A 55,874-nucleotide genomic window follows, 5' to 3' on the forward strand; every position below is an offset into this window, starting at 1 on the left:
CCACCAGAACCCCAACGACTGGGGCCTAGGCTTCGAGATCCGCGACTCCAAGTCCCCGCACTGGACGGGGAGTTCGTCCTCCGCGCGCACCTTCGGCCACTTCGGCCAGTCCGGCACGTTCCTGTGGATCGACCCGGCCGCGGGCGCCGCCTGCGTGGCCCTGACGGACCGTCCGTTCGGCCCCTGGGCTACGCAGGTGTGGCCGGCACTGACGGACGCCGTGCTGGCCGAGATCCACGCGGGGGCGTGATCCACGACACACTCAACTCCCGTATCCCCAATGATCATCTGACGCTACGTTTACTTACGGGTTGCTTACGCATTCCACACCGTTCACACACCGCACAGACTCATGGGGAGAGTTATGACCACCCGCTCGAGAAGACTTCAGCGTGTCGGCACCATCGCGGGGATGGCGGCCGCCGCGCTCTTCGTTCTGGTCCCCAACGCACAGGCCGACTGGACGTGGACCAGCTACATCAGCTCCTGGACCGACGGCAACACCTCCCGCCGCTGGGACGACGAGGCCTACAACGAGATCAGCTTCGAGAACTGCTACGCCCAGTACGCCGGTTCGTCCGACCAGCAGGTCGTCGTCAAGCGACGCATTGACGTCACCCTGGACTACGACGTCACCGTCGACACCTTCACGTTCTCCAACTGCTTCAAGGGGAACGGCTACTACAGCACCGACACCCAGACCGGTCTGGACTCCGCGTCCTACTACTTCGAGGCCGACAAGATCGGCACGGGTGGCTCCTGCTGCCTGCTGTTCACCGACTGGGTAGGCGTCGACACGACCCAGGCCGACTGACAGCTGCTCACCGACCGCTGCCCCCGCCCCCCAGGGCAGCGGCCCTTTTGGTATCGGACCCCCCATGAGAACCACGACCCTGCTGCGCACCAGCAGCGCCGTAAGAGCAGCCCCGTTCCTGGTCGCCGGAGCCCTGTATTTCTACTTCGGCGGCATCGCCTCCGCTCTCCAGGCGCTGGACCTGCGCTGGCCGGCCAGTTCGATCACGACCGCGCTGTACTCCGTGCTCCCGCCGATCTACGCCCTGACGGCGGCGGTCGCCTGCTTCGAGGGCCACCGGCTGCGCCGGCTCGGCACCTGGCAGATCGGCCCGACACGCTCCGAGCTCTCGATGGCGTTCCGGAGCCTGCTGACCGTGTTCGGCGTGTTCGCGGCCCTCGTCGTCGCTCTGGCCCTGACCGCGGTGATCGTGACCGACAGTGGAGTCGACGGCTACGCGGCGGGCGCGCTCGCCCTCCCCCTGGTCGTCCTCGCCGGTCACACCCTGCTCGGCTACTGCGTCGGTCGCCGCGTCAACGCCCTTTACGCCGCACCGGCGTTGGCCGTGGGAGTGCAGCTCGTCGTCGGTGCCTCGGTCTCCTACCAGACGTACTGGCCCCGGCACATCTCGGGGCGCATCGCGGAGGTCCAGTTCGGCGAGGCCTACCGGCCGGCGGTCTATCTGGTGACCGCCCTGCCCACGGTGAGCGTCGCGGTCGCCCTCGCCCTGCTCCTGCTGACGCGACTGCGTCGGGTGACAGCGGCGGCCCTGGCGCTGGCCGTGGCCGCGATCGGCCTGCTCGTCCCCTACCGGATCGTCTCCGACTGGAACTGGCGCGCTCCCACGGCGGCGGGTCTGGCCGAGGTCACCTGCACCGGCACGGCACCCACGGTCTGCCTGCCGGCCGCGGCCGACGTCAACGCCGCCAGGCTCCACACCGACACGGCCGCCGTGCTCGGCAAGCTCGCGGACGCCGGTGCGCTCCCCCGCGTACCCGAGCGGGTGTCCGAGAGCAAGGGAGAGGCCGCGGCCGACAGCGCGTCCTCCGCCGCCGACTGGCACATCTCGCTGCTCTCCGCGGCATCCTCCGACCGCCGGGCTCTCGCCTTCTCCCTCACTCAGCAGTCGGTGAACTGGTACTGCTCCCAACCCGATTGGGAGATAGTCCACTATTCGACGATGTGGGCGATGACGAAGGTCGGTGCGGGCAAGCTGTATCTGGACTGGCTGCGCACCGAACCGGAATTCAGGACCACCCAGGAACCCGAACTCACCGCCGAGGTCGAGCGGGTTCTCACGCTGTCCGTCTCCCGGCAGAAGGCCTGGTTCGACGACACGGTGGCGAGGGCCTGCGCCGACTCGACCATCAGCTTCCGGCCGAGGTAGGGGGACATCCCATGACATGGTGGCTACGGCAACGGGGCGGACTGTCCCTGCTGCCCGCGACCCTGGTCGGCTTCTGGGTGGTCCTGGCCGTGACCGCGGGCACGGTCGTCGGCATGCCGAGCCTGGTCGCCGACGTGGTTCCGGCGCGGCTCAGCGATTTCGCCTGTCTGGCCGTCAGCACCGCAGCCGTCGCTCTCCTGGAGCGCCGGCTGCCCGCCGTGGAGTGCGCGGCCCTGCGCCGTGTGGACCGTCTCGACGTGATCCTCGCCGTCGGATTCGTGCTCGGCGCCGCGGCGGGCGCCCTCGTGCTGCTCTCCGCCCACGACGAGGTGACCGCGGTCACCGCGGCGCGCAACGTGCTGTTCTTCGGTGGCCTGGCGCTGGCCGCGCACCCGCTGCTCGGCGCTCGCGCCGGCCTCGTCCCGGTCGGCTGGATGCTGCTGTCCCTCCTCAACGGCCGGCGCGCGTCCAACGATCCCTACCCCTGGGTGATCGTCGCCGAGGACGCCTACGTTCCCCATGCCGCGCTCGGCGCCGGACTCGCCTTCCTCGGCGGAGTCGTCGCGCTCGTCCTGCTCCCCCGACTCACCGCAAGGAACCGACCGTGAGCCTTCTCGTCGACGACGTCACCTTCGCCTACCGGCGGCGCAGGCCACCGGTCCTGGATCACCTCACCTACCGGATCTCCGACGGGCTGACGATCCTGCTGGGCCCCAACGGCGCCGGAAAGTCCACCCTGTTGCAGCTCCTCGCCGGCACGCTCAGCCCCCGCGCCGGGCACATCACGCTCGACGGGACCGACTCGACCGTGCGCTCCTACCGGCGCCATGTCGCCTGGCTCCCTCAGCACGTGCCCACCACCAAGTCTCTGACCGCCCGCGAATACGTCGCGTACGTGGCCTGGCTCAAGGGTGTCGAGCGCCGCGCCGCCTGGGACATCGCGGCGGACACGCTCCAGCGCGTCGACCTGGCCGACCAGTCGTCCACGCGCACCGCGCACCTGTCGGGCGGGCAACTGCGCCGCGTCGGCATCGCCTGTGCCCTCGCCCACGACGCCCGGCTCATCATCCTCGACGAGCCCACCGCGGGCCTGGATCCCCACCAGCGCACCGTCTTCCGCAACCTGCTGCGCGAGGTGTCGGCCCGGACCCCGGTCCTGATGTCCACCCATGACGTCGCCGATCTCGCCGAGGAAGCGGACACCGTCACCTGTCTGAAGGCCGGACGGATCACCTACGACGGTCCGACGCACGGTTTCCTCGCCCACGCCGACGCCGGATCCGCCCCCGGCAGACAGGCCGAGTCCGCCTACGCCTCCCTCATGGGCATCGCGTAGCGCGCCGCCGGCTAACCGAGCGCCATCTCCCAGATCAGCAGTTCGGCCGGGGTCCGCGCGACCGCCTCCAGATCCTTCGCGTCCGTGACGCGGGCCGCGTCCCCCACCCCCAACTCCACGCCGTCCAGCAGCACTTCGCCGCGCACGACATGGACGTACACGAACGCCCCGTCCGGCACCGCCGTCCGCTCCCCCGCCCCGAGGCGCCGTACGTGGAGCATCGTGCCCGCCTCCGGGATCGCGTACGGGGTGGAGTCGGCGATGCCGTGGACGATCTCGTACGAGGGGTCGCCGCCGGGCTCCAGGGGGGCGAGCCAGGTCTGGACGAAGGTCAGCGGGGTCTCGGCGTCGTTGCGTTCGACATGGCGTACGCCTGCCGCGGCGCTCAGGCGCTGGACGTCGCCCGCCCGGACGACCGTCTCGTGGCCCGCGGAGTCCCGGTGCGTCAGTTCGCCCTCGACGACCCAGGTCACGATCTCGGTGTGGCTGTGCGGGTGCTCGTCGAAGCCCGCGCCGGGCAGCAGCCGCTCCTCGTTGCAGGCGATCAGCGCACCGAAGCGGAGGTTGTCGGGGTCGTAGTGCGGCCCGAAGGAAAAGGCGTGCCACGACTCGATCCCGGCCCCGGGATCCCCACCGGGGTAGCGCTCCGTCGCGCGCCGTACGTCCGTCACACACCCCACGGTAGCGGCGCGCCGACGTCGAACGGGCGGCAAGTGCCCACCAACGCCCCCTGGGCCCACGACACCGACTAAGGCGCCCCCGGAGGCGACCGAGCCATCCAATGCGGCAGTCTTGTGCACGTGCCCGAACCCGAGACCCGTAAGCGTGATGCCGTGGCCGCCGAGACCCATCCGCACTCCGCGACGCTGCGGCGGCTGGAGAAGTCGTCCGGATCGCTTGCCGCGCAGGCGATCGCACGGATGGACGAGACGCTGCCGTGGTACCGGGCGATGCCCCCGGAGAACCGTTCCTGGATCGGGCTGGTCGCCCAGGCCGGTATCGCGGCCTTCACCGAGTGGTTCCGGCACCCGGACGCGCCGCAGGCCATCTCCACCGACGTGTTCGGGACCGCCCCCCGGGAGCTGACCCGGGCCATCACGCTCCGCCAGACCGTCGAGATGGTCAGGACGACCATCGAGGTCATGGAGTCGGCCATCGACGAGGTCGCCGCCCCCGGCGACGAGTCCGTGCTGCGCGAGGCGCTGCTCGTCTACGCCCGTGAGATCGCCTTCGCGACCGCCCAGGTCTACGCCCAGGCCGCCGAGGCCCGTGGCGCCTGGGACGCCCGTCTGGAGTCGCTCGTCGTCAACGCCGTGCTCAGCGGGGAGGCCGACGAGGGCGCCGTGAGCCGGGCCGCCGCGCTCGGGTGGAACGCGCCCGAGCATGTGTGCGTGGTGCTGGGCACTGCCCCCGACGGGGACTCCGAGCTGACCGTCGAGGCGATCCGGCGGGCCGCCCGGCACGCCAAGCTCCAGGTGCTCACCGGGGTGCTCGGCTCCCGGCTCGTCGTCATCGCCGGCGGCAGCGACAACCCGCTCGCGGTCGCCAAGTCGCTGATCGGGCCTTATGCGGCCGGACCCGTGGTCGCCGGACCCGTCGTACCCGATCTGCTGGCCGCGACCCGCTCCGCGCAGGCGGCCGCCGCCGGGCTCAAGGCGTGTTCCGCCTGGCAGGACGCCCCGCGCCCGGTGCTGGCGGACGATCTGCTTCCGGAACGTGCGATGGCGGGTGATCCCGGGGCGCGCGAGCAGTTGGTGGAGGAGATCTACAGACCGCTGGAGGAGGCCGGGTCCGCGCTCCTGGAAACGCTCTCGGTCTACCTCGAACAGGCGTCCAGTCTGGAGGGTGCGGCCCGGATGCTCTTCGTGCATCCCAACACCGTGCGCTACCGGCTTCGACGTGTGACTGACGTCACCGGCTGGTCGCCCTCCGATGTACGCTCCGCGTTCACGCTCCGGATCGCGCTGATCCTGGGGCGTCTGGTCGACGGAGATCTCCAGCCCTAGGCTTTTGTCGGGGGCCCACAAAACCCCCTCGTGTTCTTCGTCCCTGTCCCCACGGGCGGCTTGGGCCGCCCACAAGAGAGAGTGTGAGAGTGCTCGTACTCGTCACTCCCGGCCAGGGCGCCCAGACGCCCGGCTTCCTGACCCCCTGGCTCGAACTCCCCGGTGCCGCGGACCGCGTCGCCGCGTGGTCGGACGCCATCGGCCTGGACCTCGCCCACTACGGCACACAGGCCGACGCGGACGCCATCCGCGACACCGCGGTGGCCCAGCCGCTGCTGGTCGCGGCCGGTCTGCTGTCCGCCTCGGCACTCGGTGCCGTGACTCCTGGTGCGGTCGCGGGCCACTCCGTCGGCGAGATCACCGCCGCCGCGTTCGCGGGCGTCCTGGACGACTCCGCCGCGCTCACCCTCGTCCGCAAGCGGGGTCTGGCGATGGCCGACGCCGCCGCGATCACCGAGACCGGCATGTCCGCGCTGCTCGGCGGCGACCCCGAGGTCTCCGTCGCGCACCTGGAGAAGCTGGGCCTGACCCCGGCGAACGTCAACGGCGCGGGCCAGATCGTCGCCGCGGGCACGCTGGAGAAGCTGGCCGTGCTGAACGACGACAAGCCCGAGGGCGTCCGCAAGGTCGTCCCGCTCAAGGTCGCCGGCGCCTTCCACACGCACCACATGGCCCCCGCGGTCGACGCGCTGGCCAAGGCCGCCGCCGACCTCGCGCCGGTCGACCCGACGCTCACCTACGTCTCCAACAAGGACGGCCGAGCCGTCGCCACCGGCGCCGAGGTGCTGGAGCGGCTGGTCGGCCAGGTCGCCAACCCGGTCCGCTGGGACCTGTGCATGGAGACCTTCGTCGGCCTCGGCGCGACCGCGCTGATCGAGGTGTGCCCCGGTGGCACCCTCACCGGTCTCGCCAAGCGCGCGATGAAGGGCGTGGAGACGCTGGCCCTCAAGACCCCCGACGACCTCGACGCTGCCCGCGAGCTCATCGCTCGGCACAGCGCCTGAAAAGGAGCCCAGGAGCAATGTCGAAGATCAAGCCCAGCAAGGGCGCCCCGTACGCGCGCATCCTCGGTGTCGGCGGCTACCGCCCCACCCGGGTCGTGCCGAACGAGGTGATCCTCGAGACGATCGACTCCTCCGACGAGTGGATCCGCTCGCGCTCCGGCATCCAGACCCGGCACTGGGCGAACGACGAGGAGACCGTCGCCGCGATGTCGATCGAGGCGTCCGGCAAGGCGATCGCCGACGCCGGGATCTCCGCCGAGCAGATCGGCGGCGTGATCGTCTCGACCGTCTCGCACTTCAAGCAGACCCCGGCCGTCGCGACGGAGATCGCCGACAAGCTGGGCACGGACAAGGCGGCCGCCTTCGACATCTCGGCCGGGTGCGCGGGCTTCGGCTACGGGCTGACCCTCGCCAAGGGCATGATCGTCGAGGGCTCGGCGGAGTACGTCCTCGTGATCGGCGTGGAGCGGCTGTCGGACCTGACCGACCTGGAGGACCGGGCCACGGCCTTCCTGTTCGGCGACGGCGCGGGCGCGGTCGTCGTGGGTCCGTCCAAGGAGCCCGCGATCGGCCCGACCGTCTGGGGCTCCGAGGGCGACAAGTCGGAGACCATCAAGCAGACCGTGCCGTGGAACGAGTACGACTCCGCGGGCAAGTTCCCTGCGATCACGCAGGAGGGCCAGGCGGTCTTCCGCTGGGCCGTGTTCGAGATGGCGAAGGTCGCCCAGCAGGCGCTGGACGCGGCCGGAATCAGCCCGGACGACCTGGACGTCTTCATTCCCCACCAGGCCAACGAGCGGATCATCGACTCGATGGTGAAGACGCTCAAGCTGCCGCAGCACGTCACGGTCGCCCGCGACGTGCGCACCACCGGCAACACCTCGGCCGCCTCGATCCCGCTCGCGATGGAGCGGCTTCTGGCGACCGGGGAGGCGAAGAGCGGCGACACGGCGCTCGTCATCGGCTTCGGGGCGGGTCTCGTGTACGCAGCGACGGTCGTTACCCTCCCCTAGGCACTCCGTGCCGGATCCCGGTCCGGTGCGGGAAGCACTGCCAACCCTCTGGATATTGGAAAAGAAGGAGCGCCATCATGGCCGCCACTCAGGAAGAGATCGTCGCCGGTCTCGCCGACATCGTGAACGAGATCGCCGGCATCCCGGTTGAGGACGTCCAGCTGGACAAGTCCTTCACCGACGACCTGGACGTCGACTCGCTGTCCATGGTCGAGGTCGTCGTCGCCGCCGAAGAGCGCTTCGACGTCAAGATCCCGGACGACGACGTCAAGAACCTCAAGACCGTCGGTGACGCCACCGACTACATCCTCAAGCACCAGGCCTGAGTCCCTGCTCGGGCCGGACGCTGACCGGCCCCGCCACCCGGCGGTGGCGCCGCTTCATCCTCGTACCGTTGGAGAAAGATTTCCCGTGAGCCCGACCAATCGCACCGTGGTCGTCACCGGTATCGGCGCAACCACACCGCTGGGTGGCGACGCAGCCTCTACCTGGGAGGGTCTGGTCGCCGGCAAGTCCGGCGTCAAGCCCCTGGAGCAGGAGTGGGCCGCCGACCAGGCGGTCCGCATCGCGGCGCCCGTCGCCGTGGAGCCGACCGAGGTCATCCCGCGGCCGCAGGCCCGGCGCCTCGACCGCTCGGCGCAGTTCGCGCTGGTCGCCGCCAAGGAGGCCTGGGCGGACGCCGGTTTCGAGGGCAAGGCCGGTGAGGAGGGCTCGGTCGGCGACGTCGACCCGGACCGCCTCGGCGCCGTCATCGCCTCCGGCATCGGCGGCGTGACGACCCTGCTCGACCAGTACGACGTGCTGAAGGAGAAGGGCGTCCGCCGCGTCTCCCCGCACACCGTCCCGATGCTGATGCCGAACGGCCCCTCGGCCAACGTGGGCCTGCTGGTGGGCGCCCGTGCGGGCGTGCACACGCCGGTCTCCGCGTGCGCCTCGGGCGCCGAGGCCATCGGCTACGCCATCGAGATGATCCGCACCGGCCGCGCCGACATCGTCGTCGCGGGCGGCACGGAGGCGGCGATCCACCCGCTGCCCATCGCCGCGTTCGGCAACATGATGGCGATGTCCAAGAACAACGACGACCCGCAGGGCGCCTCGCGTCCCTACGACGTCGCCCGGGACGGCTTCGTCCTCGGCGAGGGCGCGGGTGTGGTCGTCCTGGAGTCCGCGGAGCACGCCGCCAAGCGCGGTGCCCGCGTGTACGCCGAGGCGGTCGGCCAGGGCATCTCCGCCGACAGCCACGACATCGTGCAGCCCGAGCCGGAGGGGCGGGGCATCTCGGCCGCCCTGCAGCACCTGCTCGACAGCACCGACCTGAACCCGGCGGAGATCGTGCACGTCAACGCGCACGCCACGTCGACGCCGGCCGGTGACATCGCCGAACTCAAGGCGCTGCGCAAGGTGTTCGGGGACGACGCGGACCACATGGCGGTCTCGGCGACCAAGTCGATGACCGGTCACCTGCTGGGCGGTGCCGGTGGCATCGAGACGGTCGCGACCGTCCTCGCCCTGTACCACCGGGTGGCTCCGCCGACCATCAACGTCGAGAACCTCGACCCGGAGGCGGAGGCCAACGCCGACGTCGTCCGCGGCGAGGCGCGCAAGCTGCCCGTGGAGGGCCGTATCGCCGCGCTGAACGACTCGTTCGGCTTCGGCGGGCACAACGTGGTGCTGGCGTTCCGCACCGTCTGAGAACGTGCATGAAGGGCCCCCACCGAGCGGTGGGGGCCCTTTCACGTGGACGGCGGGCTCAGACGACCTGGTGCAGCCAGCGGACCGGGGCTCCCTCGCCCGCGTACCGGAACGGCTCCAGCTCGTCGTCCCAGGGCTTGCCGAGGAGCTTCGCCAGCTCGGCCTCCAGGTCGGTCTCGCCGCGCTGTGAGCGGGTGAGCGCGGCCCTGAGCCGGTCCTCCGGGATCAGGATGTCGCCGTGGATGCCGGTGACCGCGTGGAAGATGCCGAGGTCGGGGGTGCAGCTGTAGCGCTCGCCCTCGGCGGTGGCGCAGGGCTCTGCGGTGACCTCGAAGCGCAGCAGGTGCCAGCCTCTCAGGGCCGACGCGAGCTTGGACGCGGTGCCGACCTCGCCCTTCCAGGAGAACTCCGAGCGCCAGGTGCCGGGCGCGGCCGGCTGCCGGATCCAGTCGAGGTTGACGCGCGTGCCGAGCACCCCGGCGACGGCCCACTCGACGTGCGGGCACAGCGCGCGCGGCGCGGAGTGCACGTAGAGAACTCCACGTGTCGTCACCGGGACCTCCGGACAGAGCGGGACAAGTCTTGCTGGCTGACATGACGGGTGTGGCAGGCAGCCACGTTGATGGCGAGGCTACCGTGCGGCGGCGCAAGGAGTGTGACGTACCGTCGGTCCCGGTGCCCACAAACGCCCGCCATTCACCCGGCAGGACGCCAGGAGGGGTGCGAACCCTTCCCCGGGGCGCCCGGGAACTCTCGCGCGTTGTCATGAGTGACCGCCATTTCGCGAGGGGACCGAGGGGACCGGCATCGGATGCGCAAGCCACACCGCCGCGCGCGGACCGTCACCGCCTTCCTGACGGCGGCCGTCCTGGGCGTCGCCGGCTGTGACGCCGTCGGCGGGGACTCGGCGGCCCCCACCACGAAGGCGAAGCCCTCCCCCACCCCGACGTCGGTCTGGGACACCAGCCCCGGTTCGATAGCGGCGGTCGGCGACTCCATCACACGCGGCTTCGACGCCTGCGGGATCCTCCAGGACTGCCCGGACGTGTCGTGGGCGACCGGCGGCAGCACCCAGGTCGACTCGCTCGCCGTACGACTGCTGGGGCGGGCGAAGGCGGCTCAGCGGAGCTGGAACTACGCGGTGACCGGGGCGCGGATGGCGGATCTGCCGGCGCAGATGACGCGGGCGGCGGCGCGCGCACCGGGCCTGGTGACGGTGATGGTGGGCGCCAACGACGCCTGCCGGGACTCCACGGCGGCGATGACCCCGGTGGCCGACTTCCGGGCCGCCTTCGAGGACGCGCTGAGCGTGCTGCGGAAGAAGGCGCCCAAGGCGCAGGTGTACGTCGCGAGCGTGCCGAACCTCAAGCGGCTGTGGTCCGAGGGGCGCACCAACCCGATGGGCAAGCAGGTGTGGAAACTGGGCATCTGCCCGTCGATGCTGGCCGACGCGGACTCCCTGGACGCGGTGGCGACCGAGCGGCGGGACACCGTGCAGGAGCGGGTGGAGGCCTACAACGCCGTACTGAAGGAGGTGTGTGCGCAGGACGAGCGGTGCCGCTTCGACGGGGGCGCGGTGTACGACTACCGCTTCGGCACCGACCAGCTCAGCCACTTCGACTGGTTCCATCCCAGTGTGAACGGACAGGCGCGTCTGGCGGAGATCGCGTATCGCAAGGTCATATCGGTCACCTGACGTCCGGTGGCCTAAAGTTCCGCACATGAACGAACTCTTCGGCACACTTTCCGACGGCACCCCCGTCCACCGCTGGACCCTGGAGCGCGCCGGTGTCCGGGTGCGGATCCTGTCGTACGGCGGGATCGTGCAGTCCGTCGAGGTCCCGGACCGGGACGGGCGGACCGCGGACGTGGTGCTGGGGTTCGCGGACCTGGACGGGTATCTGGAGCACCCGGGGCCGTATCTGGGCGCGTTGATCGGCCGGTACGCGAACCGCATCGCGGGCGCCCGTTTCGAGCTGGACGGGCTGACGTACGCGCTGGCGCCGAACAACGCGCCGAACTCCCTGCACGGCGGGGAGAACGGCTTCGACAAGCGGGTGTGGGACGTGGCGCCGGTCGAGCACGGGGTGCGGCTGAGCCGGGTCGCCGTGCACGGCGAGGAGGGCTTCCCGGGGCGCCTGGAGGTCGTGGTGACGTACACCCTGGACGCGTCGGGGGCGCTGCGGACCGCGTACGAGGCGGTCACGGACGCGCCGACGCTCGTGAACCTGACGAACCACAGCTACTTCAACCTGGCCGGCTCCGGGAACGCGGGCGGGCACGAACTGCGGATCGCCGCCTCGCGGTTCACGCCGGTCGACGCGGATCTGATCCCGACCGGGGTGGAGGAGGTCGAGGGGGGCCGCTTCGACTTCCGGCAGGGGCGCAAGGTCGGCGCGGGCTACGACCACAACTTCGTGCTGGACAAGGGGATCACGTCCGGGCCCGTGGAGGTGGCCGAGCTGCACGACCCGGCGTCCGGGCGGGTGCTGACGGTGGCGACCACCGAGCCGGGGCTCCAGCTGTACACCGCGGACCATCTGCCCGAGCCCTTCGCGCCGGGCGACGGCATCGCGCTGGAGACCCAGCACTTCCCGGACTCCCCGAACCGTCCGGAGTTCCCGAGCACGGTGCTGCGGCCGGGGCAGACGTACCGCTCGGAGACGGTGTACGGATTCACCCACCGGTAGCGGACACCGGTGGAGACACATGAGCCCCGGCCCAGGGGTCAGGTCCCGGGCCGGGGCCGGCTTGTGTGAGGGCTGTGCCCCCTGGGATCAGACGTTAATCGTCGCCGTCACGCGGCGGTCCTCGATCGAGCGTCCGACCTGGATTTCGTACGAACCCTTCACAAACGACCACCTGGAGGTCTTCTCGTCCCAGATCTCGAAGGCGCGCCGGGGCAGCTCCACGGTGACCTCGACGCTCTCCCCGGGCGCCGCCTCCGCGGCGGCGAACCCGGCGAGCCGACGGGCCGGGCGCTCGGCGTCGGGCTCGGCGGGCGCCAGATAGACCTGGACGACCTCGCGGCCCGCACGGTCGCCGGAGTTGCGCAGCCGGACTCGGACGGTGGTGCCCTGTACCTCGACCGACTCGTAGGTCCAGTCGGTGTAGCCGAGGCCGTGCCCGAAGGGGTACGCCGGGGTGCGGCCCTCCTTCTGCCAGGCGGTGTAGCCGATGAAGACGCCCTCGTCGTAGGGGAGCGCGCCGTCCTCGGGGACGACCCGGGTGACCGGGGCGTCGGCCAGGGTGCCCCAGGTGGTGGGGAGCCGGCCGCCGGGCTCCTCGGCGCCGGTGAGCACGTCGGCGAGGGCCGCGCCGCCCTCCTGGCCGGGGAACCAGCTGAGCAGGACCGCGGCGACGTCGTCGCGCCACGGCAGCTCCACCGGGGAGCCGGAGTTGACGACCACGACGGTGTTCGGATTGGCGGCGGCGACCGCGCGGACCAGGTCGTCCTGGTGGCCGGGGAGGCGGAGGTCGGTGCGGTCGAAGCCCTCGGACTCGACGCGTTCGGTGGTGGCGACCACGACCACGGCGGTCTCGGCGTTCCGGGCCGCTTCGACGGCCTCGGCGATCAGCTCGTCCGCGTCGCGCTGCGGGTCCTGGTGGGCGAGGGCGAAGATGATCGCCTGCATCGGGACGTCCGCCGAGACGTCGATGACGTGGGTGAGGGAGACTTCGACCGGTTCGCCGGCGGTGAGTTCGACCCGGGCGCGCGGTGTGGGCTCGCCGAAGAAGCTGATGAAGGGGTCGTCCTTCGGCGGCCGCTGGACGTCGTCGAAGACGGCCGCGGCGCCGATGGTGAGGGTGAAGGCGCCGATGCCCTGGATGCCGAAGGTGTGCGTGCCGCTCTCGCGCGGGGTGTAGGTGCCGGTCAGCTCGACGGTGTGCAGGCCGTCGTGGGTGACGCCCTCGGGGAGCGCCGAGGGGCCCATCCACTTGAGCTGGCCGCCGGGGGCGGAGTCGGTGCCGATGACGTTCCCGGCGGCGTCCCGGCAGACGGCGCGCAGCGCGAATCCGGTGTCGAAGGTGGAGAGTTCGGTGTTCGGGTCGGCGCCGAGGGCGTAGGTCACCGAGCCCTCGGGAAGGGCCGCGGTGAGGCCGTCGAGCGGGGAGACGATCCGGTCCGGGAAGACGGTGGCGGAGCCGCCGCCGAGGACGCGGGCCTCGCGGGCGGCGGCGCCGATGAGGGCGACGGTGCCGCTGCGGAGGGGAAGCGCTCCCTGGTTGCGCACCAGCACGAAGGAGCGGTGGGCGATCTCGCGGGCCAGCGCGGGGCCGTCGACGGTCTCCGGGAGGTCGGTGACGACGGGCGGTGCGCCGTCGAGGATCCCCACCCGGGCGGCGAGCCGCAGCACATTGCGTACGGCCGTGTCGACCGCGCTCTCCTCGACCTCGCCGGCGCGCACGGCCTGCGCGAGGGGCTCGCCGTAGACGGTCGTCGGGCCGGGCATGGCGACGTCGAGGCCGCCTTCGATCGCGGCCTTGGTGGAGCGGGCGGCCAGCCAGTCGGAGACGTTGTAGCCGTCGAAGCCCCATTCGCCGCGCAGGACTTCGTTGACCAGGTAGTGGTGCTCGGTCATCGTCGTGCCGTTGACCGTGTTGTAGGCGGTCATGATGCCCCACGGGTGGGCGTTCTCGACGATGTGCTCGAAGGGCGCCAAGTAGAGCTCGCGCAGGGTGCGTTCGGAGACGCGGTTGTCCACCGTGAAGCGGTCGGTCTCGGCGTCGTTGGCGACGAAGTGCTTGACGGTGGTGCCGACGCCGCCCTCCTGGACGCCGGTCACATAGCCCGCGCCGATCACGCCGGTGAGGTAGGGGTCCTCGCTGTACGCCTCGAAGTGCCGTCCGCCGAGCGGGGAGCGGTGGAGGTTGACGGTCGGGGCGAGCAGGACGTGCACGCCCTTGCGGCGGGCCTCCTGGGCGAGCAGTACGCCCGCGCGGCGGGCGAGCGCGGGGTCCCAGGTGGCGGCGAGGGCGGTCGGGGAGGGCAGGGCGATCGACGGGTCGTCGGCGCTCCAGCGCACGCCCCGCACGCCGATCGGGCCGTCCGACATGACGAGGGACTTGAGGCCGATCTCCGGGAGCGGGGGCAGCGACCACATGTCCTGGCCGCCCAGGAGACGGGCCTTCGCGTCCAGGTCGAGCCTGGCGAGCGCCGCCTCTACGGCGGCTTCGCGGGCCGCGTCGGCCGGAGTGTGGGTGCCCGCCATGGGGTCCTCCTGGATTGGGGTCCGTGCAGTCCCCTCATCGTGCACCCGTTACCTGTAGAGCGGTAGGTTTCGTTATCCTGCCGTAACATTTGCCTCATGCGGATGCCGTACGGTGACGCCATGGGTGCGAGGACCAGGAGCGAGGAACGCCGGGCCGAGATCGTCCGGGCGGCGCTGGAGGTCATCGCCGAGCGCGGTTACCGGGGGGCGAGTCTCGCCGCGGTCGCGGAGCGGGTGGGGCTGACCCAGCAGGGGCTGCTGCACCACTTCCCGACGAAGGAGGCGCTGCTGGTCGCGGTGCTGGAGGAGCGGGACAAGTGGGACGCGGTGCCCGGCGGCACCTGGCGGGTGGACCTGCTCGCCTCGCTGGTGGAGTACAACGCGATGCGACCCGCGATCATCCAGACCTTCTCGGCGCTGCTCGGCGAGAGCGTGACGGAGGGGCATCCGGCGCGGGAGTTCTTCACCGAGCGCTATCTGCGGGTGCGCGCCTCGATGGCGGAGGTCCTGCGCGCCGAGTACGGCGACCGCCTCCCCAACGGCCTGACCCCCGAACGCACGGCACCCCTGATGGTCGCGGTGATGGACGGCCTCCAGTACCAGTGGCTCCTGGACCCCGAGTCGGTGGACATGCCGGGCGCGTTCCGGGACTTCCTGCTCCTGCTGGGCGAACGGCTGGACTGACCGTCACTGGTCCCAGAGCACCGCGAGCGACTTGCTCACCACGACGAGAACGGCGAGCGTGACCGCCCCGGCGGTGTCACCGGCGGCGAGCAGCGCGAGCACCCCCGCCCCGAACCACAGCGCCTCGAAGCCGACACGGACGGCACCACGTGTCTTGTACGGCGCCTTGCGGGCCCCGAACAGCGCCCACAGCGCGACGAGGAGGCCGGGGGCGGCGATGCCGAGCAGCCAGGCCAGAGGGGTGGCCACGTCCCGGGTGAAGCCCCAAGTGGCGGCCCCCGCAAGGGCACCGAGCTCGACGAGGAACAGAACCACCAGGTTGGCCGCCTTCATGGACGGCAGTATCACCCGCGGGCGGATACGGCCGCCACGACCTCGACCTCGATCAGGGCGAACTGCACGCGGCCGTGCGGGAGTTGGCGGTGCTGCGGGACGTGGGCGGCGGGCGGCTGCGGCGGCTGTTACTCCCCATGGCGTAGACCACTTCCGGCAGGTCATACTGCCGCCGTCCGCGACTCTCGCGCCCCACAGCGACCGGAAGGACCTGAACTCCCTTGAGATCCCTGCGTGTTCGGATCGGCATCCTAGGACTGACCCTGCTCGTCGGCTGCGCGGCGCCCAGCGTCTCGGCATCGGCCGCGGCCGCGCCCACCCCCACCGTCGAGGAGCAGCGGCTCGACAAGGCCGTACCCCAGGAGATCCTGCGGCGGTCCGGCTTCGACGCCGTGGCACCGCGTCTCACCGACGCGCTGGACAAGGTGCGGTCCTACGGCGAGGCCCGGGAGGCCGTCGTACGGCAGGGGTCCGCGCTGTGGCGGCGGGCCGTGGACCGGGCGCAGGGGCGGGGGCCGGCCGGGGGTGATCTGAGCCGGGACGACGACCGGCCGCTGTACTGGGCGCGGCTCGGGATGACGCGTGAAGTGCGCACCTGGGAGCCGTCGTTCGGGCTGTCGGAGAAGCAACGGGCCGCGCTGCTCGACGCGTTGGAGCGGACCTCGCGGGGGCAGACCGCGGTGCGGTATCCGGCGGGGCACGGGCTGAAGCGGGTGCTGGTGACCGGGTTCGACCCCTTCACGCTCGACCGGGACATACGGATCTCCAACCCGTCGGGGGCGACGGCGCTCGCGCTCGACGGGACGGTGATCTCGACGGCGGAGGGGCCGGCCCGGGTGGAGACCGTCGTCTTTCCGGTGCGGTGGCGGGACTTCACGGACGGGAGCGTCGAGCGGGCGCTGCGGCCGTATCTGAAGAAGGCGGATCTCTTCACGACCGTGAGTCAGGGGCGGGTCGGGCGGTTCGACGTGGAGCGGACCAACGGGGCCTGGCGGGGCGGGTTTCCGGACAACGACAACGTCGGGGTGACGGAGACGGTGCCGGTCGTGGATCCGGCGTCGCAGCCGCAATGGACTTCAACGACCCTGCCGTACGCGGCGATTGTGGCCGCTGACACCGGGCGGTTCCCGGTCTACGACAACACGAGCGTGACGGAGATCCCGGCGGGCGGGACGACCGCGGTCGTGCGGCCGGACGGGCCTACGGCGGGGTCCACCGCGCGAGCCGGGGGCGGGGGGAACTACCTGTCCAACGAGATCGCCTACCGGGCCACGCTGTTGCGGGACCGGCTCGGGCTGCACGACTCGTTGCCGGGTGGGCATGTGCACACGCCGGTGCTGGAGTTCGGGGCCGGGAACACGAGTGAGATCACGGACCCGGAGTTCGTGCGGAACCGGCTGGACATCATCGGGCAGGTGCGGGCGATTCTGAGGGTGGCGGTGGAATCAGCCGTCTAGCTCGCCGGAGACAACCTCCCCCTCGGCCGCCGTCTCCTCCCCCTCCGTCTCCTCGCCCAGCAGTTCCCGTGCCATCAGCGTCGCGCCCGCCACCGCGCCCGGCATCAGGAAGACCGCTACGAAGGGGATCAGGAAGGCGAGGCCGAGGGGGGTGCCGAAGCCCCAGACGAGGCGTTTGCGGGAGCGCAGGAGGGTGAGGCGGGCTCGGAGTTCGATGCCTCGGCGTTGGAGGGCGACCGAGGTCAGTTCCTCGGTGAGGAAGAAGCCCGTGACGAAGAAGCCGAGGACCGGCACCGCCGTCTGGCCGACGACGGGGAGGAAGCCGAGCGCGAAGAGCAGGACCGCCCAGAGCAGCGCGCGGACCAGGATGCGCAGGCTGTCCCGCGCCGAGATCCACAGGTCGCGCCAGAGCGGCAGGCCGGACTCGGGGGCGGTGCCGTCCGGGGAGACGTCCCGGTCGACCTTCTCGGAGAGGTTCTCGTAGAAGGGCTGGCCGAGGAGGAGCGTCATCGCGGTGAAGGTCAGCACCGACAGCAGGAGCCCGAGCGCGAACAGGACCGCCGTCAGGAAACCGCGGAACAGGCCCTGCCAGGGGCTCGACCAGTCGTCGGCGAAGGGCGTCGCCCAGCCGACCAGGTCCCCGCCCCACAGGGCCAGCGCCACGAGGGCCGCCACGTACAGGACCAGGGTGATCAGGCCCGGGATCAGGCCGAAGCCGTACTGCCTGCCGTGCCCGGCCATCCATCGTTGGCCCTTGAGGAGATAGTGGAACCCCGCCCCGAGATCGCGCATGACCCGAACCCTATCGGGTGACGGTCACAGCGATCTTCGGGTGCCGGTCACGTCGAATCGCGTGGTCGTCACGTCGATTCGCGAGGTAGGTCTCGCCGAGCCGGAGCACCGCGCGCGGCGCGATCGCGTCGAGGATTTGGCGGGTGCCTCGGGGGCGGAGCGGCCGTGGTGGACCGGCGATGGCCCGCGACACACCGCTCGCCGCGGCCACGTCGGTGAGCGTCACCCGCCGCGATCCCGCCATCCTCACGCTCCGTGCAGTGCCTGCTCGGACCGCAAGTCCAGGTGGCCTCCCGGTTCATACAGGGGGCACCGCTCATACGGGAGACGCCGTCCATACGGCGGTCACCGCTCATACAGGGGGTCACCGCTCACACGGGCGTCACCGCTCACACGGGCGTCACCGCCACCACCACACCCCGTTCCGCCGTCGGAGACACCGCCGCCGAGACGCGGACCGCCACCGCCCGGGCCACCAGGCCCGCCCTCGTGGCCGCCGCGAGCAGCGCGGGCTGGAGCTGTTCCAGGCCGGAGACGAGGAGTTCCTCGCCGGCGACGAGGACCGGGCGGGCCGCCTTCGCCGTGGCCGCCGCCGCGTCCGTGAGGTCGGCCAGCGGCGGGAGGGCCGCGCGGACGACCCCGGAACCGGCGGCCGCCACCCGCTCGGCCAGCGCCACCTGGAGCGGCATCAGCGGGGCCAGCGCCGCGGTCAGCGCGTCGGCGATCCGGCGCAGCTCCGGCGTCGAGTCGTGCAGCACCTCCGTCGCGGCCCGCAGCAGCGGGGTCAACGCGAGCAGGGTCCCCGCGGCCAGCCCCGCCGCGGCGGGCAGCAGCGGTGAGCCCGCCTCGACCAGCTCGCCGAGGGCCGCGGCGAACTCCTCGACGGCCGGTTCCACCGCGTCCAGCACCGGCAGCAGGCTGTCGCCGACCGCCGCGAGCAGCGCCTGGGCCGGTGCGCTGACCGGGTGCACGGCGAGCGGGGCGCCGGTCGTGCCGAGCCGGGTCAGGGTCTCGACGATCCGGTAGAACGCCTCCTGGGCCTGCGGGGACGCGCTCGCCTCGGCCAGCTCGGCGGTCGTCTCGCGCAGGATGCGCAGCACCTCGGTGCCGGAACCGTCGCGCGGGTCGAAGGTGTTGAGCGCGATCCTGGTGATGTTCCCGGCCGTGTCGAGGAGTTGGCCGGTGATGTCGGTGGTGTTCCGTGCCATGCGCAGTACGTCGTCCCTGCTGGGGAGCGAAGGGATCGTCGCCATGGGCCTCTCCTGTGTGGCTCGCTCGCCGCCCGGTTCCGGTGACCCCAGCATGCCCCGTCCGGACGCCCGAGATGGGCCATCCGGGGCATCCGCGACACGAACTCCCTCTTGTTGCGGTTGAGTCGAACAGGTACACCTCGCCGTACCGATCTCAGGAAGCCCCGGAGGAGGTACGCGTGCCCACCACGAGAACCGTTCCTGCGAGACCCGTCCTGTTCACCGCCCTGGCGCTCGCGCTGCTGCTCACCCCGTCGAGCGCGAACGCCGACCCGAAGCCCGTCACCCGTGAGAGAGCGGGCGACCAGGGCCTCGCCCGGAGTCCGGAGAGCGCCGCCCGGCGGGCGCTCACCGCCGCCACCACCGCCTTCACGGACACCGGCCGCGGCTATCCGCGCGAGCAGGTGCTGACCCCCGACCCGGAGAACCCGGCGGACCGGTCGATCAAGCTCGGCCTCACCCCGTACCACGCGATCGCGCCGAAGCTGAACGCCCTCCAGCGGCTGGGCGACCGGGTCAGCGTGGAGGTCGCGGGCCGGTCGGCGGGCGGGCACCGGCTCTATCTGGTCACCGTGACCGCCTCGGAGACCGCCCCGCAGACCCGGGCCCAGGAGCGGATGCGCGAGCTCATCGAGAACGCGCCCGCGACGGCCGCCAAGTCCCGCGAGATCAAGGCGGGTTACAAGGCACCGGTCTTCTTCAACAACAACATCCACGGCAACGAGTGGGAGGGCACGGACGCCTCCCTGAAGCTCATCGAGCGGCTCGCCACAGCCGAGGACGGTCGCACAAAAGACCTTCTCGCCCACTCCCGGCTCTACTTCAACATCACCGCCAACCCGGACGGCCGGATCGCCGGCACCCGCCCGAACGCCAACGGCTTCGATCTGAACCGGGACTTCGTCACCGCCTCGCAGCCCGAGACGCGGGCGATGCGGCAGATCGAGATCGACAAGCAGCCGGCCGTCATGCTCGACCTGCACGGCTACGTCAACGGCACGCTGATCGAGCCCACCACTCCCCCGCACGGCGAGAACTACGAGTACGACCTGTTCCTCAAGAACACCTACGCCAACGCGCTCGGCATGGAGGCCGCCGTCAACGGCCTCGGCTACACGCCCGCGAAGGACGGGGTGCAGCCCGCGCAGATCCCTTTCCGGGACCAGGAGGAGGGCTGGGACGACTGGCCGCCGATCTTCACCCCGCAGTACGCGGCCTTCCACGGCACGGTCGCCGCTCACACGGTGGAGATCCCGCTGGCCGTGAACAACAGCGCGTACAACTCGCTGCCCGTCGAGGAGTTGCGCCGCCGGTCCGCGATCAACGTGGACGTCGCCGGTGCGGCTCTGAGAGCCACGCTCAACTTCGTGCAGGCGAAGAGGACTTCGCTGATCGCCGACCAGATCGAGGTGTTCCGGCGGGGAGCGGCGGGCGCGGCCCAGGTGCCGGTGAGCGCGAAGACCGTGCCGGGGATCGGGCCGGAGGACGTCTACACGACCGAGTTCCCGCGGGCATACGTGATCCCGGCAGGGACCACCGCCGCCGCCCGGCTCGTCGGCCACCTCCTCGCCAACGATGTCCAAGTCTCCCGCGCCACCCGCGACTTCCGGCTCGGCGGACGCTCGTACGCGAAGGGCTCGTACGTCGTCGACATGCGCCAGCCCAAGCGTGGCCTCGCGAACGTGCTGCTCGCGGACGGGCGGGACATCAGCGACAAGGTCTCGGTGATGTACGACATCTCGGGCTGGAGCCTGGGCCGGCTGTGGGGGGCCACGGTCACGCCGGTGACGTCCGGGAGCCTGAAGGGCGTACCGCTGAGGGCAGTTGAGGAGGCGACGGCCGTCGGCCGGGTCGCCGACCACGGCGACCTGCGGCTGCGGCTTTCCGACCCGCAGGAGATCGCGGCGCTCAACTCCCTGCTCCGGCAAGGGGTTCCGGTACGCCGATCAGCCGATGGCGGTGCGATCGTGCCGGGGTCGGCGCGGGAGCGGGCGCGGCAGGCGGCCCGTACGTACGACGTGGTGTTCGACAGGACAGAGGAGACCGGCACCACCACACTCCACCGCACCCGCGTCGCCGCCGCCGTCACCCCGGGCGAGCTGTTCGCGCTCAGGGAGATGAACTTCGAGGTCACGCCGGTCTCCACGGCCGTCCTGAACGCCGGTTTCGACTGGTCGGCGGTGGACGTGCTGTTCGTGTCGACCGGCCTGGACCGCAGCGCGCTCACCGCGGACGCCCGCACCGCCCTGGACGCCTTCCTCGCGGCCGGGCACGGGCTCGTCGGGCGGGGGTCGGACGGTGCCGCGCTGGGCACGGCCACAGGGCTGCTCGCCGTGAAGGCGGTGGAGGGCAACGGGGACGCCAACGGCGTGGTGCGCGTGGCGAATTCGGGTCCGGTGATGGCCGGTGCCCCCGATCACGGCTTCGTCTACGCACCCGTCTGGTTCACGGATCTCGGCCCGGGGGTCCGGGTGGAGCAGTCGTACGCGAGCGGCGATCCGCTCGTCTCCGGGCACTGGCGACCGCTTGCGGACGGCTCCGGCGGTCCGTCGGCGGCGGCCGGGCAGGCCTCGGTCGTCAGCGGCCCGCAGGCCGTCCTGTTCGGCACGGAGCCTCTCTTCAGGGATCATCCGAAGGGGGAGTTCACCCAGGTCGGGCGGGCATTGTTCACCATGGCGCACGCGAGCAGCGGCTGACGTCTGACATCGAGGAGAGCGGATGACGCAGGAGATCCACGGGAGGGTCGCGGACGGCTTCGAAGCCGTGCGTGAGGAGTTCGCCGCCTTCGTGGCGGGCGAACGTCCTGATTACGAGGGGCAGTTGAGTGCGTTCGTGCACGGCAGGCAGGTCGTCGACCTGTGGGCCGGGGAGGGGGTCGGACCGGACTCCCTGTACGGCGTGTTCTCGTCCACCAAGGGCGCCGCCCATCTGGTGGTCGCGCTCCTCGTCCAGGAGGGCACCCTGGAGCTGGACCGCAAAGTGACCTACTACTGGCCGGAGTTCGGCGCCGAGGGCAAGGGCCAGCTGACCCTGCGTGATCTGCTCGCCCACCGGGCGGGGGTGGTGGGCCTGGACGCGGGCTTCTCCGCCGACGAACTGGCCGACGACCGGGCGGTGGCCGAACGCCTCGCGGACCAGAGGCCGTTCTGGCGTCCGGGTACCGCCTTCGGCTACCACGCGCTCGTCATCGGCGCGCTCACCGGCGAGATCGTCCGGCGGGCGACGGGCCGCACCCTCCAGGAGGTGTACGAGGAACGGATCCGGGTCCCGTACGGCCTGGACTTCCATCTGGGCCTGCCCGCGGCCCTGGAGCCCCGCTACCGTCCGGTGCAGCCGATGGTGCCCACGCCCACCCAGCAGGTCGAGCTGGACGCGGCGCCGACCGGCCCGCACACACTGACCGCGATCGCCTTCAACCAGCATGTGCCGGCCCCCGGGACGATGGTGGACTACGCCAACTCCCGTGCCGTACGCGCCAAGGGGCCGGCGTCGGCGGGCGGGGTGGCGGCGGCGCGGGGGCTGGCCGGGATGTACGCGGCGGCGATCAGCGACCGGGGCGAGCGGCCCCCGCTGCTGAAGCCGGACACCATCGCGGAGGTCGGCCAGATCCACTCGGCCGGCTACGACCTGGTGGCGCGGACGCACAAGGCGTTCGGGCTCGGCTTCCAGGCCACGGCCGCCGCCTGGCACCCGTACCTCGGCGCGGGCGCCTTCGGGCACAGCGGGGCGGGCGGCTCGCAGGCTTTCGCGGACCCGCGCAGCGGCCTGGCCTACGGCTACACCCGGCGCCGGATGGCCTACCCGGGCGGCGCGGCCCCGGAGAACGACCGGTTCGTCCGGGCGGCGCACCGGGCGGCGCTGGCCACGGGCTGACACGGCAGGAGGCCGCACCCCACGTCCGGGGGTACGGCCTCCATCGGCTTGCGTCGGTCAGAGCTTGACGATCATCTTGCCCGTGTTGTCGCCGCGCAGGACCCCGAGGAACGCCTCCAGGTTGTTCTCGATGCCCTCGACGACCGTCTCGCGGTACTTCAGCTGTCCGGAGGCGACCCAGGGGCCGACCTCGGAGACGAACTCCCGCTGGAGGTCGTAGTGGTCGCCGACCAGGAAGCCCTGGATGCGGCCGCGGGTCTGGATCAGCCGGGCGAGGTTGCGCGGGCCGGGCGCCGGCTCGGTGTTGTTGTAGACGGAGATCATGCCGCACACCGCGATCCGGCCGCCCTCGTTGAGGGAGCCGATCGCGGCCTCCAGGTGGTCCCCGCCGACGTTGTCGAAGTAGACGTCGACGCCGTCCGGGGCCGCCTCGCGCAGCAGCTCGCTGACCTTGCCGCTCTTGTAGTTGAACGCGGCGTCGAAGCCGTACTCCTCGACGAGCAGTTTGACCTTCTCGTCCGAGCCGGCCGAGCCGATGACCCGGGAGGCGCCCTTGAGCTTGGCGATCTGGCCGACCTGGCTGCCGACGGCACCCGCGGCGCCGGAGACGAAGACCGAGTCGCCCTCCTTGAAGGAGGCGGTGCGCAGCAGGCCCGCGTAGGCGGTGAGGCCGGTCATGCCGAGGACGCCGAGGTACGTCGACAGCGGCGCGGCCTCCGCGTCGACCTTGACGGCGTTCTTCGCGTCCACCGCGGCGAACTCGCGCCAGCCGAGGAAGTGCAGGACGTGGTCGCCGACGGCGATGCCCTCGGCGTTGGACTCGATCACCTCGCCGACCGCGCCGCCCTGCATGACCTTGCCGAGCTCGAAGGGGGCGACGTACGACTTGGCGGCGCTCATCCGGCCGCGCATGTACGGGTCGACCGAGAGGTACTTGTTGCGGACCACTACCTGGCCCTCACGAGCGGTCGGGACCTCGGCTTCGACCAGGGCGAAGTCCTCGGGCTTGGGCCAGCCGACCGGGCGGGAGAGGAGGTGCCATTCGCGGTTCGTCATGATGCCTGGACCTTTCCATTTACTTCAGTACCTGAAACAACCATGCTCCTGAATATTTCATGTTGTCAAGTAACGGGGTACCCTGGAGACCATGCCCACACCTCACACAACCCGACCCGACGCGCTGACCATGGAGGTCGTCGAGCTGATCGGCGACGTGGTGGCCCGGTTCTACGCGGACTACGAGGACGCGGCCGCGGAGCACACGCTGACCGGGGCACAGGCGCGACTGCTGAGTCTTCTCTCCCTGGAGCCGCTGCCCATGCGCAAGCTCGCGCAGAAGCTGAAGTGCGAGCCGTCGAACGTCACGGGGATCGTGGACCGGCTGGAGGCGCGGGGGCTCGTGGAGCGGCGGCCGGATCCCGCGGACCGGCGGGTGAAGGTGGCGGCGGCGACGGACGAAGGGCGCCGGGTCGCGCGCGGGCTGCGGGAGGGGCTGCGGTTCGCCCGGGAGCCGCTGGCCGGGCTGTCGAAGGGGGAGCGGGAGTCCCTTCGGGACATGCTGCGGCGCATGCTGGACGCGTAGCGCTCCGCTGCGGGGGCCGTGATCGTCTGCGGCGCCGTCGTGGCTGGTCGCGCCCACGCGGCGGAGCCGCATATTCACACAGCCCCGCGCCCCTAGGTGTGATCCAGCCCCGCGTACTTCACAGATGCGAAATTCTTAGCTGCACCACCACAGGAACTGTGTGCACGTTTCCGACGGGGAGGGCTCCGGGGTCGGGGAGGCCGAGGTCGGGGTGGTGGTGGGGGTGCTGCCCGTGGTCGGTGTCGGACGCGAGGACGTCGAGGCCGACTGAGGAGTCTTCGTGGCGGTCACCTTGTCCGCGTCCTCGGACTTCGACGCGGAGGGGGACGGGGACTTCGAGGGTTCCCCGCCGGAAGAGGCCGACGGAACGATTCCGCTCGGGTCGGAGACGGGTGAGGCGGAGCCGCTCGGGGTCGACGTGGTGTCGCCGTCCGGCGACTCGTCGCCCGCCGACGCCGGCTTGGGGGAGCTGCCCGGCGCGTCCATGCCGAGTTCGGCGAGGCTGAGGCCGCCCGCCGCGAGGACGAAGCCGGCGGCTATCAGGAGGGTTCTGCGACGGCGTCTGCGGTGGGCCGCGGCTTTGCGATCGCGTCTGCTCGCACCCGCGGTGGGGTCGTCCGAGCCGTCCGGGTCCTCGTCGTCGTAGTCGTCGTGATCGTCGCCGCCGTCGTGACCGCCGTGGCCGTCACCACCGCCACCGCGACCGCCGTCACCGCCCCGGCCGCCGTCGCCAGGGCCCGCGGAGCCGTCGCCGCCAGGGGTGTCCTCGTAGCCCTGGGCATCCTCGTGCTCCTGGGCACCCTCGCGGCTCTCCGAGCCCTGAGTCTGCACCGCCCCGCGCTGCTCGGGCACGCCCGTGTACGGGACGATCTCGTGGCCGTACACGGCGGTCTCCGTGGCGTACCCGTCGTACGCCCCGGGAGCGGCCGTCTGAGCGCCTCCGGCGTAGGCGCCGTCGCCGTACTGTCCCGCGGCCCCGTACGCGTCGTACGCGCCCACAGGAGCCCCGACCGGCACCGGCACCGCCTGCGCGGGCACATACGGGTGGGCCGCGTACGCGCGCAGCGTTTCGGCGGAGGTGCCGCACCCCGGGCATGCGAGGGCGCCGTTGAGGTGCCGTCGGCACGGGTGGCAGTAGTCCATGACGCGGGAAGATTAAGGTTCCTGACCGGTAGCTTTCATAGTCACGGTGTGAAAGTTGTGTGCGGAACTCCCCCGTCCGCGAAAACCGCACCGAAAGCAGTGTCGAAACCGTTATGCGTTCGACCCATTGACACTCCTGCCACCCCGTCCTTACTGTCACGCCAGCATTTCGAACGTGTGACGAAATTTCGAACACACGTCACTGAGCCGACGAAGCAACGAGGGGCAACCGCCGTGCGCATCACCGGAATCAGCACACACGTGGTCGGGACGCCGTGGCGCAACCTGACCTACGTCCAGGTCCACACCGACGAAGGTGTCACCGGAGTCGGCGAGACCCGGATGCTGGGCCACACGGACGCGCTGATCGGCTACCTGCGGGAGGCCGAGGCCAACCACATTCTCGGATCCGACCCGTTCGCTGTCGAGGACCTCGTCAAGAGGATGAAGTACGGCGACTACGGCCGGGCCGGCGAGATCGTGATGTCCGGCATCGCCGTCATCGAGATGGCCTGCTGGGACATCAAGGGCAAGGCCCTCGGGGTGCCGGTCTGGCAGCTCCTGGGCGGCAGGGTCACCGACAAGGTCAAGGCGTACGCCAACGGCTGGTACACCACCGAGCGCACGCCCGAGGCGTACCACAAGGCCGCCCAGGGGGTCATGGAGCGCGGGTACCGGGCGCTCAAGATCGACCCCTTCGGCACCGGCCACTTCGAGCTGGACCACGAGCAGAGCCTGTACGCCGTCTCCCTCATCGAGGCCGTCCGGGACGCCATCGGCCCGGACGCCGAGCTGATGCTGGAGATGCACGGCCGCTTCTCCCCCGCCACCGCGGTGCGGCTGGCCAAGGAGCTGGCCCCCTTCAAGCCCGCGTGGCTGGAGGAGCCCTGCCCGCCGGAGAACCTGAAGGCGCTGGAGAAGGTCGCCGCCAAGGTCGACATCCCGGTCGCCACGGGTGAGCGCATCCACGACCGGATCGAGTTCCGCGAGCTCTTCGAGAGCCAGGCCGTCGACATCATCCAGCCGGACGTCGGCCACATCGGCGGCATCTGGGAGACCCGCAAGCTCGCCGCCACCGCCGAGACCCACTACGTGCTGGTCGCCCCGCACAACGTCGGCGGACCGGTGCTGACCGCGGCCTCCCTCCAGGTCGGCTTCACCGCCCCCAACTTCAAGATCCTGGAGCACTTCAACGACTTCGCGGACGCGGAGATCAAGAAGGTCGTCAAGGGGGCGCCCGAGGTCGTGGACGGCTACTTCCACCTCTCCGACGCGCCGGGTCTCGGTGTCGAGCTGGACGTGGACGCGGCGGCGGAGTTCCCGCAGCAGCAGGCCCGGTTCGACCTGTGGGCCGAAGGCTGGGAGCAGCGCAAGCCGAAGGGCTCCAAGTGACCACACGAGTCGTCATCGAGGCGCCGGGCGAGCATCGCCTGGACCCGCACGACCCCCGGCAGCCGGAGGCGGGCGAGGCGCTGGTGCGCGTGCACGCCGTCGGCATCTGCGGCAGCGACCGCGAGGTCTACCAGGGCAACCGGCCCGAGGGGTACGTCCGTTACCCCCTCACACCGGGCCATGAGTGGTCCGGGACGGTCGAGGCGGTGGGGACCGGAGTGCCTTCAAGTCTCGTCGGCCGCAAGGTCGTCGGCGAGGGCTTCCGCAACTGCCAGGTGTGCGACCGCTGTCACGCGGGCGAGACGACACTGTGCACCTCCGGCTACGAGGAGACCGGGTTCACCCAGCCGGGCGCGATGGCCACCACGCTCACGCTGCCTGCGCGTCTTCTCCATGTCCTGCCCGACGACGCGGACCTGACGGCCGCCGCCCTGCTGGAGCCGGCCGCCTGTATCGCGGCCGCCGCGCTCAAGGCGAACGCCGTTCCCGGCGAGCGGGTGGCCGTCGTGGGCACCGGGACGCTCGGGATGTTCGCCGTTCAGTTCCTGAAGGCGGGATCACCCGCCGAGCTGCTGGTGGTAGGGACCCGGCCCGATCGGGCGGAGCTTTCGAAAGCTTTCGGCGCGAGCGACTTCCGGACCCGGGACCAGGAGCTCCCCGACGACTTCGACGTCGTCATCGAGACCGCCGGGTCCGCGTCCGCCGCCCGCACCGCCGCCTCCCTGCTCAGGCGCGGCGGACGGCTGGTGCTGACGGGCATCCCGGCGCCGGGCGCCGAGGGCCTGGACCCGACGGATCTCGTCGTACGGCAGCTGGAGGTGCACACCGTGTTCGGGGCGCCGCCGGACGCCTGGGCGCACACCGTGCGGGTCTTCGGCGCCGGGTTGCTGGACCCGCTGCCGCTGGTCACCCACGAGCTGCCGCTGGAGAAGTTCCCGGAGGCGATCGAGCTGGTCGGGTCCGGTGATCCCAAGGTGGGCAAGGTACTGCTCCGCCCCTAGACGTACGCCGGTACGGGGTGACCTGACCACCCCGTACCGGCGTACCCCAAAGCCCCGCACGACTCAGGCCGCGAACCTTGTCCGAAATATCGAACACAAAGGACACCTTGTGACGACCGACGCTTCCGCCACGGCGGCCCGCAGGCCCGGAGAGCAGGCGCTCAGCGCGCTCGGCCTCGGCGCGCCCGCCCTCGACCCCGCCGACGCCTCGCCGCACACCTTCCCCGGCGGTGGCCGCTGGCGCACCGAGATCCCCTCCTGCGAGGGCCCCGAAGCGCTGGCCGTCGTCCTCAAGGAGGCCTCGCGGCTCGACGTGCCGATCCACCGCATCAGCCAGGGCAGCGGTGTGTGGATGCTGACCGACGCCGAGATCACCGAGATGGTCGAGGCGACGGGCGAACGCGACATCGAGCTCTGCCTGTTCACCGGCCCGCGCGGCACCTGGGACATCGGCGGCTCGGTCCGCACCGACTCGCGCGGCGGGGGCCTCAGGGCCCGCGGCCACGACGCCGTGGCCGGCTGTGTCGAAGACGCCGTCCGGGCAACGGAGTTGGGCGTCCAGTGCCTCCTCGTCGCCGACGAGGGCGTGCTGTGGACGCTGCACCGGGCGCGGGCCGCCGGGATCATCCCGGCCGACACCACCCTGAAGCTGAGCGCGCTCGTCGGACCGGTCAACCCGGCCGCGTTCGCGGTGTACGAGAACCTGGGCGCCGACTCCATCAACGTGCCCAGCGATCTGACGCTCGATCACCTCACGGAGATCCGGCGGGTGTCGGCGGCCCCGATGGACATGTACATCGAGGCCCCCGACGACCTCGGCGGTTATGTGCGGATGTACGAGGTCGCCGAACTGATCAGGCGCGGCGCGCCGCTGTACCTGAAGTTCGGCCTGTCCAAGGCCCCCGGGATCTACCCGTACGGCCACCACATGCGCGACCTGACCCTGAGCACGGCCCGGGAACGGGTGCGGCGCGGGCGGCTCGCCCTCGATCTGCTTCAACGGCACGGCGCGGACGGCGAGATGGCGCCGCTCGGCTCCCGACTGCCGGGCGCACTGCGCCGGTTCGAAACGCCCTCATAACGTTCCGGGCCACGCCTCTTCACAGAAGCAGACGCAGCCACACACAATCCCACACACCTCTTCCCGGTCACGACATCAAGGATGATGATCATGCGTACGCGTCGAGCCGCACTCTCCCTCATAGCCTCCTCCGCCTGTCTGGCGCTGACCCTGACCGCCTGCGGTCAGAGCAGCGAGGGCGGCAGCGACGAGGCGACCGGCAGCGCCAAGGGCGGCACCATCGGCATCGCGATGCCGACGAAGTCCTCCGAGCGCTGGATCACCGACGGCGCCAACGTCGAGAAGGACCTCCAGGCCAAGGGCTACAAGACCAAGCTGGTCTTCGGCGAGGACGACCCGGACCAGCAGGTCTCGCAGATCGAGAACCTGATCACCCAGGGCGTCAAGGCGCTGGTCATCGCCGCCATCGACAACAAGTCCCTGAACAACGTCCTCCAGCAGGCCGCCGACGCCAAGATCCCGGTCATCTCCTACGACCGCCTGATCCTCGGCACGAAGAACGTCGACTACTACGCGTCCTTCGACAACGAGAAGGTCGGCAGGCTCCAGGGCCAGTACATCGTCGACAAGCTGGGCCTCGCGGCCGGCAAGGGCCCCTTCAACATCGAGCTGTTCGCCGGCTCCAACGACGACAACAACACCAAGTACTTCTTCAACGGCGCGATGAGCGTGCTCCAGCCGTACATCGACAGCAAGAAGCTCGTCGTCAAGTCCGGCCAGACCGCGATGACCCAGGTCACCACGTTGCGCTGGGACCCCGCCACCGCCCAGAAGCGCATGGAGGACACGCTCACCTCCACGTACACCAGCGGCCGGGTCGACGCGGTCCTCTCGCCGTACGACGGCATCTCCATCGGCATCATCGCCGCCCTGAAGTCCGACGGCTACGGCACCAAGGCCAAGCCCCTGCCGGTCATCACCGGCCAGGACGCCGAACTCGCCTCGGTGAAGTCGATCATGGCGGGGCAGCAGTCGCAGACGGTCTACAAGGACCTGCGCAAGCTCGCCGAGGTCGCGACCAACATGGTCGACTCCGCCCTCAACGGCAAGGACCCCGAGATCAACGACACCAAGTCGTACAACAACGGCACCAAGGTCGTCCCCGCCTACCTGCTGCAGCCGGTGAGCGTCGACAAGTCCAACTACGAGAAGGTCCTGGTGGACGGCGGCTACTACACGGCCGACCAGCTCAAGTAAGCGCCGTCACCTACTGATTGGAAGGCACGACCATGGCGGGACCCGTCCTGGAAATGCGCTCGATCGTCAAGACCTTTCCCGGTGTCAAAGCGCTGTCGGACGTCACCCTGACCGTCCGCCAGGGCGAGGTCCACGCCATCTGCGGTGAGAACGGCGCCGGGAAGTCCACCTTGATGAAGGTGCTCTCCGGCGTCCATCCGCACGGCAGTTACGAGGGGGACATCCTCTTCGAGGGGGAGCTCTGCTCCTTCAAGGACATCCGGGCCAGCGAGCACCACGGCATCGTCATCATCCACCAGGAACTGGCGCTGTCGCCGTACCTCTCCCTCGCGGAGAACATCTTCCTCGGCAACGAGCACGCCAGGGGCGGGTTCATCGACTGGCGGGAGACCCTGCGGCACGCCACCCAACTGCTGCGCCGGGTCGGTCTCGACGACCACCCGGAGACCCGCGTCGCCGACATCGGCGTGGGCAAGCAGCAGCTGGTGGAGATCGCGAAGGCGCTGTCGAAGAAGGTGAAGCTGCTGATCCTGGACGAGCCGACGGCGGCGCTCAACGACGAGGACAGCGACAAACTCCTCGATCTGATCCTGGAGTTGAAGAACCAGGGCATCACCTCGATCATCATCTCCCACAAGCTCAACGAGATCCGCAAGGTCGCCGACTCGGTGACGATCCTGCGCGACGGGCGGACCATCGAGACGCTCGACGTGAAGGCGAAGGAGACGACCGAGGACCGGATCATCTCCGGCATGGTGGGCCGCGACCTCGACCACCGCTTCCCCGAGCGCACGCACTACGAGGGCGAAGTGGGCTCGGCGCCCGCGCTGGAGATCCGGGACTGGACCGTCCACCACCCGATCGACCAGCAGCGCAAGGTCGTCGACGACGTGTCGATCAACGTCAAGCGCGGCGAGATCGTCGGCATCGCGGGCCTGATGGGCGCGGGCCGCACCGAACTCGCGATGAGCGTCTTCGGGCGCACCTACGGCCGGCACGCGGCCGGTACGGTCCTCAAGGACGGCAAGGAGATCCGGACCCGGACCGTCTCCGAGGCGGTCGAGCACGGCATCGCCTATGTCACCGAGGACCGCAAGCACTACGGCCTCAACCTCATCGACACCATCAACCGGAACATCTCGCTCACCGCGCTGAGCAAGGTCGCGAAGCGGGGCGTGGTCGACGAGCAGGAGGAGCGGAAGGTCGCCGAGGGCTTCCGCAAGTCCATGAACATCAAGGCGCCGACCGTCTTCGAGCCGGTGGGCAAGCTGTCCGGCGGCAACCAGCAGAAGGTCGTCCTCAGCAAGTGGATCTTCGCGGGTCCCGAGGTGCTGATCCTGGACGAACCCACGCGCGGCATCGACGTCGGTGCCAAGTTCGAGATCTACACGGTCATCGACCAGCTGGCCGCGCAGGGCAAGGCGGTCGTCTTCATCTCCTCCGAGCTGCCCGAGCTGCTCGGCATGTGCGACCGCATCTACACCATGGCCGCCGGACGGCTCACGGGTGAGTTCTCGCGGGCCGAGGCCACGCAGGAAGTGCTGATGCGCCAGATGACGAAGGACAAAGAGGTAACGCGATGAGCACCGATGTGACGGACAAGGTCCCGGCCGCCGCGCCGCCGGGCAAGGGCTCAGGCTCGTCCTCGGGAGAGGGCCTGCTGCACCTGGTGCTGAACGGGCTGCGCCGCAACATGCGCCAGTACGGCATGCTGATCGCGCTCGGCCTGCTCATCGTGCTGTTCCAGGTGTGGACCGGCGGCGACCTGCTGCTGCCGCGCAACGTCTCCAACCTGGTGCTGCAGAACAGCTACATCCTGATCCTCGCGATCGGCATGATGCTGGTGATCATCGCGGGCCACATCGACCTCTCGGTCGGTTCGCTGACCGCGTTCACGGGCGCCTTCGCGGCCGTACTGACCGTGCAGCACGGTGTGGCGTGGCCGCTCGCGCTGCTGCTGTGCCTGGCCATCGGCGCGGTCGCCGGCGCGGCACAGGGGTACATGATCGCGTACTTCGGCATCCCCTCCTTCATCGTCACCCTCGCGGGCATGCTGATCTTCCGCGGTCTGACGGAGATGTTCCTGGAGGGCCAGACCCTCGGCCCGTTCCCCGACGGTCTGCAGAAGATGGGCAACGGCTTCCTGCCGGAGGTCGGTCCGGACACCAACTACCACAACCTCACGCTGCTGCTGGGCCTCGTCCTGCTGGCGTCCGTGGTGTGGCAGGAGGTCCGCGACCGGGGGCGGCAGAAGGAGTTCTCCCTGGAGGTCGCGCCCACCAACCTCTTCCTGCTCAAGCTCGTCGCCATCGCCGCCGCGATCCTCACGCTGACGCTGCTGCTCGCCAGCTACAAGGGCGCCCCGATCATCCTGATCATCCTCGGCGCGCTGGTCGTCGGCTACGGCTACGTCATGCGCAACGCGGTCTTCGGCCGGCACATCTACGCGATCGGCGGCAACCTGCCGGCCGCGAAGCTGTCCGGCGTCAAGGACAAGAAGGTCACCTTCCTTGTCTTCCTGAACATGGGCGTGCTCGCGGCCCTGGCGGGTCTGGTGGTCGCCGCCCGTCTGAACGCGGCCTCCCCGAAGGCGGGCCTGAACTTCGAACTCGAGGCGATCGCCTCGTCGTTCATCGGTGGCGCGTCCATGAGCGGCGGTGTGGGAACCGTCCTCGGCGCGATCATCGGTGGCCTGGTCCTCGGTGTGCTGAACAACGGCATGAACCTCCTGAGCGTCGGCACCGACTGGCAACAGGTCATCAAGGGCCTCGCCCTGCTGGCCGCGGTCGGCTTCGACGTATGGAACAAGCGCAAGTCCGGTTCGTAACACATCTCTCGGGCCCCGTCGGCACAACCGGCGGGGCCCGCTTCCTTCACAGGAGCCGCTAGATGGAACTGAACAGACGCACGGTCATCGCGGGTGCCGCGGCCGCGGGAATCGCCGCCACCACCCTCGGAGGCACCGCTGAGGCCTCCAGTGGCAAGAAGCCCACGAAGAAGCTCTTCGGCACGCTCGCCGACGGCACCAAGGTCTACATCTGGTCGCTCGCCAACGGCGGCACCCGGCTCAAGGTCCTGTCCTGGGGCGGTGTCGTCCAGTCCCTGGAGATCCCGGACCGCAAGGGCCACTACGCCAACGTCTCGGCGGGCTTCGACAACATCGAGGACTACGTCGCCAAGACCCCGTACTTCGGCGCGCTGATCGGCCGCTACGGCAACCGGATCGCCAAGGGGCAGTTCACCCTGGACGGCAAGAGCTACCAGCTCTCCGTCAACGACGGCGTCAACAGCCTGCACGGCGGCACCCAGGGCTTCGACAAGCGGGTGTGGGACGTCGAGCCGTTCACCAAGGGCTCGGACGTCGGCCTGCACCTGTACTACACGTCCGTCGACGGCGAGATGGGCTACCCCGGCACCCTCAAGGTGAAGGTCACCTACACCCTCACCAAGCAGGGCGACTGGCGGATCGACTACGAGGCCACCACCGACAAGGCCACCGTCGTCAACCTCACCAGCCACGTCTACTGGAACCTCGGCGGCGAGGGCACCGGCACCATCGAGGACCACGAGCTGAAGATCGCCGCCTCCCGCTACACGCCCACCGACTCTGGCCTCATCCCGACCGGTGAGCTGGCGAAGGTCGCGGGCACCCCCTTCGACTTCCGCAAGGGCAAGGCGATCGGCCGGGACATCCGCACCGGCCACCCCCAACTGGTCACCGCCAAGGGCTTCGACCACAACTGGGTCCTCGACAAGGGGATCACGGCCAGGCCGGAGCACGTGGCGACGCTGCGCGACCCGCACTCGGGCCGCACCCTGAAGATCGCCTCCAACGAGCCCGGGCTCCAGTTCTACTCGGGCAACTTCCTCGACGGCACCCTGGTCGGCCCCTCCGGCCACACCTACCGTCAGGGCGACGCGCTCTGCCTGGAGACGCAGCACTTCCCGGACTCACCGAACCACCCGTCGTTCCCGTCGACGACGCTGCGGCCCGGGCAGACGTACCGGACGACGACGATCCACACGTTCGACGCCTGAGCCGTCTTCACAGGTGGTGCACAAGTTCTTACCGATTTCTCAGCGGCTGAACAGCGCCACACCAGTATCCGTATGTAAGGGCGGCCCGTGCTCCCCCGCGCGGGCCACCCAATGACGACGGACCCGGGTCGTCCCCACCGGGTCCGCCCCATACGGAGGTTCCATTGGCCGACAACGTCACCTCGTTGTTCCGCAGCGGCGCTGCGCACAGCCCGTCCATGGCGGCGCTGACGCGCGAGGGCGGTGACGGGACGGGGCCGGTGGACTTCTGTATCCCCTGCAACCCCTACTTCCCCACCCCGGCGATGATGGAAACGATGGCGGCCCGCCTCAAGGACATCATCACCTTCTACCCCAGCGGCGCCGACACCATCACGGCCGAGCTCTGCAACCTCCTCCAACTCCCGCCGTCCGCCGTGGCGATGGGCAACGGCTCCACCGAACTCATCACGTGGATCGACCACTTGCTGGTCCGCGAGTCCCTCGCCATCCCCGTCCCCACCTTCGGCCGCTGGACCGACCAGCCGATGGAGACCGGCAAGCGGGTCGACATGTTCCCGCTCCAGGAGTCCAGCGGTTTCGCCCTCGACCTCGCGCAGTACGCCGAGTTCATCCGCGCCCGGGGCACCCGGGTCGCCGTCATCTGCAACCCGAACAACCCCGACGGCGGCTTCCTGCACAAGCACGCGCTCGTGCAGTTCATGGACGCGATGGCCGACCTGGACCTCATCGTCATCGACGAGTCCTTCCTGGAGTTCGCCGACGCCGAGCAGGAGCCGAGCGTCGTCCAGGAGGCGATGATCCGGCCGAACGTCATCGTGCTGCGCAGCCTCGGCAAGAACTTCGGCCTGCACGGCATACGGTTCGGCTACATGGTCGCCAACCCCTCGCTGGCGGGCAAGGTCCGCTCGATGCTGCCGAAGTGGAACCTCAACGCCTTCGCCGAGTACGTGGTGTTCATGCTCAAGGAGCACGGCCCCGAGTACGCGCAGAGCCTGCACCAGGTGCGCCGCGACCGACTCGACATGGCGAGCCAGCTCTCCTCCCTCCCCGGCCTCACGGTCTATCCGTCGCAGGGGAACTTCCTCTTCGTGCGCCTCCCCGTAGGCGCCGAAGGCACCGTGGTCAGGGACCGGCTGCTCACCGAGCACCGGATCCTCGTCCGCGAGTGCGGCAACAAGATCGGTTCGTCAAGCCGCTTCCTGCGACTCGTGGTGCGCCCCCAGGTGGACGTGCGTCGCCTGGTGTCCGGCCTGGAACAGGTGCTCTACGGGACCAGGAGGGGAGCCGCCGTGCCCGAGCTGGCTACAGGGACCAGCTACAGCTCGGGTACGGCGGCAGTGGACCGGTTGGTCAGCGCCACCAACGGTGCGGGCATGCAGGGCCTTGCCGCTCAGGCCATGGCCTCCGGCGGGTTGGCCGTCGGAGTCGGTATGCCCATGCCGGCGGCGGCGCAGAGTATCGGTGCCGGAATGCCCATGCCTCCGGCGGTTCAGCCGGTGGGTGTTCCGGCGCCGGCGCCGATGATGGCTGCGCCGGCGCCCGCGCCGGTACCGATGCAGATGCCTGCACCTGCGCCTGCGCCTGCTCCCATGCCTGCTCCTGCGCCGCCGATGGGGCCCACGCCGCCGGGGGTCCCTGCGCGTGGGGGGCTTACTGCGGCGCAGGTTCGGGGGACTACCGGGCCTGGGGATCTGTCCACTGCTCCTGCCACTGGGTGGCCCAATGCGCAGAGTTGGCCCAATGCGGCGGGGATGGGGCAGGTCGGCTGAGTTTTGGCTGCGGGTGCGTGGGGGCTGGTCGCGCAGTTCCCCGCGCCCCTTTAGGTGGGTACAGGCCAACCTGTTGACCAGTTCAGCCAGTTGATGCCTAGCTTCGGGGTGCCGTTGTCGTTTCCGTCGTAGTAGTGGTAGACGATCAAGTCGCCGTCTGCGTCGTTCATGATGGACTGGCCGCCTGGGCCTATGTAGCGGCCGTGGGATTCCAGTACGGGGGTGCCGCCGTTGTTGGTCATGGCGGTGCCGTTCTGGTCGTAGTAGGGGCCCGTGATGCTGGTCGCCCTGCCTACCTTGATCTTGTACGTCGAGCTCGTGCCCGCGCAGCAGGTGTCGTAGGACGCGAAGAGGTAGTAGTAGCCGTTGCGTTTGACGATGTACGGGGCCTCGATCGCCTTGGTGCCGGTGGGGCGGGATGCCAGGGTGTAGCGGGTGGTGTTGGTCGTGAGTTGTTTGCCGGTTGACGGGTCGATCCGGATCATCTTGATGCCGGTCCACCAACTGCCGAAGGACAGCCACCACTTGCCGTCGTCGTCGACGAAGAGGTTCGGGTCGATGGCGTTGTAGTCGCTGGACGTGGTGGAGGTGTAGACGACGCCGTAGTCCGTCCAGGAGCCGGGCAGACCGGTCGTCGAACCGGCGAGGCCGATCGCCGACTTGTTGGAGCCGAAGGTCGAAACGGCGTAGTACATCAGGTACTTGCCGCCGTGGTACGAGATGTCGGGCGCCCAGGCCTCGGTGGCGTACGACGACCACCAGCCCGGCTTGGTGGTGAAGGCGTCGCTGCCGGCCGTGAACGCGACGCGGTCGGTGGAGGTGCGGTAGCCGAGGCCGCCACCGGTGCCGTAGAGCAGGTAGCGGCCGGCCGAGGTGCGGATCATCGTCGGGTCGTGGATGACGGTGTCGCCGGTGACCGTCCCGGGGTTGGGGTACGCGGATGCCGTCCCCGGGATCAGGGCGAGCAGGACGGCGGCGGGAATCGCCAGTAGTGAGGTGCGGCGCACGCTGACGCTCCTTCGAGAAGCGAGTGGGGGGAACCGGGACCGTAGAATCGAACACCTTGCGCGTCAATGGTCCGCGCAGCCCCACCCGCGACTCAGTGGTCGTGCGCCAAGTGCAGTTTGAGGAGGTCCACGCCGTAGTCGCCGCCGTTGGGGGTGCGGATGATGGTGTGGATGTGGTGCTGGCTGGGGTTGCGGTTCTGGGTCTCGTAGGCGATCGGGGACTGGGCGTCGTACTCGATCAGTACGACCGGGCTGTGCACGCGGTAGTAGAAGGCCGAGTCGTCGTCGGTCTCCCCGATCCAGTAGAAGTACGTCTCGTCGAGGTGGTCCTCGACCTCCGTCATCTTCACCTCGGCGTGGCCGTCGTCGAGGTTGCCGACGTACACGCGGACCAGGTCGAGGAGATTGTTCCGCTGAGCCTCCGTCCAGCCCTTCGCGGCCAGGCCCTGGTAGGCGATCTGGGCGTTGTCCTGACCGGCGCCGGCCTTGAAGTTGTCCCCTGCCTTGGTCTCGGTGGAGACGACCTTCTTGCGCTGGGCCGCGGTGAGGGACCGCAGCAGGGTCAGTCCGGCCTTCGTCTCCGTCCGGAAGAGGGTGATCTTCTCGCCGTTGTAGGTGGCGGAGGTCGGCTCGGAGCCCATGAAGGTGGGGGTCATGACGACCTGGTCGCCGAGGACGAAGTAGTTGATGGCCAGGTGGTGGCCCTCGTACTGGAACCCCCAGGGCTGGGAGGTCGACGGGGTCCCCATGAAGGTGAAGAAGTACGCGCCCTCGGTGAGGGTCTCCTTGCCGCCGCCGCTGTACTCGCCGAGATAGCCGTTGAGCTTCATGATGTTGCGGGACTGGGTGAGGCCGTCCGCGGAGAGCGCGGCGCCGAGGAGGGCGTAGCCCAGGTTCCGCTGCTTCTCGGTCAGGTCGCCCATCCTCGCGCCCTGCCGCTCGTACCCGTCGACGTTGCTCCACTTCAGCCACTCGTCGTCGTCCACGTCGAAGACGGAGGCCTTGCGCTCCGCGGTCGTCAGCCCGTCGAGGAAGGCCTGGGCGGCCTTGACGACCTTGTCGGTGGAGACGTCGGTGGAGTGGACGGAGTAGAGGTCGTCGACGATCGTGCCGTCGGTGGTGAGTCCCTTGAAGTCGGCGTACTTCACCTCGCTGGCGCCGGGGCCCATGCCACCGCCGCCTCCGCCTCCGCCGGGTCCTCCGGAGGGCATGCCGTTGGGGGCCGCGCTGGAACTGGCCGTAGCGCTGGTGGAGTCGGAACCGGACGAGCATCCGGTCATCGTCGCCATCGCGGCGACACCGCCGGCGAGCAGCGCCTTGTTCATGAACCAGCGGCGGCTGCGTTCGGCTTCGGGGGTGCGGGGTCGGTGTCCAGTCATGGGAAGGAGAATCCATGGCGTACCTGAAGCGTCTCTGGCAGAAACCTGTGAACGGGGGTTCGTGGTGACGGACGTGCACGTGACCGTGTGGGACGACGGGGACCCGGTTGGGAGTACGGCTTCGCCGCGCAACGCCCGCTGGCGGACGGCCGCCCGCTGCTCCTGATGGACTGCCGGGGTTACGGCGACAGCCCCGACACGGAGCGCAGCGATGTCGAGACGGACGCGGAGGACGTCGTACGCCTTCTCGGGCCTGGTGGGGCCCATGTGGTCGGCCATGGAAACGGAGCCGTCGCCGCGCTCATCGCCGCCGCCCGCCGCCCCGACCTGGTCCGCTCCCTGGCCCTGATCCAGCCCTCCGCGTTCACCGCGGCCGCGGACCACCCGCTGGTCGCCGACCTCCTGGCCCGCGTCCGCGCGATTGACCCCCCCGAGGAGACAAGCCCCGAGCAGTACCTGCGCGCGTCCACCGAGGGCCTCGGCATGCGCATGCCCGCCCCCACCCCGCGCCGTCTCCGAGCGGTCACGACGTCCATGCGGGAACGCCCGATCTGGGAGGCGGAGACCCCCCTGTCCCCGATCCGCGAGGCCGCCGTGCCGACGCTGGTGATCTGCGGGGACTGGCGGGACGCGCCGACCGCGTACCGCGAGCACGTGGGGCGCCCCCTGATGGTGGTGGCCGAGTCCGTCACGGCCTCTCTGGGCGCCCACCTGCTCCGGGTCCCCGGGTACTACCCGCACACCCAGCAGCCCGCCGCCGTCAATTCCGCACTGCGCGACTTCTGGGACTGACCGCCGCGACCAACGACAGCCACCCCGGCAGATCGACCTCGGCCCGCACGGTCTTCCCCGGCGGCGGCTCCCGGTCCAGCACCTCCCACCGGTCGGCGACCGCGTCGACGAGAACCAGCCCGCGCCCGCCGTCGTCCAGGGCCCGAGGATGTCGTACGACGATGGAGGGCCCCTCTCCCACGCGGCTCACGGTGTCGCTCACCTCGACCCGCACGCTGCCGACGACGAGCGCGAGCCGCAGCTCGAAGTCCCGTCCCGGGACCCGGCCGTGGGTGACGGCGTTGGCGGCGAGTTCGGCGACGATCACGGCGACCCGGCCGGACGCCTCGCTGCCGTGCGGGACACCCCAGTCGTGCAGCTGGTTCACGGCGAGGTGACGGGCGAGACGGGCGCCGCGCGGGGTGGGGCTGAGGCGCTGGGTGAACGTACGTACGGTGACCGGGAGTTGGCGTGGGGGAGGTGCAGTCATGCGCCCAATCTGGCGCCCCGGCACCCCCCTTCACCAGGTCGGCGCCGCGTACGCTGCACGGGCGTACGCGGTGACGGGCTGGACAGTACGTATCACGTTCCGTGACCATGAGCGCGGGAGGTGACCGACTGTGGTCGATGGTGGCGGTGAGCCGGAGTCGTCGGACAGTATGCGGACGTTCGGGGCGGTGTTGCAGGCGCTGCGGGAGCATGCGGGACTGAACAGGGAGGAGTTCGCCGACCTGGTGCGGTTCTCCAAACATACGGTGGCGTCGGTGGAGTTGGGCCGAAGGATGCCGGACCTGGCGTTCGTGGAACGGGCGGAGGAGGCACTGGGCAACACGGGCGCGTTGCGGAAGGCATTGCCGAAGCTGGGGCGACAGCCGGGGTTGGCGGCGTGGTTCCGGCGGTGGGCGGGGTTGGAGGCGTCGGCGATCGCGCTGTACACGTACGAATGCCGGATGGTGCCGGGGTTGTTGCAGACGGAGGGCTACGCACGGGCGCTGTTCGCCGGTCAGTTGCCGCCGCTGGACGACGAGCAGATCGAGGAGCGCTGGTCCGCCCGTGCCGAACGCCAGAAGCTGCTGCGGGAGCGCCCGAACACGGCGTTCAGCTTCATCCTGGAGGAGCACCTGCTTCTGCGCCGCACAGGCGGGACGGACGTGGCGCGGGCGCTCATCGAACACCTGCTGGAGATCGGGGAGTTGCGGAACATCGAGATCCAGATCATGCCGCTGTCCCGCGGAGCGCACGCCGGTCTGGCGGGCCCCATGCAACTGCTGGAGACGCCCGAGACCCAGTGGTTCGCCTACAACGAGGGTCAGCGGGGCGGGTTGTTCGACAGCGACCCGAAAGAGATCAGCGTGCTCCAGCAGCGGTATGCCAGAATGCGTTCGCAGGCTCTCCCGTTCGAAGACTCCGTGAGCCTGTTGGAACGGATGCGAGGAGACCTATGAGCACCGACGAACTGCGCTGGTTCAAGTCGAGCTACAGCAGCAGCGGAGACGGCGACTGCGTAGAGGTCGCCCACACCCCCACCACCATCCACATCCGCGACTCAAAAAAACAACAGAGCCCCCACCTCACCCTCTCCCCCACCCCCTGGACGAACTTCCTCACGCACGTCAGGAAGTGACGACAAGTCCGAAGCAACTATTCGGCATTCGGTGGGTGCTTGAATCCTCGGCATGACACACACGGAAGATCAGACACTGCGGCGCCGGATCTTAGGGCGTTTCGCTCACCGAGCATGGATCGCCGCGCTCGCCCTCGGCGTGTCCGTGGGGCTTACGTTCATCGACAGCGGTTCGGATTCGCTCGTCAACACCGGTTCCGACTCCCAATTGCAGCCGGGCGACGTGATCAAAACAGACTTCCTGCGCAACTGGGAAACCGGCCGCTGCCTGACGGCCGATCCGAACTTCAAAATCCTGGTGAGGACAGAGCCCTGCGGGAGCCCGGGAGATCCCTCCCAGACGTGGTCCCTGGTCTACTCCGGCCACATCGACAGCGGCGACACCGTGCAGATCAAGAACCAGTCCTTCGGACTGTGCCTGTTCTACGACATCTTCAACAGCCGGACCACCATTGCCGGTAAATGCATGGGCGACCTGGATTCCGGGGCGATCACCGGCCAGCACTGGGTCGGCATCGGCGAGGGCTGGGACAAGGTCGAACTCCGCAACACGGCGGTAGGGACCGCCCTGGACAGCACCGCAGCCGGGGCCGTCGGCCTCAACCCCCCGAACGGCGGCGGCAACCAGAAGTGGAAGTCGGGTTTCTGACGCAGCCCGGTCCCTGGGGAGAGGCGCGGTTCAGGCGCCTCTCCCCACGGCATTCCGACGGTACGCGGAATAAATCGTCGCACTCATGGACGCCGTAACGGCCCCGCCCCCAAGCCGATCCGTCATCCCTCGCATAACAGCGTCTTGAATGGCCTGCGCATCTTCACGCCCCTGCACGGCGGCGCTCACCGGCGTCCCCGTCAGAAACCCGATGGCGACGGAGGCCGCCGAATCAGCGGTTCCCTCCAGCGTGACCTCTTCGGCAGCGGCCAGCTCCATTCCGCCGGCCGCGAGATCCGCGGCGACGGCCTCCGGATCGGCGTATCCATGGGGTACGTCCTTCAGGAACGTCGGCGTCTCCGTACCCATCACCTGCTCCAGGGCGTCCTGGAAAGCGGCTCCGAATCCGTGTGACGCCAAAGACCCCCAACTGCTGAACAGGAACCGACCACCCGGCGCCAGCACTCTCCGCACCTCGGCATAGGCCGCAGGACGGTCGGGAAAGAACATCACCCCGAACTGGCAGACAACAAGATCGAAGCCGCCGTCCTCGAAGGGCAGTTCCTGAGCGTCGGCCTGTCGCCATTCGGCCCGAGGCTCCCGCGCCGCACCGGCGACCACCATCGCCTCGTTGAGATCACTGGCCACCACGGAAACCCCGGGCACAGCGTCCAGCAGGGCCGAGGTGAACGCCCCGGTCCCAGCGGCCAGTTCCAGAACCCGCCGCGGCCGAAGCCCCGCCGCCCTGTCGGCCAGATCATCGGCGAACGGCCGGAAGAAAACCGGCACCAGATGCCGCTCATAAGCCTCCGGCATGGACCGAGTCCACCGCCGGTTCACATCGTCAGAATCCCAGCTTCCATTGCTGAACCCCGTTGGTGGCGTCACAGGTGGAAGAGTAGACGCCGCCGTTGCCGTAGTCACCCAGACACAGGTGAGCTCCGAGACCGTCGTCGGGGTCCATGAACTGAACCTTCTGCCAGCTCGTACCGATCGCCTGCCAGACCTGCTTGAGGCGGTCGGGCTCATTCGGCATGAGGGGCCGCTGCGCGCGGGGCTTGCTCGTGGTCCAGTTCAGATACAGGCCGGTAGCCTCATTCGCTGGAAAGAGTTGCCCTCCACACAGGGGCGCGTGTAGACGTCACCGCTCCCATTGCCCGGTTGTTGTCCCGAGCCCCGGCAGGCCACCGGGGATTTCTGGAATTACCGATCAGGCGAACAACAAAGCCCGCTCACTTGCCGTCAGGCCGCCCCGGCAGGAGCAGGCAGAACGGTACCGCCACCGCCGTGAACGCCGTTGCCCACCAGAACGCCGTGGTGAAGCCCGCGTGTTGGAGGGTGATCGCCAGGGCCGCCGTGCCGACCGAGCCGCCGATTTGTTGGGCGATTCTTGTGACGATGCCGGCGTCGGGGATTTGTTCGTGGGTGAGGCCGAAGAAGGCGGCGCCGTTGAGGGGGATCATCGTGGCGCCCATGCCGATGCCTCGGAACAGCAGCGCCGCCATCAGCAGGGGCTTGCTCGTGGTGGCGTCGGCGTACGCGAAAGGGAGTGTCGACGCCGTGACGAGGAGGAGGCCGGTCAGGGCGACCACGCGGGGGCCGAAGCGGTCCGTGTAGTCGCCCGCCCGCGTGCGGGCCAGCAGCGCTCCGATGCCCTGAGGGATGAGGAGCAGGCCCGCGCCGAGCGCGTCCTCGCCCCGTACCCGCTGCCAGTACAGCGGGAGCAGCAGCATCGCGCCGTAGAGGCTCATGCCGGCCAGGAAGGTCAGCGCAGCCGAGGAGGACAGCGCGTGGTGACGGAAGAGGCGGAGGTTCACCAGCGCACCGGCGCGTGAGAGGGAGCGGGCCGCGAAGGCTCCGATCAGGGCCAGGCCGGCCAGCAGCGGCACCAGTACCTCCGCGCTCGCGAAGCCCTCACTGCCTACGACACGGGACAGGCCGTAGATGACCGCCGCGACGCCCGGGGAGAGGAGGAGCAGGCCGATGAGGTCGAGGCGGGTGCGGGGGGCGTCCTTGGCGGGGCGGTCGTCGGGGAGGTTGCGCCGGGCCAGGAACGCGCCCACGGCGCAGAAGGGGATGTTGACCAGGAAGATCCAGCGCCAGTCCGCCACGCTCAGGATCACTCCGCCCAGGACCGGGCCGAGGATCGGGCCGAGCGCGGTGGGCAGGGTGACCGTGGCCATGACCTTGCCGATGTTGCGGCCCTTCGCGGCCTGGATCACCAGCGTGGCCATCAGCGGCATCATGATGCCGCCGCCGATGCCCTGGACGACACGGAACGCGATCAGGCTCGGGGCGTTCCAGGCCGACGCGCAGAGGACCGAGCCCAGCAGGAAGACCGCCAGCGCGGTGATCCACAGGCGTTTGCCGCCGAGCCGGGACTGGGCCCAGCCGGCGAGCGGGATGGTGACGAAAACGGCCAGCAGGTAGGCGGTGCTGACCCACTGGATCGTGGCCAGCGAGGCGCCCAGTTCCCGGGCCAGGTCGTCGAGGGCGACCGTGACGATCGTGGTGTCGAAGACGACGGCCAGGGCGCCGACGATGACGGTGAACGCCAGGCGCCAGACCGCGGGGTCGACGCGGTCGGTGTGCTGCGGGGGCGCGGACGCCGTCCCGGGTGGAGTGCTCATGAGCAGCCTTAAGATATAGAGTCGTATCTTACGGACGGCACTGTAGGGCGCTCGAATAAGATAGGCAAGTCTTTCTAATGGAGGTGCGGATGCCCGAGCGGCGCCGTGGACCGGCACTGGAGAAGGCACTCCTGGACGCGGCCTGGGAGGAACTCACCGCGCACGGCTACGCGAGGTTCACGATGGACGCCGTCGGCAAGCGCGCCGGCACCAGCCCGCCGGTGCTCTACCGCCGCTGGTCCGACCGCGACGCACTGGTCCGGGCGACCATCACCCACGTGCTGGAGCGGTCGCGGGTCGAGGTCCCGGACACGGGGAGCCTGCGCGAGGACGTCCTCGGCGTGATGCGGGCGATCAACGCCTCGCGCGTCCAGCTGGTCACCGTCATGAACGTGCAGCTGGCCGCCTACTACCAGGAGACCGGCACACCCCCCGGCGACCTCCTCGCGCCCGGCCGCGCGTCGAGTGCCGACATCCTCTACGACCGTGCCGTCGAGCGCGGTGAGATCAGACCGGAGCGCCTCACCGAACGCGTCAGGTCGCTCCCCTTCGACCTGCTGCGCCACGAGATCCTGACGACGTTCGCGCCCGCGCCGGACGACGTCCTGGAGGAGATCGTCGACAGCCTCTTCCTGCCGCTGCTGCGCTGACCGGCACAGCCCGGGAAGACGGATCGGGGCCGGTGACCCGAAAGGTGACCGACCCCGACCGCGGCCACGCGCGGGACGAAGCGCGCGGGGCGTTCCCCCGTTACGCCTCGCCGCCGCCGTCATCCGCACGCGTGCCCCGAACGACGACCGTAGACGTGGTCCGCGACCCGACGGCACCATTACGCGCACGATGACTCCCCAGTTCGTGCACAACTCCGCAGTAGGGTGCCCGTGCTGGGGGTGCGGCCATGGCGGACAGCAAGGGTTCCCGCTTGAGCGGAGCGGAGTTCGAGTCGGCGGTGGGGTCCCTGTTCGCCCCGTTGCGGGTGGCGGATTCCGGGTCGGCGGCGTTCGAGGCGGTGGTGGAGCACACGGTGCTCGGGCCGGTGGTGGTGGCGCGCATCCGGGCCACGCCCGCGACGGTGATACGGGACCGGCACCACATCACCTCCACCGACGTGGAGTTGATGCACCTCACCCTGCTCCACGGCGGGCCGGTCGCGGTCGCCCAGGACGACCGGGTCGCCGCGCTGAAGCCGGGGGAACTCTTCGCCTGCGACAACACCCGGCCGTACCGGATCATCGGCACCGCCCCCAGTGACATGACCGTACTCTGCGTCCCGCGCGCGAGCCTCGGCAAGCAGGCGGACGCCATAGGCCGTCGTACGGCACTACCCCTGTCCGCTCAGGACGGTATCGGCAGGCTCCTCGGTTACGCGCTGACCGAGGTGAACGGGGATCTCCCCGGGCAGGCGGTGGTGCGGGCGTACGTGGCCGACGCGCTCACCGCGCTGCTGCTCGCCGCGTTCGCCGACACCGCCCCCGAACGGGCCCCCGTCGCCAGCGACCTGGCCGACCGGATCCGCGTCCATGTCCTGGCGCACCTCGACGACCCCCTCCTCACCGCGGAACGGGTGGCCCGGCACCACCGCATCTCGCTCCGCCATCTCCACGCGCTCTTCCAGGGCGCCGACCTGACCTTCACGGCCTGGCTCCGCCACGAACGCCTCCGACGGATTCGGCGTGACCTGCTCGACCCCGCCTTCAGCAACCGCTCCACGGCGGCGATCGCGGCGAGATGGGGAATCCTCGACACGAAACACCTGGGCAGAGCACTGAGACGCGAGTTCGGGGAGACGGTCAGCGATCTACGCCGGAGGCGGGGGGACAGCTGAGCCGACGGGGCCCTATCCGACCCTCCCGACAGCGCCCCTCACGACGGTGACCCCAGCTCCCTCTCCAGGCGTTCTCGCCACCCCGCCCCCTCCAACCCCGCCCCCACCAGCACGTCTCCCAGGTCCTCCTTGGCCAATTGCACCGCGTCGAGGATCCGGTCCACCCGTCCCTGTCCGCACAGCAGCGTGGCCGCGGCGATTCTCTCCTTGTCCTCCTGGTCGCCCCGGTCGGTCAGATGGTTGACGAGTTCGGTGAGGAGGTCCCCCACCACCTGGCCGTCCCGCCCCGGGAAGTCCGCGGCGATACGACGTTCTACCCGTACAGTGAGACCCATTTGCCCTCCTTGTGGACATACGCCCCGATACGGTAGCCCGCCGAAACCCGCCTCCCCCGTCACGGCACGCCAACCTGACGCACAAGAAACTTGACGCTTCCTCACTTTGCCGAAATCACAGCCCGCCGACAGCAAGCGTTCCTACGGTGCCGTGTTCATGACAGACACCCCCATGACAGACCCGATCGAAGAGACCCCCACAAGAGACTCGATCGCCCGGCGGACCGTCCTGGTCGCCACCGGAGCGACCGCCGCGACCCTGGCCGTAGGTGTCGCGGTGTCCGAGAGCTCCACGACCCCCACCACCGAGACCGCGGACACGGCTCCTGTCGCCGCCGCCGCGGTCTGCACCCTCACGAAGGAGATGACCGAGGGCCCCTACTACCTCGACGGCCAGTACGTCCGCGCCGACATCACCGAGGGCAAGACCGGCTTCCCGCTCAAGCTCGCCCTCACCGTCGTCGACGACGACACCTGCGCCACCATCAGCAACGCCCTCGTCGAGATCTGGCACTGCGACGCGCTCGGCGAGTACTCCGGCTACGTCGGCAACAACGGCCACAGCGAGCCGGACAGCGGCACCTTCCTGCGCGGCGGTGTGCTCACCAACTCCAGCGGCGTCGCCAACATCACCACGGTCTACCCCGGCTGGTACCGCGGCCGCTGTGTGCACATCCACGTCAAGGTGCACGTGAACGTCACGCTCACCTCCGACGGCTCCTTCACCGGCGGCACCGAACTCCACACCGGCCAGCTCTTCTTCGACGAGACGGTCACCGCCAAGGTCGGCGCGCTCTCGCCGTACTCGGCCAACACGGTCACCCGCACCACCCTCGCCCAGGACTCGATCTACGACGACGGAGGCGCCGCGTCCGGCCTCCTGACCCTGACCGCGCTGGGCAGTTCCCCCACCGCCGGCTACACCGGCACCCTCACCCTCGGCGTCGAACGCTGACGTAGCGGACAGCAGTTGCCCGCCGCCCGGAAGGCGGCGGGCAACTCCCGTTCTCAGTACGTCACTTGGCGGGGCACTCCTTCCACGCCATGTGGTACACCGTGCTGATGTCGCCGTCGGTCGAGTCCATCGTCATGAAGCTGACCTTGGACGGCGAGGAGGTCCCGGCGTTCACCCGGACCTCCGTGTTGATGTTGAAGTTGCGCTGAACTCCACAGGGCGCCCACACCAGTTGGGCCCAGTCCGTGGTGTCGGTCGCCTGCCAGTTGTCGTTGTAGGCGCCCGGGAAGGTGTGCGTCTTGGCCGCCGTCTGCGACGAGCCCTGGAAGTAGTACGAGGCTCTCTGGACGCCGCTCGCCCCGGCCTGGAGCGAGGCGAAGCCCCGGTAGTCCGCGCTGGCGATGGCGTAGGTGAAGCCCTGCGGGACATGGACGATCAGGTTGAGCTGGCAGTTCTTGCGGAACGCCGTGGGGTCCGAGTTGCCGCCGACCTGGGCGAGGTACTCGCTGTAGGTCACCGTGAAGGCGGTGTTGTCCTCGGAGACGGCGACGGCCGCGGTGCCCTGCGGGCAGCCGGAGCCGTTGACCGTGGCGATGTTGATGACGATCTTGTCCGGGGGCGGGTCGACGAACCCGCCCGACGGGTTGTGCGCGGGCACCGCCGCGGTCAGGAGGGCGGCGACGGCGCCGCCCAGGAGCAGTCCACTTGCCATGGGGGGTCTCTCCTCTGCATGGAGAACCTGTGTGGTTTCTGTGAAGCACCGCGGCGAGGGAATCGTAGGGAGCGGGCCGTAGCGCCACCAGAGCGAACTCAAGCCAATCCGCGTGATGTCCTAACTCACGTGTAAACAGCGCCAGTTGGGCGTTGCATCCCCAGGTCGTTCACAGCCGCAAGTCAAGGAATTCTTCAGCTCGGCTCCTAACTTCCTCCACATGACGGGAAACACGGAGCACGACAGCGACAACATCACCGGCGGCAAGCACCGGTTGGACACCAGCGTCAAGCGGCGCCGCGTCCTGATCGGTGGCGGAGCCGTCGCCGCGGCGGGCGGGCTGGCCATCGCCGGCATCGCCTCGGCCGACACCACCACCACGACCACCGGGTCGACCACGGCGGCCGACGCGGCCACCTCGACCGCGTCCTCGGGCATCTGCACCCTGAACGCCGAGGTCACCGAGGGTCCGTACTCGCTCGACGGCGCCCTGGTCCGGGAGGACATCAGGGAGGACAAGGAGGGATTCGAGGTCCAGTACACGTTCACGGTCGTCGACCAGGCCAACGACTGCGAGCCGCTCGCGGACGCCCTCGTGGAGATCTGGCACTGCGACGCGCTCGGCGAGTACTCGGGCTTCGTCGGCGGCAACGGCCACACGGAGGAGGACAACGGCACCTTCCTGCGCGGCGGCCAGATGACCGACTCGAACGGCCAGTGCAGCATCACGTCCATCTGGCCCGGCCACTACGTCTCGCGGGCCGTCCACGTCCATATGCGAGTGCACACGGACGTGACGCTCACCGACGACTCGTACACCGGCGGCGACATCATCCACACCGGGCAGCTCTTCTTCGACCCGGACATCAACACGGAGGTCCAGGCGACCTCGCCGTACTCCGCGAACACCACGAAGGAGACCGCCCTGGCGGACGACTCGATCTACGACGACGGCGGCGCGTCCTCGGGCCTGCTCACCCTGACCGCGCTCGGCTCCAGTGTCTCCGACGGCTACGCGGCGACCCTGACCGTCGGCGTCAACTCCGCCTGATACCCGGCCCGTTCACCGGGCACTGACCGGCTGCCGCTCCTCGGTGTGCTCGGTCCCGGCCTGTTCCCTGACATGGGCCCGGACCGAGTACGCCAGGGCGGCGGCCCACAGTGCGTACAGGACGACGTAGACGAAGCTGCTCAACGCACCGGACGCGCCCAGCCAGTCGCTCTTGAGCAGCGTCCGGACGTTGGTGACGACGATGATCCCGCCGACCGCCGAGCCCAGGACGCGCGGCGGGAGCAGACGGACCAGCCAGGCGGCGACCGGGGCCGCGACCAGGCCGCCGAGCAGGAAGGCCAGTACCCACGGCCACTTCAGCCCCTGCGAGCCCAGCGAGAAGAGGAAGCCGAGGCTCGCCGCGACCGCGACCAGGAACTCGCTGGTGTCGATCGAGCCGATCACCTTGCGCGGCTCCATCCGGCCGCTCGCCAGCAGCGCGGGCGTGCCGACCGGGCCCCAGCCGCCGCCCCCGGTCGCGTCGAGGAAGCCGGCGACCAGGCCGAGCGGGGTGAGGAAGCGCCGACGCAGCGGCTGCCCGAGGCGGTCCTTCGGCAGGCCCTTGAAGGTGAAGCGGGACATCACGTAGAGGCCGAGGCCCAGCAGGATCAGGGACATCACCGGCGCCGCGAGGTCGGTGGACAGCCGCGACAGGACCGTGGCGCCGAGGAAGGAGCCGACCGCTCCCGGGACGCCGATCCTCGCGACGACCTTCCAGTCGACGTTGCCGAAGCGCCAGTGCGAGGCGCCGGACATCAGCGTGGTGCCGATCTCGGCGAGGTGGACGGTGGCCGAGGCGGCGGCCGGGCTGGTGCCCATCGCCAGCAGCAGCGTGGTGGAGGTCACGCCGTAGGCCATGCCGAGGCTGCCGTCCACGAGCTGGGCCCCCAGCCCCGCGAGGGCGAGCAGGATCAGCGTGCGCATGCGGTCGGTCCCTTCTTCCCGAGGATTCCTACCGGGTCAGTAGGAATGAGCAACGGGAGGGGACCTTAGGACGTCAACCTGAGAGCGGCCTTAGCGCCCTTCCGGTGCCCTGTTCCCCAACAGTCCGTGGCGGTCCTGTGCACGTCGGCACGGAGTGGGAAGGGCGGACGGCGGCGGGGTATAGGTTCCGCGTGTCGGAGCAACGGAGGGGGCGGTCCGAACAATGGATCCTGTGTCGCTCGTCGTCGCGGCGGTGGTGGCCGGTGCGCTGGCCGGGCTGAAGGACCAGGCGCAGTCGGCCGTGCGCGACGCGTACCTGGGGCTGCGGAACCTGATCGTGCGGCGGCACGGGATCGAGGTCGGCGCGCTGGAGCTGCTGCCCGGCTCGGAGGAGGAGCAGCAGTCGTTGCGGGAGGGCCTCGCCGTCTCGGGGGCCGGCGAGGACGCCGAGGTGCTCGAGGCGGCGCACGAGGTGGTCAGGGCCGTACGTGAGCACGACGCGGCCGCCGCGCGGGCGGTCGGCGTCCACCTGGACGACGTCGACGCCGAACTCATCAGGATCGTCGACGTGAAGGCGCGGGGCGACGCGACGGGCGTCTCCCTCGATCGCGTGCGGGCACGCGGCAGCATCGTCATCGAGGGCGTCGAGGCCGACGGAGGCGAGTCCCCCGCCCACCCTTGAGAGCGGCCGGTCCGGCCCCGTCCGCCACGCCCCCGCTGGGGTTTCGCGACATCGAGGCCGGCCGCGACTTCATCGTCACCATCCACCAGCGGTTCACGGCACCGCCGTCGCCGCCGGAGGAGAACCTGCCCAGGCGGATCGGAGCGGTGCCGCCCCGGGCCGAGGGCTTCCGGGAGCGGGCCGTCGCGGCGGACCTGGACGCGGGTCCGGCCGTGGTGCTCGCCGGATACAGCGGTATGGGCAAGACCCAGCTCGCCGTCGGGTACGCCGAGCGGCTGTGGGAGGCCGGTGAGCTCGACCTGCTGGTGTGGGTCACCGCCGGCTCGCGGGACGCGATCCGGCTCGGCTACCTCGCCGCCGCGCAGGCGGTGCGCATCGAAGCCACGGGCGACGAGGCGGTCGGACGGTTCCTGACGTGGCTGGCCGAGACACCCCTGCGGTGGCTGATCGTGCTCGACGAGCTGTCCTCGACGGGCGACCTGCGTGACCTGTGGCCGCCCCGGCACGCGTCGGGGCGGACCGTGGTGACCACCCGCAGCGCGAAGGTCGACGCGCTCGGCGAGGACGTGCACGTGGCGGTCGTGGGCGGGTTCGACGACCGGGAAGCCGTGGCGTATCTGCGCGAACGGCAGGAGGGACGACCGCAGCGGACCGAAGGCGCGGCGGAACTCGCCGGTGAGCTGGCGGGATTCCCCCTGCTGCTGGCGCACGCCGCGCACTACGTGGCGAGCCGCGACACGACGTACGCCGCATACCGTCGCCTGTGGTCGGCCCGCCGCCAGCAGGTCATCCCTCGGCACAGCTCGCTCGCGCGCACCAACATGCCGCTGCAGCCGGGTTTCGGCTCCTTCGCCCACATCGACGTGGTGGCCGCCTGTTCGCTGTCGCTCGATCTCGCGAGCGGGCTGATCCGTCCGGTGCTGGACCTGGCCGCGCTGGTGGACGGCGGTGCCGTCCCCCTGACGTTCTTCGGGACCTCGGCCGTCGCGCGCCATCTCACCGCAGTCCAGGGCAGAACCGTCGACGCCAACGACGTCCGCGACGCGCTGGCCCAGGCGCACCGCTTCGGCCTCGCGACGATCGACGCGCACCGGATGCTCCGGCTGGACCCGTGGATGCGCCGCGTGCTCCTGGAGTACCTCCTGCTCGCCGCCCGCGACGAGCGGGAGCGGAACATGCCGAACGACTGGGTCTCGCCGCGGCCGGACCGGCCCGACATGGGTGAGCGCGCGGCGGGCGACGCCCTGGTGGAAGCGTGGCCGGGCGCGGGCGGCGACCCGGTGGGCAACCAGGTGTTCTTCGCGGCCGCGATGGCCCTGCGCGGCTGGGCGGACGACCAGTTCTGGCTCAACCGCGGGCACCCGGTGCTGATCCGGGCCGGCACGGCGCTCAAGGACGCGGGGCTGCTCGACGCCGCCGCCGTCTACTTCCAGTACCTGCACGGCACGGCGCACCGGCGGCTGGGCGCGGACCACCACGAGACCCGGAGCATCCACAGCCACCTGCTGACCGTACGCAGCCTGATCGTGCGCGACGACATCACCGCGCTCGAAGAGCTGCTGGCGGAGCAGACCCGGACGCTGGGGCCCCGCCACCGCAAGACCCTGGAGACCCGCAGCCAGGTGGCGTTCGCCCACGCCTCGGCCGCGCCGGGCGATCGCGGCGGCGCGGAGGAACTCCGGCACGTGCTCGCCGAGCAGCGGCACGTGCTGGGCCGCAACGACCAGGACACGCTGTTCACCCGCTATCTCCTCGGTTACCTGCGGGTGATGGCGGGTGACGTCGACGGCGCGACGCGCGAACTCAAGAAGGTGCTGAAGGACCAGCGGCGCGCGTTGGGATTCGACCACGCCCGCACGCTGGACACCCGACAGGTGCTCGCCCAACTGCGCGTGTCCCGGGGCGACACCTCGGGGATCGACAAGCTCCTGCGCGAGCTGGCCGAGGACCAGAAGCGGGTGCTCGGCCGCAACAGCGAGCAGGCTCTGCTCACCCGGCACAACCTCGTGGCCGTCCGCATCAATCGCGGCGAGACGGCCGAGGCCCTGACAGAGCTGGAGGAGGTGCTGGCGGATTTCACGAGGGTGTACGGCGCGGACCACCGCGAGACGCTGGCGGTACGGCGCAACCTCGCCTTCGCGTACGGCGAACTCGGCGACCAGGTGGGCGCGTTGGCCGAGCTGGACCTAACGATGGAGTACGCGCACCGGGTGTTCTCACCCGACGACAAGGACTTCAGGACCACCCGTGACCGGCTCGACCACCATCGGCACCGCGCCTACTGGCAGGTGATGGACGAGTACGAGCGGGACTGGGAATCCGACGCACGACTGCTGTCGCAGATGAAGGCCACGATCAGCGCGTGGTACTTCCACAACGACGCCGACGGGATGGCGAGGGCGTGGGAGTTCCTGTTGAGCGAGTCCGCGGCGCCGAGGGACGCGGAGGGCACCCTGTCGGTCCGCCGCATCGCCGCCTGCTGGCGCGGACTGGGCGGCGACCCGGCGAGGGCGGTGGCGGAGCTGGAGCAGGTCCTGGACGGGTGCGCTGCGGTGCTGGGGTCCGAGCACCTGCTCACCCGCTTCACCCGCCGCAACCTCGCCTTCTGGCGCTCCCGGGCCGGGCGCGCCTGAAAGCCCCTACGGGTTCTCCCAGGCCGCGGGCTCCGCAGCCAGCCGCCGTACGGGTTCCGGCAGGGCGTCCCCCGCGATGTCGGCGATGGTGACGCCCTCCAGGATCCTGCGGACGTTGGCGCGCAGGGCGATCCACAGGGGCAGCAGCGGCTGGGCGGAGCCGGTGTACTCCAGGCCGGTGGGACGCTCGCCGCGGACCGAGACGATCGGGCCGTCGACCGCGCGGATCACGTCGGCGACGGTGATGGCCGTCGCCTCGCGCGCGAGCCGGTAACCGCCGCCCCCGCCCCGTCTGCTGTCGACGATCCCGCCGCGCCTGAGGTCGCCGAGGATCCCCTCCAGGAACTTGTGCGGAATGCCCTGGACCGCGGCGATCTCCTCGGCCTTCACCGGCCCGCCGCCGTCCTTCACGGCAAGCTCCAGTACCGCCCGTACCGCGTAGTCCGCTCGTGCAGAGATCCTCATACGACAATTGTGCGGCGTTCGGCCGGGGACAATGGCCACGCCACAATGAGCACACCACTCACACCGCTGCACACCGCTGACGGACAGGCGCGACCAGGAGGCGCTCCCTTGGAGCTGAGCAGACGTACATTCAACGCCCTCGCCGGCACCACGGCGCTCGGCTTCGCGCTCAGCGGCAGCGGTGGCGAGACCACCCGGGCCTACGCCTCGCACAGTGTGCCCACCGGCCCCGCGCCGGGCGCCCCGGCCGCCGACCGGCAGCGCCACACGGTCGGTTACGACAAGTACTCCCTGCTGGTCGACGGCCGCCGCCTGGTGCTGTGGTCGGGCGAGATGCACCCCTTCCGGCTGCCGAGCCCGTCGCTGTGGCGGGACGTGCTGCAGAAGATGCGCGCCCACGGCTTCAACGCGGTCAGCGTGTACGTCGCCTGGAACTACCACTCCCCGGGCCCCGGCCAGTACGACTTCACCGGTGTCCGCGACCTCGACCTGTTCCTGCGCACGGCCGCCGAGACCGGCCTGTACGTGATCCTGCGCCCCGGCCCGTACATCAACGCCGAGGTCGACGGCGGCGGCTTCCCGGGCTGGCTGACGGCGACCGAGGGCCGGGCCCGCACCTCCGACCCGACCTATCTGTCGTACGTCGACGAGTGGCTGACGCAGGTGAACTCCATCGCCGTCAGGCACCTGTTCACCAAGGGCTCCGGGACCGTCCTGCTCTACCAGATCGAGAACGAGTACGACTCCTTCACCGACGAGCCGCTCGGCCGGGACTACATGTCCCACCTGTACAAGAAGGTGCGGGCCGACGGGATCGACGTACCGCTGTTCCACAACGACGGGCGCAGGAACGGCGACTGGGCACCGGGGTCCTTCAACACCGGTGGCGAGGAGCACGGTTGGCTGTACGGCTTCGACGGCTACCCGGATCCGGCCCAAGTGCCGCCGGACTGGGGGCACTTCGGGGTCGGCGGGCTCAAGGGCGGGGCGACCGCGAGCCCGCACACGCCCGGTTTCCTGCCGGAGTTCGGCGGCGGCTGGTTCGACGCGTGGGGCGGGGTCACCTTCGGCGGCAAGGGGTACGCCGAGGCCCGGCGCACCCGGGACGCCGCCTACGAGCGGCGCTTCCAGCTCACCAACCTCGCCAACGGCATCACCGTGCACAACGTCTACATGACCTTCGGCGGCACCTCGTGGGGCTGGCTGCCCGCGCCGCAGGTCTACACGTCGTACGACTACGGGGCGGCCCTGGACGAGGGCCGCGGCCAGACGCCGAAGCTCGCCCCCGGCCACCAGCTCGGCCATCTCCTTCAGACCGTCCCGGACTTCGCCAAACTGGACCGGGCGGACGCGGTCCGGGCCGCCGACGAGCGGCTGAAGGTCTACCACCTCACCAACCCCGACACCGGCTCCCACGTCTACGTGGTGCGCAACGACACCGCCAAGCCCCTCACCACGACCCTGCCGGACGCGGGGATAGACGTGCCGTTCACCGTCGCCGCCCACGACGCCCGGCTGCTGGCCGCGAACCTCCAACTGGGCAGCAGGCGCCTCAAGTTCGCCACCGCGCAGCCCATGATGTACCTCAAGGCGGGCCGCCTGGACGTCGCCGTCTTCACCGGCCCGTACGGCGAGATGGCCCAGGTGCTCCTGGAGTGCCCGGAGGAACCGCTGGTGCACCGCGGGGACGCGGAGCCCGCCTGGACCTACGACCTCGGGGTCCTCCGGGTCACCGTGCCGATCGGTGTCGGCGGGCTGACCCGGGTGTGGATCGAGGGCGGCGGCAGCGAGACCCCGCTGCTCATGCTCTTCGCCGACGACCCGTCCTCGCTGCGGCTCTTCCCGGTGGACACCCCGACCGGCTCGATGCTGGTGTACGGGCCCTCGCTGGTGCGCGGAGCCACCCTGGACGGGGTGAACGTCCACCTGACCGGCGACACCAGCACCGCCACCGGCCTGGAGGTGTGGGGGCCGCGGGGCCTCGGCCAACTCGTCTGGAACGGCACCCCGTTGCGCACCCTGATCACCTCCACCGGCAGCCTCGGCGCCGAGCTGTCCGGGGTGCCCGGGCAGCTCCCGGTGCCCGGCTTCCGCGCGGTGCGGCTGCCCGCGCTGGGCGGCTGGCGGCGCCGTACGGAGAACCCGGAGATCGCCCCGGACTACGACGACTCCGGCTGGACCAGGGCGGACCGC

General features: G+C 70.2%; 55 protein-coding genes (2 of these 55 cut by a window edge). 36 read left to right on the top strand and 19 right to left on the bottom strand.

Annotation, left to right across the window (positions count from 1 at the left end; all coding sequences use genetic code 11):
- From ABZ896_RS01480 to ABZ896_RS01500, 5 genes are all read left to right on the top strand, one after another.
- Positions 1-250 carry the end of a serine hydrolase domain-containing protein gene (locus ABZ896_RS01480; RefSeq protein ID WP_360920060.1) on the top strand. Its footprint begins 578 nt before the window's first position, so the window shows 250 of its 828 coding nt (coding positions 579-828); the start codon falls outside the window, past its left edge; the stop codon is at positions 248-250.
- A gap of 114 nt (positions 251-364) precedes the next feature.
- Positions 365-814, top strand: a complete 450-nt coding sequence (locus ABZ896_RS01485; protein WP_360920063.1) for a hypothetical protein — start codon at positions 365-367, stop codon at positions 812-814.
- A 64-nt stretch (positions 815-878) separates the two neighbouring features.
- Positions 879-2,180, top strand: coding sequence for a hypothetical protein (locus ABZ896_RS01490; RefSeq protein WP_360920066.1), 1,302 nt, complete (start codon positions 879-881; stop codon positions 2,178-2,180).
- An 11-nt stretch (positions 2,181-2,191) separates the two neighbouring features.
- A complete protein-coding gene (locus tag ABZ896_RS01495) occupies positions 2,192-2,788 on the top strand; it encodes a hypothetical protein (RefSeq protein WP_360920069.1) in 597 nt (198 codons plus the stop codon).
- The gene (locus ABZ896_RS01500; RefSeq protein ID WP_360920072.1) at positions 2,785-3,516 is read left to right on the top strand and encodes an ATP-binding cassette domain-containing protein; all 732 of its coding nucleotides are present in this window, start codon (positions 2,785-2,787) and stop codon (positions 3,514-3,516) included. The genes ABZ896_RS01495 and ABZ896_RS01500 overlap by 4 nt, the downstream gene beginning before the upstream one ends.
- 11 nt (positions 3,517-3,527) lie before the next feature.
- Here ABZ896_RS01500 and ABZ896_RS01505 read toward each other — a convergent pair whose 3' ends face one another.
- Positions 3,528-4,187, bottom strand: coding sequence for a pirin family protein (locus ABZ896_RS01505; protein WP_360920075.1), 660 nt, complete (start codon positions 4,185-4,187; stop codon positions 3,528-3,530).
- A gap of 129 nt (positions 4,188-4,316) precedes the next feature.
- On the opposite strand from ABZ896_RS01505, the gene fasR reads away from it, so the two are divergent.
- The 5 genes from fasR (at position 4,317) to ABZ896_RS01530 (ending at position 9,231) form a co-directional block, all read left to right on the top strand.
- Positions 4,317-5,522 carry a fatty acid biosynthesis transcriptional regulator FasR gene (fasR, locus tag ABZ896_RS01510; RefSeq protein WP_360920079.1) on the top strand — a complete coding sequence of 402 codons (1,206 nt, stop codon included), beginning with the start codon at positions 4,317-4,319 and terminating at the stop codon, positions 5,520-5,522.
- 89 nt (positions 5,523-5,611) lie between these two features.
- On the top strand, positions 5,612-6,526 hold the full coding sequence (locus ABZ896_RS01515; RefSeq protein WP_360920082.1) for an ACP S-malonyltransferase: 915 nt from the start codon (positions 5,612-5,614) through the stop codon (positions 6,524-6,526).
- Positions 6,527-6,543: 17 nt separating this feature from the next.
- Positions 6,544-7,539, top strand: a complete 996-nt coding sequence (locus tag ABZ896_RS01520; protein ID WP_360920085.1) for a ketoacyl-ACP synthase III — start codon at positions 6,544-6,546, stop codon at positions 7,537-7,539.
- Between the two features lie 77 nt (positions 7,540-7,616).
- Positions 7,617-7,865, top strand: coding sequence for an acyl carrier protein (locus ABZ896_RS01525; RefSeq protein WP_007381745.1), 249 nt, complete (start codon positions 7,617-7,619; stop codon positions 7,863-7,865).
- A gap of 85 nt (positions 7,866-7,950) precedes the next feature.
- On the top strand, positions 7,951-9,231 hold the full coding sequence (locus tag ABZ896_RS01530; protein ID WP_360920089.1) for a beta-ketoacyl-[acyl-carrier-protein] synthase family protein: 1,281 nt from the start codon (positions 7,951-7,953) through the stop codon (positions 9,229-9,231).
- A gap of 58 nt (positions 9,232-9,289) precedes the next feature.
- On the opposite strand, the gene ABZ896_RS01535 is transcribed toward ABZ896_RS01530, so the two are convergent.
- Positions 9,290-9,784: a DUF3145 domain-containing protein gene (locus ABZ896_RS01535; RefSeq protein ID WP_360920092.1), complete on the bottom strand. Its 495-nt coding sequence runs from the start codon at positions 9,782-9,784 to the stop codon at positions 9,290-9,292.
- Positions 9,785-10,042: 258 nt separating this feature from the next.
- On the opposite strand from ABZ896_RS01535, the gene ABZ896_RS01540 reads away from it, so the two are divergent.
- Together ABZ896_RS01540 and ABZ896_RS01545 are read left to right on the top strand one after the other, a co-directional pair.
- Positions 10,043-10,927: an SGNH/GDSL hydrolase family protein gene (locus ABZ896_RS01540; protein WP_360920094.1), complete on the top strand. Its 885-nt coding sequence runs from the start codon at positions 10,043-10,045 to the stop codon at positions 10,925-10,927.
- 25 nt (positions 10,928-10,952) lie between these two features.
- A complete protein-coding gene (locus ABZ896_RS01545) occupies positions 10,953-11,921 on the top strand; it encodes an aldose epimerase family protein (protein WP_360920097.1) in 969 nt (322 codons plus the stop codon).
- Between the two features lie 87 nt (positions 11,922-12,008).
- On the opposite strand, the gene ABZ896_RS01550 is transcribed toward ABZ896_RS01545, so the two are convergent.
- A complete protein-coding gene (locus ABZ896_RS01550) occupies positions 12,009-14,444 on the bottom strand; it encodes a glycoside hydrolase family 3 C-terminal domain-containing protein (RefSeq protein WP_360920101.1) in 2,436 nt (811 codons plus the stop codon).
- A gap of 102 nt (positions 14,445-14,546) precedes the next feature.
- Here ABZ896_RS01550 and ABZ896_RS01555 point away from each other — a divergent pair, with 102 nt between their 5' ends.
- Entirely contained in the window at positions 14,547-15,128 is a 582-nt protein-coding gene (locus ABZ896_RS01555; protein ID WP_360920254.1) for a TetR/AcrR family transcriptional regulator, read from the top strand.
- 3 nt (positions 15,129-15,131) lie between these two features.
- Here ABZ896_RS01555 and ABZ896_RS01560 read toward each other — a convergent pair whose 3' ends face one another.
- Complete coding sequence (locus ABZ896_RS01560; RefSeq protein WP_360920104.1) at positions 15,132-15,461, bottom strand: YrdB family protein; 330 nt, start codon at positions 15,459-15,461, stop codon at positions 15,132-15,134.
- A 221-nt stretch (positions 15,462-15,682) separates the two neighbouring features.
- Here ABZ896_RS01560 and ABZ896_RS01565 point away from each other — a divergent pair, with 221 nt between their 5' ends.
- Positions 15,683-16,918, top strand: coding sequence for a pyroglutamyl peptidase (locus ABZ896_RS01565; protein ID WP_360920107.1), 1,236 nt, complete (start codon positions 15,683-15,685; stop codon positions 16,916-16,918).
- Here ABZ896_RS01565 and ABZ896_RS01570 read toward each other — a convergent pair.
- The 3 genes from ABZ896_RS01570 to ABZ896_RS01580 form a co-directional block, all read right to left on the bottom strand.
- The gene (locus ABZ896_RS01570) at positions 16,907-17,710 is read right to left on the bottom strand and encodes an EI24 domain-containing protein (protein WP_360920110.1); all 804 of its coding nucleotides are present in this window, start codon (positions 17,708-17,710) and stop codon (positions 16,907-16,909) included. The genes ABZ896_RS01565 and ABZ896_RS01570 overlap by 12 nt on opposite strands.
- A 10-nt stretch (positions 17,711-17,720) precedes the next feature.
- Positions 17,721-17,954, bottom strand: a complete 234-nt coding sequence (locus ABZ896_RS01575) for a hypothetical protein (protein WP_360920113.1) — start codon at positions 17,952-17,954, stop codon at positions 17,721-17,723.
- Positions 17,955-18,099: 145 nt separating this feature from the next.
- Positions 18,100-18,963 carry a hypothetical protein gene (locus ABZ896_RS01580; RefSeq protein WP_360920116.1) on the bottom strand — a complete coding sequence of 288 codons (864 nt, stop codon included), beginning with the start codon at positions 18,961-18,963 and terminating at the stop codon, positions 18,100-18,102.
- A 176-nt stretch (positions 18,964-19,139) separates the two neighbouring features.
- Here ABZ896_RS01580 and ABZ896_RS01585 point away from each other — a divergent pair, with 176 nt between their 5' ends.
- Together ABZ896_RS01585 and ABZ896_RS01590 are read left to right on the top strand one after the other, a co-directional pair.
- On the top strand, positions 19,140-21,656 hold the full coding sequence (locus tag ABZ896_RS01585; RefSeq protein ID WP_360920119.1) for a M14 family zinc carboxypeptidase: 2,517 nt from the start codon (positions 19,140-19,142) through the stop codon (positions 21,654-21,656).
- A gap of 22 nt (positions 21,657-21,678) precedes the next feature.
- Entirely contained in the window at positions 21,679-22,833 is a 1,155-nt protein-coding gene (locus tag ABZ896_RS01590; RefSeq protein WP_360920122.1) for a serine hydrolase domain-containing protein, read from the top strand.
- Positions 22,834-22,890: 57 nt separating this feature from the next.
- Here the strand turns inward: ABZ896_RS01590 and ABZ896_RS01595 are convergent, their stop codons facing one another.
- Positions 22,891-23,889 carry an NADP-dependent oxidoreductase gene (locus ABZ896_RS01595; protein ID WP_360920125.1) on the bottom strand — a complete coding sequence of 333 codons (999 nt, stop codon included), beginning with the start codon at positions 23,887-23,889 and terminating at the stop codon, positions 22,891-22,893.
- A 91-nt stretch (positions 23,890-23,980) separates the two neighbouring features.
- On the opposite strand from ABZ896_RS01595, the gene ABZ896_RS01600 reads away from it, so the two are divergent.
- Positions 23,981-24,415 (top strand): MarR family transcriptional regulator, encoded by a 435-nt coding sequence (locus ABZ896_RS01600; protein WP_360920128.1) that lies wholly within the window; start codon positions 23,981-23,983, stop codon positions 24,413-24,415.
- A 135-nt stretch (positions 24,416-24,550) separates the two neighbouring features.
- Here the strand turns inward: ABZ896_RS01600 and ABZ896_RS01605 are convergent, their stop codons facing one another.
- A complete protein-coding gene (locus ABZ896_RS01605) occupies positions 24,551-25,558 on the bottom strand; it encodes a hypothetical protein (RefSeq protein ID WP_360920131.1) in 1,008 nt (335 codons plus the stop codon).
- A gap of 234 nt (positions 25,559-25,792) precedes the next feature.
- Between ABZ896_RS01605 and ABZ896_RS01610 the strand changes: the two genes are divergently transcribed.
- The 8 genes from ABZ896_RS01610 (at position 25,793) to ABZ896_RS01645 (ending at position 36,039) form a co-directional block, all read left to right on the top strand.
- Positions 25,793-26,950 (top strand): mandelate racemase/muconate lactonizing enzyme family protein, encoded by a 1,158-nt coding sequence (locus ABZ896_RS01610; RefSeq protein WP_360920134.1) that lies wholly within the window; start codon positions 25,793-25,795, stop codon positions 26,948-26,950.
- A complete protein-coding gene (locus tag ABZ896_RS01615) occupies positions 26,947-27,951 on the top strand; it encodes an alcohol dehydrogenase catalytic domain-containing protein (protein ID WP_360920137.1) in 1,005 nt (334 codons plus the stop codon). The genes ABZ896_RS01610 and ABZ896_RS01615 overlap by 4 nt, the downstream gene beginning before the upstream one ends.
- Positions 27,952-28,060: 109 nt before the next feature.
- The gene (locus ABZ896_RS01620; RefSeq protein ID WP_360920140.1) at positions 28,061-29,032 is read left to right on the top strand and encodes a hypothetical protein; all 972 of its coding nucleotides are present in this window, start codon (positions 28,061-28,063) and stop codon (positions 29,030-29,032) included.
- Between the two features lie 90 nt (positions 29,033-29,122).
- A complete protein-coding gene (gene chvE / locus ABZ896_RS01625) occupies positions 29,123-30,229 on the top strand; it encodes a multiple monosaccharide ABC transporter substrate-binding protein (RefSeq protein WP_360920143.1) in 1,107 nt (368 codons plus the stop codon).
- A gap of 32 nt (positions 30,230-30,261) precedes the next feature.
- Positions 30,262-31,812, top strand: coding sequence for a multiple monosaccharide ABC transporter ATP-binding protein (gene mmsA / locus ABZ896_RS01630; RefSeq protein WP_360920146.1), 1,551 nt, complete (start codon positions 30,262-30,264; stop codon positions 31,810-31,812).
- Positions 31,809-33,056, top strand: a complete 1,248-nt coding sequence (mmsB, locus tag ABZ896_RS01635) for a multiple monosaccharide ABC transporter permease (RefSeq protein ID WP_360920149.1) — start codon at positions 31,809-31,811, stop codon at positions 33,054-33,056. The genes mmsA and mmsB overlap by 4 nt, the downstream gene beginning before the upstream one ends.
- Positions 33,057-33,118: 62 nt before the next feature.
- Positions 33,119-34,267, top strand: a complete 1,149-nt coding sequence (locus ABZ896_RS01640) for an aldose epimerase family protein (RefSeq protein ID WP_360920152.1) — start codon at positions 33,119-33,121, stop codon at positions 34,265-34,267.
- Positions 34,268-34,431: 164 nt separating this feature from the next.
- Positions 34,432-36,039 carry a histidinol-phosphate transaminase gene (locus ABZ896_RS01645; protein ID WP_360920155.1) on the top strand — a complete coding sequence of 536 codons (1,608 nt, stop codon included), beginning with the start codon at positions 34,432-34,434 and terminating at the stop codon, positions 36,037-36,039.
- A 50-nt stretch (positions 36,040-36,089) separates the two neighbouring features.
- On the opposite strand, the gene ABZ896_RS01650 is transcribed toward ABZ896_RS01645, so the two are convergent.
- Both ABZ896_RS01650 and ABZ896_RS01655 read right to left on the bottom strand, forming a co-directional pair.
- A complete protein-coding gene (locus ABZ896_RS01650) occupies positions 36,090-37,046 on the bottom strand; it encodes an arabinan endo-1,5-alpha-L-arabinosidase (protein WP_360920158.1) in 957 nt (318 codons plus the stop codon).
- Between the two features lie 92 nt (positions 37,047-37,138).
- On the bottom strand, positions 37,139-38,425 hold the full coding sequence (locus ABZ896_RS01655) for a DUF3500 domain-containing protein (RefSeq protein WP_360920161.1): 1,287 nt from the start codon (positions 38,423-38,425) through the stop codon (positions 37,139-37,141).
- A gap of 87 nt (positions 38,426-38,512) precedes the next feature.
- On the opposite strand from ABZ896_RS01655, the gene ABZ896_RS01660 reads away from it, so the two are divergent.
- Positions 38,513-39,217 (top strand): alpha/beta hydrolase, encoded by a 705-nt coding sequence (locus ABZ896_RS01660; RefSeq protein ID WP_360920165.1) that lies wholly within the window; start codon positions 38,513-38,515, stop codon positions 39,215-39,217.
- On the opposite strand, the gene ABZ896_RS01665 is transcribed toward ABZ896_RS01660, so the two are convergent.
- A complete protein-coding gene (locus ABZ896_RS01665) occupies positions 39,186-39,686 on the bottom strand; it encodes an ATP-binding protein (RefSeq protein ID WP_360920168.1) in 501 nt (166 codons plus the stop codon). The two genes, ABZ896_RS01660 and ABZ896_RS01665, sit on opposite strands and share 32 nt — an antisense overlap.
- Positions 39,687-39,855: 169 nt before the next feature.
- Between ABZ896_RS01665 and ABZ896_RS01670 the strand changes: the two genes are divergently transcribed.
- From ABZ896_RS01670 to ABZ896_RS01680, 3 genes are read left to right on the top strand one after another with little or no spacing between them, the layout of a single operon-like run.
- Positions 39,856-40,641 carry a helix-turn-helix transcriptional regulator gene (locus tag ABZ896_RS01670; RefSeq protein ID WP_360920171.1) on the top strand — a complete coding sequence of 262 codons (786 nt, stop codon included), beginning with the start codon at positions 39,856-39,858 and terminating at the stop codon, positions 40,639-40,641.
- Positions 40,638-40,820: a DUF397 domain-containing protein gene (locus ABZ896_RS01675; RefSeq protein WP_360920174.1), complete on the top strand. Its 183-nt coding sequence runs from the start codon at positions 40,638-40,640 to the stop codon at positions 40,818-40,820. Before ABZ896_RS01670 ends, ABZ896_RS01675 begins: the two co-directional genes overlap by 4 nt.
- 52 nt (positions 40,821-40,872) lie before the next feature.
- Positions 40,873-41,469 (top strand): hypothetical protein, encoded by a 597-nt coding sequence (locus tag ABZ896_RS01680; protein WP_360920177.1) that lies wholly within the window; start codon positions 40,873-40,875, stop codon positions 41,467-41,469.
- 30 nt (positions 41,470-41,499) lie between these two features.
- Here ABZ896_RS01680 and ABZ896_RS01685 read toward each other — a convergent pair whose 3' ends face one another.
- The 3 genes from ABZ896_RS01685 to ABZ896_RS01695 form a co-directional block, all read right to left on the bottom strand.
- Positions 41,500-42,285: a class I SAM-dependent methyltransferase gene (locus ABZ896_RS01685; protein WP_360920179.1), complete on the bottom strand. Its 786-nt coding sequence runs from the start codon at positions 42,283-42,285 to the stop codon at positions 41,500-41,502.
- A gap of 28 nt (positions 42,286-42,313) precedes the next feature.
- On the bottom strand, positions 42,314-42,505 hold the full coding sequence (locus ABZ896_RS01690) for a hypothetical protein (RefSeq protein ID WP_360920182.1): 192 nt from the start codon (positions 42,503-42,505) through the stop codon (positions 42,314-42,316).
- A 196-nt stretch (positions 42,506-42,701) separates the two neighbouring features.
- Positions 42,702-44,099: an MDR family MFS transporter gene (locus ABZ896_RS01695; protein WP_360920185.1), complete on the bottom strand. Its 1,398-nt coding sequence runs from the start codon at positions 44,097-44,099 to the stop codon at positions 42,702-42,704.
- A gap of 89 nt (positions 44,100-44,188) precedes the next feature.
- Between ABZ896_RS01695 and ABZ896_RS01700 the strand changes: the two genes are divergently transcribed.
- Both ABZ896_RS01700 and ABZ896_RS01705 read left to right on the top strand, forming a co-directional pair.
- A complete protein-coding gene (locus tag ABZ896_RS01700; protein WP_360920188.1) occupies positions 44,189-44,749 on the top strand; it encodes a TetR/AcrR family transcriptional regulator in 561 nt (186 codons plus the stop codon).
- Positions 44,750-44,997: 248 nt separating this feature from the next.
- A complete protein-coding gene (locus tag ABZ896_RS01705; RefSeq protein WP_360920192.1) occupies positions 44,998-45,924 on the top strand; it encodes a helix-turn-helix domain-containing protein in 927 nt (308 codons plus the stop codon).
- A gap of 38 nt (positions 45,925-45,962) precedes the next feature.
- Here ABZ896_RS01705 and ABZ896_RS01710 read toward each other — a convergent pair whose 3' ends face one another.
- On the bottom strand, positions 45,963-46,259 hold the full coding sequence (locus ABZ896_RS01710; RefSeq protein WP_360920195.1) for a hypothetical protein: 297 nt from the start codon (positions 46,257-46,259) through the stop codon (positions 45,963-45,965).
- A gap of 157 nt (positions 46,260-46,416) precedes the next feature.
- Between ABZ896_RS01710 and ABZ896_RS01715 the strand changes: the two genes are divergently transcribed.
- Positions 46,417-47,214, top strand: a complete 798-nt coding sequence (locus tag ABZ896_RS01715) for an intradiol ring-cleavage dioxygenase (RefSeq protein WP_360920198.1) — start codon at positions 46,417-46,419, stop codon at positions 47,212-47,214.
- A 61-nt stretch (positions 47,215-47,275) separates the two neighbouring features.
- Here the strand turns inward: ABZ896_RS01715 and ABZ896_RS01720 are convergent, their stop codons facing one another.
- The gene (locus ABZ896_RS01720; RefSeq protein WP_360920201.1) at positions 47,276-47,926 is read right to left on the bottom strand and encodes a DUF4360 domain-containing protein; all 651 of its coding nucleotides are present in this window, start codon (positions 47,924-47,926) and stop codon (positions 47,276-47,278) included.
- 220 nt (positions 47,927-48,146) lie between these two features.
- Between ABZ896_RS01720 and ABZ896_RS01725 the strand changes: the two genes are divergently transcribed.
- Positions 48,147-48,977, top strand: a complete 831-nt coding sequence (locus ABZ896_RS01725; protein WP_360920204.1) for an intradiol ring-cleavage dioxygenase — start codon at positions 48,147-48,149, stop codon at positions 48,975-48,977.
- 12 nt (positions 48,978-48,989) lie between these two features.
- On the opposite strand, the gene ABZ896_RS01730 is transcribed toward ABZ896_RS01725, so the two are convergent.
- Positions 48,990-49,901, bottom strand: a complete 912-nt coding sequence (locus ABZ896_RS01730; protein WP_360920207.1) for a sulfite exporter TauE/SafE family protein — start codon at positions 49,899-49,901, stop codon at positions 48,990-48,992.
- Positions 49,902-50,133: 232 nt separating this feature from the next.
- Here ABZ896_RS01730 and ABZ896_RS01735 point away from each other — a divergent pair, with 232 nt between their 5' ends.
- Positions 50,134-50,583 (top strand): hypothetical protein, encoded by a 450-nt coding sequence (locus ABZ896_RS01735; protein WP_360920210.1) that lies wholly within the window; start codon positions 50,134-50,136, stop codon positions 50,581-50,583.
- Positions 50,580-53,216 (top strand): tetratricopeptide repeat protein, encoded by a 2,637-nt coding sequence (locus tag ABZ896_RS01740; protein ID WP_360920213.1) that lies wholly within the window; start codon positions 50,580-50,582, stop codon positions 53,214-53,216. Before ABZ896_RS01735 ends, ABZ896_RS01740 begins: the two co-directional genes overlap by 4 nt.
- A 6-nt stretch (positions 53,217-53,222) precedes the next feature.
- On the opposite strand, the gene ABZ896_RS01745 is transcribed toward ABZ896_RS01740, so the two are convergent.
- A complete protein-coding gene (locus ABZ896_RS01745; RefSeq protein WP_360920216.1) occupies positions 53,223-53,681 on the bottom strand; it encodes an Rrf2 family transcriptional regulator in 459 nt (152 codons plus the stop codon).
- A 108-nt stretch (positions 53,682-53,789) separates the two neighbouring features.
- Here ABZ896_RS01745 and ABZ896_RS01750 point away from each other — a divergent pair, with 108 nt between their 5' ends.
- On the top strand, positions 53,790-55,874 hold the 5' portion of the coding sequence (locus ABZ896_RS01750; RefSeq protein WP_360920219.1) for a beta-galactosidase. It continues 918 nt past the right edge of the window; the window shows 2,085 of its 3,003 coding nt (coding positions 1-2,085); the start codon lies at positions 53,790-53,792; its stop codon lies off the right edge, out of view.

The organism is Streptomyces sp. NPDC047072 (genome assembly GCF_040643855.1).
Lineage (GTDB): Bacteria > Actinomycetota > Actinomycetes > Streptomycetales > Streptomycetaceae > Streptomyces.

Bases quoted from the DNA above. Each gene is read 5' to 3' on its own strand.
- ABZ896_RS01485 (WP_360920063.1), top strand. From the start codon at position 365: ATGACCACCCGCTCGAGAAGACTTCAGCGTGTCGGCACCATCGCGGGG.
- ABZ896_RS01490 (WP_360920066.1), top strand. From the start codon at position 879: ATGAGAACCACGACCCTGCTGCGCACCAGCAGCGCCGTAAGAGCAGCC.
- ABZ896_RS01495 (WP_360920069.1), top strand. From the start codon at position 2,192: ATGACATGGTGGCTACGGCAACGGGGCGGACTGTCCCTGCTGCCCGCG.
- ABZ896_RS01520 (WP_360920085.1), top strand. From the start codon at position 6,544: ATGTCGAAGATCAAGCCCAGCAAGGGCGCCCCGTACGCGCGCATCCTC.
- ABZ896_RS01525 (WP_007381745.1), top strand. From the start codon at position 7,617: ATGGCCGCCACTCAGGAAGAGATCGTCGCCGGTCTCGCCGACATCGTG.
- ABZ896_RS01540 (WP_360920094.1), top strand. From the start codon at position 10,043: ATGCGCAAGCCACACCGCCGCGCGCGGACCGTCACCGCCTTCCTGACG.
- ABZ896_RS01545 (WP_360920097.1), top strand. From the start codon at position 10,953: ATGAACGAACTCTTCGGCACACTTTCCGACGGCACCCCCGTCCACCGC.
- ABZ896_RS01550 (WP_360920101.1), bottom strand. From the start codon at position 14,444: ATGGCGGGCACCCACACTCCGGCCGACGCGGCCCGCGAAGCCGCCGTA.
- ABZ896_RS01555 (WP_360920254.1), top strand. From the start codon at position 14,547: ATGCCGTACGGTGACGCCATGGGTGCGAGGACCAGGAGCGAGGAACGC.
- ABZ896_RS01560 (WP_360920104.1), bottom strand. From the start codon at position 15,461: ATGAAGGCGGCCAACCTGGTGGTTCTGTTCCTCGTCGAGCTCGGTGCC.
- ABZ896_RS01570 (WP_360920110.1), bottom strand. From the start codon at position 17,710: ATGCGCGATCTCGGGGCGGGGTTCCACTATCTCCTCAAGGGCCAACGA.
- ABZ896_RS01575 (WP_360920113.1), bottom strand. From the start codon at position 17,954: ATGGCGGGATCGCGGCGGGTGACGCTCACCGACGTGGCCGCGGCGAGC.
- ABZ896_RS01580 (WP_360920116.1), bottom strand. From the start codon at position 18,963: ATGGCGACGATCCCTTCGCTCCCCAGCAGGGACGACGTACTGCGCATG.
- ABZ896_RS01590 (WP_360920122.1), top strand. From the start codon at position 21,679: ATGACGCAGGAGATCCACGGGAGGGTCGCGGACGGCTTCGAAGCCGTG.
- ABZ896_RS01595 (WP_360920125.1), bottom strand. From the start codon at position 23,889: ATGACGAACCGCGAATGGCACCTCCTCTCCCGCCCGGTCGGCTGGCCC.
- ABZ896_RS01600 (WP_360920128.1), top strand. From the start codon at position 23,981: ATGCCCACACCTCACACAACCCGACCCGACGCGCTGACCATGGAGGTC.
- ABZ896_RS01605 (WP_360920131.1), bottom strand. From the start codon at position 25,558: ATGGACTACTGCCACCCGTGCCGACGGCACCTCAACGGCGCCCTCGCA.
- chvE (WP_360920143.1), top strand. From the start codon at position 29,123: ATGCGTACGCGTCGAGCCGCACTCTCCCTCATAGCCTCCTCCGCCTGT.
- mmsA (WP_360920146.1), top strand. From the start codon at position 30,262: ATGGCGGGACCCGTCCTGGAAATGCGCTCGATCGTCAAGACCTTTCCC.
- mmsB (WP_360920149.1), top strand. From the start codon at position 31,809: ATGAGCACCGATGTGACGGACAAGGTCCCGGCCGCCGCGCCGCCGGGC.
- ABZ896_RS01640 (WP_360920152.1), top strand. From the start codon at position 33,119: ATGGAACTGAACAGACGCACGGTCATCGCGGGTGCCGCGGCCGCGGGA.
- ABZ896_RS01655 (WP_360920161.1), bottom strand. From the start codon at position 38,425: ATGACTGGACACCGACCCCGCACCCCCGAAGCCGAACGCAGCCGCCGC.
- ABZ896_RS01665 (WP_360920168.1), bottom strand. From the start codon at position 39,686: ATGACTGCACCTCCCCCACGCCAACTCCCGGTCACCGTACGTACGTTC.
- ABZ896_RS01670 (WP_360920171.1), top strand. From the start codon at position 39,856: ATGCGGACGTTCGGGGCGGTGTTGCAGGCGCTGCGGGAGCATGCGGGA.
- ABZ896_RS01675 (WP_360920174.1), top strand. From the start codon at position 40,638: ATGAGCACCGACGAACTGCGCTGGTTCAAGTCGAGCTACAGCAGCAGC.
- ABZ896_RS01680 (WP_360920177.1), top strand. From the start codon at position 40,873: ATGACACACACGGAAGATCAGACACTGCGGCGCCGGATCTTAGGGCGT.
- ABZ896_RS01685 (WP_360920179.1), bottom strand. From the start codon at position 42,285: ATGCCGGAGGCTTATGAGCGGCATCTGGTGCCGGTTTTCTTCCGGCCG.
- ABZ896_RS01690 (WP_360920182.1), bottom strand. From the start codon at position 42,505: ATGCCGAATGAGCCCGACCGCCTCAAGCAGGTCTGGCAGGCGATCGGT.
- ABZ896_RS01695 (WP_360920185.1), bottom strand. From the start codon at position 44,099: ATGAGCACTCCACCCGGGACGGCGTCCGCGCCCCCGCAGCACACCGAC.
- ABZ896_RS01700 (WP_360920188.1), top strand. From the start codon at position 44,189: ATGCCCGAGCGGCGCCGTGGACCGGCACTGGAGAAGGCACTCCTGGAC.
- ABZ896_RS01705 (WP_360920192.1), top strand. From the start codon at position 44,998: ATGGCGGACAGCAAGGGTTCCCGCTTGAGCGGAGCGGAGTTCGAGTCG.
- ABZ896_RS01710 (WP_360920195.1), bottom strand. From the start codon at position 46,259: ATGGGTCTCACTGTACGGGTAGAACGTCGTATCGCCGCGGACTTCCCG.
- ABZ896_RS01715 (WP_360920198.1), top strand. From the start codon at position 46,417: ATGACAGACACCCCCATGACAGACCCGATCGAAGAGACCCCCACAAGA.
- ABZ896_RS01720 (WP_360920201.1), bottom strand. From the start codon at position 47,926: ATGGCAAGTGGACTGCTCCTGGGCGGCGCCGTCGCCGCCCTCCTGACC.
- ABZ896_RS01725 (WP_360920204.1), top strand. From the start codon at position 48,147: ATGACGGGAAACACGGAGCACGACAGCGACAACATCACCGGCGGCAAG.
- ABZ896_RS01730 (WP_360920207.1), bottom strand. From the start codon at position 49,901: ATGCGCACGCTGATCCTGCTCGCCCTCGCGGGGCTGGGGGCCCAGCTC.
- ABZ896_RS01745 (WP_360920216.1), bottom strand. From the start codon at position 53,681: ATGAGGATCTCTGCACGAGCGGACTACGCGGTACGGGCGGTACTGGAG.